Here is a 57671-nt window from a genome sequence, read left to right as displayed (position 1 = left end):
AACAGGCAATGCTAAATTCCTCCATAAAAAAGATTGCATTGAGTAATACAGAGAAATTGGATGGCGTGCATAGTTTTAAAGTATGCGACATGCAGGAAATAGATGTGCTAATTACTGATATCCCAAGTGACGATAGCAGATTAGACGCTTATCGCAATTTGGGAATAAAACTGGTTTAATCAAGAAGAAGGGTGGATGAACCCTAAACACCCACCCTAGTTCCTGCGCCTATCTCTCTCACTTTCCTAAAAGGTCCTCCCCGGACATAATAGTTATGCAAAAGCAAGGCCAGCCAATGAAAAGTCCTTTAAAGCATTAATAACCAGCCACCCCCAAAAGAGCCAGTGTATAATATGCATCAAAATGTAGAAAGAATATCCTCAATTGCGCCGGTGTGTATATCCTGCAAATAAATTTTGGTTAGAAATGCAATCTTCGGTCTTTGCTTGATAGTTTAAAATAGGTATATTCAGCTAACCAAATACTAAGAATTAATTTAAATATAACCTTTAAATAAAATTGAGGCTATTTAAGTTTTGTTACTTAGCGCACAAACAGACAAGCTCCAATGAAAGACCTTAAAAGCTTTGAATATATCTATATCCAGCATTGGGAAAAATTATATGCCTTCTGTTTTAAGATGACGGGTGACGAATATGTTTCACAAAACATAGTACAGGATATCTTTACCGACCTGTGGGACAGAAGAGATAAAGTCCAGATTTTATCTATAGAGCATTATTTATTTAGGGCCGCCAAAAACCAGGTACTAAAAGAGTATAGGAAAAAGCGCTTTGATACGGTAGTTATTGAGGAAAAATTTGAAAACTACCTGGTCGAGAACACGTCTTCGCTAGAACCAGAATTGCTCGATAAACTTTACTCCTTATTAGAACATCTTCCTGAGAAAAGGAAAGAAATTCTGATTATGAACAAATTAGAGGAAATGGATATAGCGCAAATTGCAGCTACGCTGAACCTCTCTAAACAAACGGTAAAAAACCAGCTTTCTTCTGCATTAAAGCAGCTAAGAGTCCATGCCGGAGAAACATCTTTGCTAATCTTTGCAATTGGAATTTACCTTGTCACTCATATCATGCTATAGTACACGCCCGTCATCTCTCCTATCGTCGAAATGACGAAATAATCTCTCATTGATTAGAAAGTGAATTACAATTAACAATTATTTAACATACTCCGATAGTACTTTTTTGCCATCGCTGGTACTTATAGTTGATTTATAAGTATTATGACAAAAAAGAAGGTACACTATCTCAGGCATCTGATAGAGAAAAACGAGAAAAATGAAATTTCTGAAGCAGAGAAAAATCTGTTGGAGGATTTTCTAAAAAAAGAATTTGACAATGCTGAATGGGATAGCACTAAAATGGGTTCTAAGGAAAATGTTTCTGCCGAGATATTTAAGAACATAAAGGCCCATGGCACGGTAAAAAAATCTTTCGCAATCTATTATAAATATGCTGCCGCCGCGTGTATTGTCTTGATGTTGGGCATTGGAGTCTTTTTAAACGCTAAGGTTGATGTTAAAGATATCACCGTAACAACTGCCTCTGCTACCGATTCTGTAAAGCTTACTGATGGTACACTGGTTTACCTTGCTGCAAACTCAGTTTTTAAATACCCTGAACAATTTAATAGCAAAACCAGATCTGTTACCCTGCTAAAAGGCAATGCTTTTTTTAAAGTAACAAAAGATCCGAAACATCCTTTCATCATTACCTCTGCTAATATTAAAACAAGAGTATTGGGAACCTCATTCCATATCAGTCTTGATAAAGGCAGGTCAAGCGTTACTGTAATCACAGGGCATGTGCGCGTGTCTTCAGATAAGCAGATTACTTATCTGGAACCCAATGAAAGAGCAGTTTTCAGTACATCAGGGCTTAAAAAACAAAGAGTAGGCGATATGTCGCTTTACGGCTGGTATAAGAAGGATATAGATTTAAATAATGTAACCCTCCATAAGGTATTTACCCTCCTCAATTTCAAGTATGGAGTAAACTTTAAGCCTGAGGATAAAGAAATGCTAAATACAAGGATAACGCTATATATCAAAGGCGGTTTATCACTTCGAAATATCCTGGATCAAATCAATTATGTTACACACCTAAAATTCAAACCATATGGAGAGACAGTAACCGTAAGTCATTAAAAAAAAACCGCAGTTGCTGAGAACAACTACGGCTAACTATTAAGTATCAAATAAATTAATAACTTAAATATGCATTATAAATATACTTTTTTTAACCTGAAAAAGATATGTTTTCTGGCTGCCGGTTTCCTGCTTCTGCAACCAGCCCAGTCAAAAACATTGGTTAACAGTTACTTCAACGAAAATACCAAGGCATCCAACGAGACCTTGGTAAACATCTTTTTACAATTGAGCAAGCAAACCAACTATAAGTTTAGCTATAGCGAGGCGGTAATTGCAGATAAGAAGACATACCCGGTTACCTATTCCAAACCGCTTAAAGAGCTGCTTAAGGACCTGTCTGAAAAAGCCGATTTTAGCTATAGTATTGTTGAAAATCTGGTGTTGATCAGTAAGAATAAAAAAGATAAAACACCTGCTAAAGTGTCTTCAATTCAACAAACCATAAAGGGTAAAGTGTTGGATGAAAACGACCTGCCGCTTATAGGTGCAACAGTTAAAGAAACAGATTCTAAAAATGCTGTTAGTACAGGTACTAAAGGCGAATTTGAAATCAGATCTGCCAAAGGAAAAACCTTAGAAGTATCATTTATTGGATATAAAAGCAAACTGGTTGTAATTGATGCCGATGTGCTTACCATTAAACTGGAGCCTGATGCATCCAGTCTGGGCGAAGTTTTAGTTGTAGGTTATGGAAAACAAACAAAGAAAGATGTAACCGGTTCAGTTACCCAATTGGATGAAAAGAGCTTCAGACAAGGAGTTGTGGTATCGGCCGATAACTTATTGCAAGGTAAAGTTGCCGGTGTAAGGGTAGTGAACAGCAGCGGTGAGCCGGGTGGTGGTGTTGATGTAACCATCCGTGGTGTAGGCTCTATCAGAAGTGGAAGCACGCCGCTTTTTGTAGTAGATGGAGTACCTTTAACTAACGACGACGTAAGCCCGACCGGACAAAATGTAGGATTTGGATCATCCAAGGCAAAGAACCCGCTTAACTTTTTAAATACAAGTGATATTGAATCTATCTCTGTTTTAAAAGATGCTTCTGCAGCTGCAATTTATGGAGCCCGCGGTTCCAACGGGGTAGTTATTGTAACCACTAAAAAAGGGAAAAAGGGAGAGGCTACCTTTACCGCCGATTCTTACCTTGGCCTTTCTACCGTAGCACATAAGCTTGATCTGCTTTCGGCAGATGAATACCGTAATGCAATTACCGAGAAAGCTTTTGACCATGGTGGCAACACCGATTGGCAGGATGTGATTTATCGTCGCGCACAAACCAGAAACAATTCATTATCGTTTTCGAAACAAACAAATTCTGGTAACTACTATGTGTCTGCCGCACAGATGGACCAGGAAGGTATTGTTAAAAACAGTGACTTCAGACGTACTTCAGGCAGGATCAATGCCTCTGAATCTTTTCTTGACAACCAGCGTTTAAAAATAGGCGTAAACCTTACCGCAAGTGAAACAAAAGATGATGGCGTTCCGACCAGCGACGATGGAGGTTCCAATGGACAGCTGATCATCCAAACCTTAATGTCTAATCCAACACGTCCGGTATTTGATGAAAATGGTAAATACACCAATTTCAACATGAATGCGCATTACAACCCGGCTTATTTGCTTAGCGTTTATCGCGACAGAACACGCACGTTAAGAGTGCTTGGAAATATGGACGTTTCATTCAGAATAGTAAAAGGCCTTGAATACAAATTTAACCTGGGCTTAGATCGTTCTGTAGCAGAAAGGAATACCACTATATTCCCTAACTTAACAGACATTAATCCAACCGGGAAATACGTGCAGTACAATTTAAACTCTAAAAGCACGCTTATGGAGCACTACCTGAACTATAACCTGTTAGAAGGCAAACACAAACTGGAAGTACTTGGCGGGTTCTCCTATCAAAAGTTTGAGCGGGGCGGAAATAGCTTTAGCATTGATGGGATAGCTGATCAAAGCTCAGGTGTTTTACCAGAAAACAACCCTGGTTTTGCAGGTAAACAAACAGGAGTATTCGGATTTGCGCAGGAAAATGAATTGCAGTCTTTTTTCTCAAGGGTTAACTACTCGTATGCAAATAAATACCTGTTAACAGCTTCTGTACGTGCCGATGGTTCTACCCGTTTCGGAAAAAACAATAAATACGGTTACTTTCCTTCCTTTGCACTTGGCTGGAACATGTCGCAGGAAGATTTCCTGAAAGATGTTTCTTTCCTTGATAACCTAAAATTAAGAGCCAGTTGGGGTCAAACTGGCAACCAGGAGGTCGAAAATAAAATCACTAAAGCCAGTTACGCACTATCAACCGGCGACGGATACTATTTGTATAATGATTTAGCTCTGGTAAACGGCATCTCTGTTACCAGAACACCAAATCCTGATTTAAAGTGGGAAGTAGTAACTCAATACAACGTGGGATTGGATTTTGAACTATGGAAAGGCAAATTATACGGAACATTAGATTATTTCAAAAAAACCACAACTGATGCCATTCTTAATATTCCTTCACAGGTGCTAAGCCCTACCAATACCGTATGGGTAAATATTGATGGTAAAATAGTAAACAAAGGGTTTGAGTTTATGTTGGGCTCCAGGCTGATCGACAATGGTAATTTCAGCTGGTCAATTGATGTCAACGGTGCCACACTTCAAAATAAAATTGAAAACCTACCCGTTTCCGAAATCCTCTCAGGAACAATTTCAGGTCCCGGACAGTCAGGGGTAGCGGCCAATATTTATAAAAGTGGTTATGCTGCTGGCTCATTTTACCTATTGGAACATATCGGATATGATGATAAAGGAGCTAACATCTTTAAGGATGTTAATAACGATGGGGTAATCAATAACAATGACCGTGTGATCATTCAAGGTGCAATTCCCAAATTTACCTACGGTTTTAATAGCCAGATGAATTACAAAAGCTTCGACTTCTCCTTTTCAATCATAGGCCAGTCGGGTGGTTATTTGGTAAATAATACGGGGTTAAATGCATTAAACATTAATAACCTGGCTTCAGACAGAAACGTTTCTACCCGTTATTTTAAATCTGGTGCCAATCCTGCAAATCCCCCTCAGCTTTCTACACTTTACTTAGAGAAATCGGATTTCTTAAGACTTAATTCGGCACGTTTGGGCTATAATTTTAAGTTCAACAAGCTGACCTGGCTTAATGGTTTAGGCATTTATGTTACCGGACAAAATTTATTTACAATCACTAAATACAGTGGTTACGACCCATTAATTAACAGTCCAAAAGCGAGTGGTGGAAACCAATCATTGGGTATAGATTATTCTAGCTATCCAACTGCAAAAACGTTTCTTTTTGGCGCAACTATAAAATTATAAAAATGAAAACAAACAAACTATTTAGAGCAAGAAATATCATATTTCTACTTGGAGCCTTGTTTCTTACCAACTGTACGAAATTAAACGAGGTTGTGCTTGATGAAGTATTAGGTGAAGATGCTTCCAATCCTGCGGGTGCTTTAGCGGCAGCTTACGACAGGTTGGGCGACGGAACCTTTGTAGATCATGGGGCGGTATTTTCATTACAGGAATATACAACAGACGAGGCCCTGCTGCCTACACGTGGAAGCGACTGGGGCGATGGCGGTAAATGGCGTTCTATGCATGAGTTTACCTGGGCGGCCGATAATCCGATTGTAACAGATAACTGGAATATGCTTACCAATGGCATCACCAGATCATTAACAGCTATAAAAGCAAACAGCACGGGTACCGGCGCACAAAAGGATCTTTTCCTTGCCGAAGCTAAAGGCTTATTAGCCTACTATACCTATACTACCCTTGATCTGTTTGGGCAAGCGCCTTACCGTGATCCAGCTAATGAAAATGCCCCGTTAGAAATTAGACAGGCAGCATCAGCAATAGACGGACTTATTACCGAGGTAGAGGGTTTAATTCCAAGTCTTGCCACGTTGGGAGAGCAATCCACTCATAACGGAAGGTTTACTAAAGAGGCGGCTTATGGATTATTAGCTAATATGTACCTTAACCGTGCAGTGTATAAAGATCGCTATGCAGCTTCCTTTAATTTTAATGAGAAGTCGGTAAACAGCAATGATACTGATATGGATAAGGTGATCTATTACACCTCATTATTGATCAACCCTGGTAAATTCCGTTTGGAAACCAACTATTTCGACAACTTCGCAATCAAAAATTCAGGTGGTTCTGAACTTATTTTTGTGGTGGTGCAAAAAATAGATTACATCAGAAACGGTTCTAATTCCTTTGCATATGTTGGTGTAGAGCGTAACCAAAAACCATCTCCTGCAAACAGAGGAACTAATGCAGCCTGTATCAGTCCGGAGTTTTATGCTACCTGGAATGGAAACCACGACGATCCAAGGTTTACCAGAAAGTACCAGTATAGCGATGGAACCTGGTTTATGAACGATGCAGTGGGTAGTGTTCCCGCATCAGATATTGTTCCTAAAAGCAATAACCTGCCATGGTTTCATTTCAATCGCGGTATCATGGTTGGGCCTCAGTATGGGCCTAAACTTAATGCTTCGGGTGGTTTTGAAATGACTGACAACGGAAGGATTAAAGTTTCTGAGCTTTACATGGAAAAAAGTACCGGTACACGTATGGATTTTACTCCTGAACTTAATTTTACTAACCCTACACAAGCTGTGTTTGCTCAAAACCAGATCAACAGGGGAGCGCGCGTATTTAAGTTTGAGTTTGACCCTGAAGAAGGAAACGGAACCAGCAATGTTGATATCCCCTTGTTCCGTTTAGGCGTTATTTATACCATGAGGGCAGAAGCCTATTTCCGTAAAGGACAAACTGCCTTGGCATTAAACGACATCAACATTTTACGCACGTCAAGAAAAAGAGAATCGCTTTATGGAAATGCACCGGGTGTAGCGATAACATCGCTTGACGAGGCTGGTCTTTATAAAGAGATTGCTTTTGAAACGTATTGGGAAATGTTCAGAAGACCACAAATGATCCGCTTTGGAAAATATGAACTTCCTTTTAGTGCCAAGCCAACATCTCAGCCTACAAGAAGGATATTTCCAATACCTCAATCAACTTTAGATGTAACCAAGGCATTCCATCAGAATCAGGGATACTAAGGTTATTCAGTTTTTTTTAGGGTTGTTAGGGCGTAAAGTTGCCCCTGACAACCCTTTCTTGTATACTTTGGTTAAAGCTGGTTCGTCGCTTGTTTTACGCTTGTTCGAGAAAATGCACATTTTTACGAACTAAGAATGAGTAGGGGAGGTCAGAAATACGAACTATTGTGTTTATGGGATAAAAGGCCCGCCAGGCTCTCCCCATCCCCATTTGGGCATGGGTTCATCCGGATTTAATGCCACTTCCATTTCTGAAGAATTCAAAACAGCAATCCTGGTTCCCCATTCAATATAGGCTACAAATGCCGAGCGAAACTCAGGATCATCAGGTAAAGTAAGCTCGTCTGCAGTTTCTATAAGAAGCTGCACCCAACGTTTTCTATGGGTTTCTGTTAAATGTTTGCCAAGGTGTTTTTGAATCATTTTAAAGTGCGAACCTTCTTCGGAACTGTACATTTTAGGGCCACCAAAAACTTCGGCAATAAAATGTGCTACATGCAATTGATGATCGGCAGACATATGTTTAAAAATAGGTTCAAGAGTGTCATCAAGCAGAACTTTTTTATAAAAAGAACTCATAAGTTTCTCAAAAACAGGCATGCCTCCGGCCCATTCGTAAAGTGTTGGAATATTCTTTTCCATCTGTTTCTATTTTTTGATGATCAATATAAAGATAGATGAATCTAATTATATTCAAATGGCAGTTGGTCGCCAATTCTTTTGCCACCCCAAAAGCCCTGTATAAAAAAGCTTCTGTAATCAACATAGCTGCCTTTACTGTCTATTATAGCATTATCTAAAAACAGGCGCATAATAGAACCATCCTTCCCCATCATTTTTGTGATGGTACCATTTTGATCCTGGCTGTCAGCTTTCAAAGTATTCTCTTTATCAAAAACAATATATAGACGGGTTTTGAATTTCAACTGAATAAAATTGCTGTCAACAGTATTGATGTATTGCTCCATGTTTACCGGATTGGGAGCTAATTGTAATGGCTGATTGTTGTTCTTTATTTCAAGAGTAATAAAGCCCTCTTGCCTCAAATTGTTTTTATAGAGTGATCTTAAGTAATGCATGAGGGAACCCTGATACGCTTTTTTCCTGTTTTCAATCCAGGTGCTTTTTTCTTCTTCAGTACCTGCCAAATTTTCAAATACAGATTCCCCATCGTAACTTGTAACTCCTGTTCCCTTGTTGTAACGAAAGTTTCTGAGCAGGTATTTTATGCGGTAGCCCAGGCTTTTGTTTTCAATAATCAGGAAGTCATCTGATGTAGCCTCCAGTATTGTCTTGATGGTCGAAAAATCAATAATTTCGAGGTTTAGTATCTTGCATTTTTTTGCATTAGCAGACTCACCCAGGAAATTCTTAAGAAATATTTTTATGTTTTCTTTGCGCTGAGAGTCATCACCAATTACTACTTCACGCAGAACAGTTGTTTTTTCTTTAATATGAATATTTAGTGAAGCAGACTGGTTCTGGATAATTACATTTTGTTTTGTGGAAGCATAACCAATCATGCTCACAATTACCTGATAGGTGCCGGGTTTTATATTGGCAAATTTAAACTCGCCCTTTGCATTGGTTGCTGTACCTTTTTCAGAGCCATCAATAAACACAGTAGCACCTTGTATAATTTCCTCTTTTGCGTTAAATACAGTGCCGCTTATTGTAAAAGATTCCTGAGCTTTTAATGAACCTGCGGTAAGTAAAATAATGAAGATTAAACGTATAATTTGTTTCATAATTAATTAGTTAATTCATGAGCGTTTACCAACTGCTGCCAGCCCCGCCGCCTCCTGATGAGCCTCCGCTGCTGCTTGAAGAGCTGCTACTACTACTACTACTGCTGGAAGAAGAAGACCAGCTGCTGCTGCTGCCCGAAGAGGAAGATCCGCTTGAGGTTGATACTTTTGGGATGATAAACTTTGTCTTCTCTTCGTATTTGCAATATTGGCATAGATAATAGCTATAGCCGAAACCCTCATTTTCTGTGGTTGAAGCTTTATGGATAGCCCTTCGTTTATATAAAAAGGTATGAAAATGACATTTTGAGCATTCCTGGGCTTTAGATTCAGGATTCTTATAATCGAGTATCAGTTCTGTTTTACAAGATCTGCATACCCATACATCGTAATCTATGGAGTCAATTTGCTCTTCTATAATATTTCCTTTTAACAGGTATTGATCATCTTTTTCCTCATTTAGTATAATCATCTTATTGCTGCATTTTTCGCATGTCATTGGGCTTGATCGCAAAGTATGCAGCAGTTCAGTGTACTTATTCCAGTAGGATGTTAAAAATGTTGTAGGGAATGCTTTTCTGATGTATTGGGATGGCAAATGTGTTGATTGCCATGCCAGATACTGTTCGTGTGGTGTTTTATCTTTTAGGGTGGCAGTTAGCTTCCTGCCTAAAAAGTAGAAATGTAAGTTCACGTACGCCCATAGAAAGAAATAGAGTATTAGAATTGTTCTGATGTTATGCCATTCAAATGGCAGGTATATGTTCAATAAAATAACCAGGGTAACCGGTGCTATCCAAAGAAAATAGATCACAGGATTTTTTAGTCGCGGTATGCCTTTGTGTGCTGTTAACCGCTGACCAACCAACGAAGAAAATACAATATAAATGGCAAGGATTATGAGCAAAAGGAAATCAACAATGGGAGCGGCCCTTTGTTTTACCGGTGCTGTGAGGGCTTGTGGGGTGATATCATAAGGTTCTGAAATGCCAGGGTCAATAATAGCCGATGGGGCCTCAACCTCTGCAACTGAAGTGGTGTCGGGTGCTTGGTATATTGCATTGTTTTCGGTGGTGATGTGTTCAATAACCGCATCTACGCCTTTTTTTACTGCATTGTCATAGTCGTTCTGCTTGGCATAGGGAATCATGTAGTCTTGCTGGATTTTGTAACATGTTACATCAGGCAATATTCCTTCTAATCCATAACCTGTTTCAAACTCTATCCGGTGTTGGTCTTCAACTATAAATATAAGCAAGCCATTATTGGTTTTCTTGTCACCGATTTTCCATGAGTTGAATAACATTGTTGCAATTTCCTTGGGTACATTATCTCCAATAGTCTTGACAAATACCACATCAATATGTGCTTTCCCCGACTGGTCTAATTCCCTGAGTTTTTCATTTAATGTAAAAACAGTCTCGTCTGCAAGTATTTTGTCTGGATTGCTGACATATGATTCGTTAAGTGTTTTAGGGTCTGGGATGTTAAGAATTAATTTCTCTTTAGATTGTTTACACCCAATAAATATGGAGAGTAAAAGGATAAATGGCAGTAGTGTTGATGTTCTCATGAGCGTTTGTAGCGTTAAGTAAATATCTCTTTTTTTCTTTAAGTTTGAAATAGTAGTATCATGAATCATTTAAGGCCCTTACTGACTACATATGCATACAACATTACAGGATCCTACGAGGCTTCACTCGATATCGTACAAGATGCTTTTCTAAAATTCTTGCAGATAGATTCCAATGTTATTAATGAAAAAGCTTATTTGGTGCGTACAGTAATTAATTTGGCTATTAATTACAAGAAGCAAAATGAGCGGTTGCAACATGAGTATCCGGGAATATGGTTGCCGGAACCTATTGATACCAATGAGGCTGATTCTGCCCTGAGTAAAAAAGAGGTGCTTTCTTATTCCTTAATGGTGCTTCTGGAAAAATTAACGCCTCGCCAAAGGGCAGTGTTTATTCTAAGAGAAGCTTTTGATTATAGCCATGAAGAGCTTGCTGAGGTATTGGAAATAACAATTGATAACTCGCGACAAATTTTGAAGCGAGCAAAACAAAGCTTGCAACAGAGGGAGAAGCAGGGTAAAAATGATGTGGAAACAGAATTGCTCTTAAAATATGTAAATGCAATAAAGAGGGGTGATGTTCAGGAGCTGGAGTTGATGCTTAAGGCGGAGATCTCTGTGATTTCTGATGGCGGAGGAAAAGTACTGGCTGCTTTAAGGCCTGTTTTGGGTAGGGCTAATGTAATTAAGTTTTTAAAAGGATTGCAAACGAAATTCTTTGCCAAACGAACCTTTAAATATGGAGGGATTAATCATCAACCGGCAATGTTTCATTATGAAGATGGGGTGATGGTAAGTTGCCAGATATTTGTTTTTGAGCAAAATGAAATTGCTAATATCTTTTTTATCCGAAATCCAGATAAGTTGTCACGCTTTAGATATGCTGATTGTCTTTAAGAGAAAAAGAATATTTTATGTTACGAATTAGTCAGAACGAAATCCCGGAAGGGTTATTTAAAGCAATGCGACAGATAAAGGATTATCTCCGCAGTTCAGGAATTGATCCACTATTAATTGATTTATTGGATGTGAGAGTTTCGCAGATTAATGGCTGCGCATATTGTTTGGATATGCACTCGAAGGAAGCGGTACACAAAGGCGAAACATTACAGCGGCTGATCTCACTGCCGGTTTGGAGAGAAACAGACTATTATACCCCTAAAGAAAAGGCTGTATTGGCTTTTGCTGAAAGATTAACCAATCTTCAGGACGAAAAAGAATCAGATGATCTGCATGATGAGCTTAAAAAGCATTTTTCTAATGCTGATATTGCAAATCTTTCATTGGCGGTAGCCCAGATTAATTCATGGAACAGGCTGGTTAAGTCTTTTGGAACAATAGCTGGCACATATGAAGTGAAGTAATATTTTTTTTCATAGATTTATGCATTATGAACAAGTCTAACAGAAGAAAATTTATTGGAACCGCTGCAGCACTTGCAGTGGGGACAGCTGCAACCGCTATGCCGTTATCAAATATGAAAAAAAATTATCCGGTGGTACACCATGTGTTTTTCTGGTTGAAAAATCCAGATTCAAAAGAAGATCGTGATAAATTAGCCGCAGGCGTGAAAGCACTTTCGAAAATCCCGACTGTAAAAGAATTACATGTGGGAATTGTAGCCAGTACTGAAAAACGCGATGTTATTGATAGCAGCTGGGGGGTATCTGAACTGATGTTCTTTAGTGATCTTGAAGGTCAGGCAACCTATCAAACCCATCCGATACACCTGGAATTTATAAAAAACTACAGCCATTTATGGGAGAAAGTAGTTGTTTACGATGCAGTTGAGGCCTAAAATAGAATCGTTTTAAATATCATTTAGTAATTAGCTATTACATAAAGCATAAAGTAATTACTTAAGTTTGAAAGAAAAACCGTTATGAATTTTTATCACATCTTAAAGAGTGCACACTCAGGCTGGCGTTATCTCGTCTTAATTTTATTGGTATTGGCAATAGTAACTGCAATTGCAGGGTGGCTTGGAAAAAAACCATATACGGAAGGAAATAGGAAATTGAATGTGTTTACTTTAATATTTGTGCATATCCAAATTTTATTTGGTTTGATATTGTACTTTGTGAGCCCGCTGGTTGAAGCAGGAATAAGATATTGGAAAATGGAACATATTGCAATGATGATTTTTGCTGCCATTTTAGTTACTGTAGGCAATGCAAGGTCGAAAAGAGCAGATGATCCATCGGCCAAGCACCGCACTATTGCGCTGTATTTTGGACTGGGCTTAATCGTGATCATTGCATCAATTATACAGATGACTATGGCTGATCCGAGCCGTAGTTTTTTTGGAGTTTCATAAATTTCACAATTTAATTTTGTTTAGTAAGATTTATTTATATTTTTGTTGCACATGATTAACAATATACATACTTGGCAGTGGCGTGGTAATTCTGAAAAGAGTTTCGTCGCAACCTTGTGTACCTTATAGTTTATCAACCTAAACCAAACCACATTGTAAAACCCGACGTAACCACACGCCGGGTTTTTTTATGATCTGGCAATTTGAATAAATGAATTGAAAAAAATGTTATTATGAATAATTATATCATTAACACAACTTATAAAAAGAGACTTGCAGATACCACTACTCCGGTAAGTATTTACCTGAGATTGAGGGATGTATTTCCAAATACAATTTTACTGGAAAGCTCCGACTATCATAGTCGTGAGAACTCTATGAGTTATGTGTGTGCTGAACCTGTTGCAGGTATTATACTGCAAGATGGTGTGCTTTCTTCTTACTTTCCTGATGGACAGAAAGAGGAAAAAACGGAGTTTGTGCTAACCGAAGAAATAGATGCTTTTAAAGCTGCTTTTACACCGGACGTAATTGATGGCAACAGACATATTTCCAGTGGTTTGTTTGGCTATTTTACATGGAACGCTGTACAACATTTTGAAGATATAACCTTCACTTCTGAAACTCCGAAAGGCGAAGAGATCCCAACAATGCAGTACCATATTTACAGGTATATTATCGCCATTGATCATTTCCGTAATGAGATCACCTTGTTTAAAAACAGGTTCAATGGAGATGATAATGAGGACCTGGAAAAGATGGAATACATTATTCAGAACAAGAACTATCCGGAGTATAGTTTTAAGACGAATGGCGAAGAAAGTTCTAACCTGACAAATGAGGACTTCATGAACATGGTTGATAAACTTAAGAAGCACATATTGCGTGGTGATGTTTTTCAAATTGTTCCTTCACGGGCATATAACCAGTCCTTTTTAGGGGATGAGTTTAATGTTTACAGATGCTTAAGATCAATTAATCCATCACCCTATCTGTTTTATTTTGATTACGGAAGCTTTAAGCTTTTCGGTTCATCGCCAGAAGCCCAGATTACCATAAAGAATAATGTAGCTAATATTTTTCCTATTGCAGGCACTTTTAAACGCACAGGAAATGATATAGAAGACGCAGAACAAGCAAAAAAACTGGAAGAGGATCCTAAAGAAAGTGCTGAGCATGTAATGCTGGTAGATTTGGCCAGGAATGACCTTAGCAGGCATTGCAGCGGTGTTCACGTTAAATCTTTTAAAGAAGTTCAATACTATTCTCATCTGATCCACCTGGTTTCTAAAGTAAGTGGCAACCTGCAGGAAAATGTATCTGCATTTAAGGTTGTGGCCGATACTTATCCCGCAGGAACATTAAGCGGAGCCCCTAAATACAGGGCGATGCAGCTGATTGATGAGAATGAAGGTCTGGGAAGGAATTTTTATGCCGGGGCGCTTGGCTACATGGGCTTTAATGATGAGTTTAATCACTGCATCATGATCAGGACATTTATGAGTAAAAACAACCAGCTGCATTACAGAGCGGGTGCCGGTATTGTTGCCGACTCTATTCCTGAAAATGAACTGAACGAAGTAAATAATAAAATTGCTGCTTTGCGCAGGGCAATAGAAATGGCTACGCAAATTTAAGATGGAGAATAATAAGATCATGCAAAAGAAAGTTTTGGTTATAGATAATTACGATTCGTTTACTTATAACCTGGTGCATTTAGTAAATGAATTGGGCAGGGATGTTGAGGTGTGGAGGAATGATAAATTTGAACTTGCGGATGTTGAGCAGTACGATAAGATTTTGCTTTCGCCAGGACCAGGGATACCTGAAGAGGCGGGTTTGTTACTTGATGTAATCAAAACCTATGCGCCTACAAAGAGTATTTTTGGTGTTTGCCTTGGGCAGCAAGCTATTGCTGAGGCATTTGGAGGAAGTTTGTTAAATTTAGGCAGGCCTATGCATGGAATTGCTACACCAATTACGGTGTTGGATAAAAGTGAGCTTTTATTTAGGGATTGCCCGGATGTAATAAAAGTAGGTCGCTATCACTCATGGGTGGTAAGTAATAAAGGACTGCCTGATTGCTTTGTGGTTACGGCAACTGATGAAACGGACGAGATTATGGCCTTGAGCCATAAAACGCTTGATGTACGTGGTGTACAATTTCATCCGGAAAGCGTGCTTACTGAGCACGGAAAACAAATGATGCAGAACTGGTTAGAAAGTTAGATATGAATATTTTAGATAAAATTGTACTGAGAAAGAAGGAAGAAGTGGCTTTGGCGAAGCAGCATGTTTCTGTTAAACAGTTGGAGGCTGCACAGCACTTTAATCGCAGTCCGTATTCTTTTAAGGAGTTTTTATTAGCAGATGACCGTACCGGTATTATTGCTGAGTTTAAACGCCAGTCTCCATCTAAGGGTGTTATTAATGACAAAGTTACAGTTGCTGATGTCACTACGGCTTATGCTTCGGCGAGGGCTTCGGCATTGTCGGTATTAACTGATACTGATTTCTTTGGAGGTCACCAACGAGATTTGCTGGAAGCGAGGGCTGCGAACAAAGTTCCTATTCTTAGAAAAGATTTTATGATTGATGAATATCAGATCCTCGAGGCAAAAGCCTGGGGTGCTGATATCATTTTATTAATTGCTGCTATCCTTACTCCGCAGGAAATTGCTACGCTAGCGGGCACAGCGAAGGGTTTAGGCCTTAATGTGCTGTTGGAAGTACATAATCAGGAAGAGCTTGAAAGGAGCATTTGTACGGATCTGGATGCCATAGGCGTGAACAACAGAAACCTTGCTGATTTTACAGTAAACATTCAGACTTCGTTTGATCTTGCAGATCAGATTCCTGCTGATTTTATGAAGATATCTGAAAGTGCCATCAGCGAAACTTCTACAATTAAATTGTTAAAACAAGCCGGGTTTAATGGCTTTTTAATTGGCGAAAACTTCATGAAAACTGAGGATCCGGGACTTGCAATCAGAGAGTTTGTCAGTGAATTGATCTCGGTATAACTTTTGTATCTTTGTACTTTACATGGGAAAACAGAAATATTACGACACGGCACTTAAGCCGGAACGGGCAGTACTTGTAGGAGTAATCAGGCCTGGTGAAAAGCCAGATGAAACCAGGGAATACCTGGATGAGCTTGCTTTTCTGGTAGATACGGCAGGTGGTGTGGTGGAACATGAATTTACACAGAAGATGCTTAAGCCTGACCGTGGAACTTTTGTAGGTACAGGGAAACTTGAAGAAATACAGGCTTACGTAAAGTCTGAAGAGATAGATATGGTTGTTTTTGATGATGAGCTTTCACCATCACAACTAAGAAATATTGAACGGGAATTACAGGTTAAAATATTAGATCGGAGTAACCTGATCCTTGATATTTTTGCCAGCAGGGCACAAACTGCACAGGCTAAAACTCAGGTTGAACTGGCACAATTACAATACTTATTACCCCGACTTACCCGCTTATGGACTCACTTAGAGCGCCAAAAGGGTGGTATTGGTATGAGAGGTCCGGGTGAAACTCAGATTGAGAGTGATAGAAGGATGATCCTTGAAAAGATTGCTCTTTTAAAAAGCAGGCTGAGCCAGATTGATAGACAAAATGAAACGCAAAGAAAGAACCGTGGACAACTGATAAGGGTTGCTCTTGTTGGCTATACGAATGTAGGGAAATCAACGATTATGAATATGCTTTCTAAATCGGAAGTGTTTGCCGAAAACAAACTATTTGCCACATTGGATACTACAGTAAGAAAGGTGGTTATTGAGAATTTGCCGTTTTTATTATCAGATACAGTAGGGTTTATCAGAAAGTTACCTCACCATTTGGTAGAATGTTTTAAATCGACATTGGATGAGGTACGTGAAGCAGATGTATTGATCCACGTTGTGGATGTATCGCATGCTAACTTTGAAGATCAGATCAATGTGGTGAATGAGACCTTAAAAGATCTTGGCGCGAGGGATAAAGAGACCATCATGGTATTTAATAAAATGGACGCTTACGTAAGCCCTGAGCCTGATCATGAAGATGAGGAAAGAGCCGTGCTTACGCTTGATGATTTTAAGCGTAGCTGGATGGCAAATCATAATGCCCCTTCTATATTTATATCTGCCCTGCACAAAGAGAATTTAGAGGAATTTAAACAATTATTATACGATAAAGTTGTTGCTTTGCATACCGAGCGCTATCCTTATGATAAGCTGTTATATTAATTAATGCCGTTAAAGAAGAAAGAGAAAAATTATGGAAAGTAAACGTCAACAGAAATTTGCCGGGGTGATACAAGAGGAATTAGCTGCTATCTTTCAGCGCGAAGGCTCTGCATATTTACCCAATACACTGGTTACTATTACTAAGGTTCGCGTTTCTCCGGATTTGGCGGTAGCAAAGGTTTATTTGAGCTTTTTAAACACAAACAATACCACCTTGTCTGTTGCTGAGGTGAATTCACATTCAAGTGAGATCAGGTATAAACTGGGTGCACGTATTCGCCACCAGGCTCGTGTAATCCCTACCCTTACCTTCTTCTTAGACGATACCAATGAGTACGTAGAGCATATGGATAAGTTATTCGATAAAATATCCAGAGACCGTAAGGAGACGGATGAACAAGCCGATTGATCTTGTAGCTGCCTTAAATAGGAGTGATATCATAATTGGTAAAGTAGTTGATTTTGATCCTGCTCAGGATTTGTTGTATCCGTTTGACCTTACAGCGGCAAACAAAGAACTCACAAACGATATTTTAGATGATACCGACGTTTTTACTAGCTGGGTTGAAGATAAACTTCGTTTAAATAATTGCAGGTACGGTATCGGTGGGTATAATGAACATAGGTCTATCTATGCACGCAGTGCTCATTTTGATACAGGCGAAGAACCCAGAAGGCTGCATTTAGGTGTAGATATATGGGGGACTGCAGGAACACCTGTTTACAATTTTCATGATGCAGTAGTACATAGCTTTAAATTCAACAATAACTTTGGTGACTATGGTGGAACCATTATTCTGAAATATGTTTTGGGAGATGTGGTAATTCATGCCTTGTATGGACATTTGAGTGTGGAATCTTTACAAGGGCTGGAAGAGGGAATGTTTATTCCTGCCGGTACGCGATTTGCTGCTTTTGGTACAAAAGAAGAAAATGGTTACTGGCCCCCGCATTTGCACTTTCAGCTGATATTTAATATGCAGGCTTTAAAAGGTGATTATCCAGGTGTATGCCAATACACGAAAAGAGATATTTATCTAAAGAATTGCCCCGATCCTGCAGTAATTTTAAAGTACACATTTTAATCGGCTTTGGTTTAAAATACGTAAATTGGTATATGTCAAAGATTCTTTTAGCATTATTTCTTTTGTTGGGGCTAAATGTTAAAGCCCAGCCAACTTTAAAAGGTGGACTGGAATCTTTTGTGATGAACAATAAGGTTTATCCCCGATATTCACTACAAAATTGTATTGATGGAAGTGTTACCATAAGCTTTAAATTGAATAAAGCAGGAGAAGTCTATTTCTCTAAGATTCAAAAAGGCATAGGGACAGATCTTGATGACGAGGCCCTAAGGTTGATCAGATTAAGCAGTGGTAAATGGATAGTTCCTGCTGATCATGATACTACGATATCTGTTGTGGTACCAATAAACTTTAAGTTGTCTGGAGATGATTGCCAGAATAAAAGCCAGAAAGATATAAAACAGGCTATAGAAACCTATAAAACCAATGTAGGTATGACAGATGCAGTGCTCAATTTTTACAGGCATAAGGCAACAGGTAAGTTTACTGCTGACGAGGAGCGAAGGATTGTAGCGCTAAAAACAAGCCTTGGCTATGATGAAGAGTATATGAAAATGCGGATAAATGACGGGCTGAAAAAATTGAAACAGAAAGACAGGCAAGGTGCATGTGAGGATTTTATGTTTGTGAAGAACATGGGGTTTGATCTGGCAGATGAGCAAATAGCGCAATACTGCAATTAAACAATAACATTAATTGCCGCAGGAATTATGTTGGCTTCAATTCTGCTTACCTTACCCATATATTCCCCATCGACCTGAAAATGCGCTTTATGTTTTGTTTTTATGTTGAGACTGGTGATTTGAAAGGCTTCAATATTCTTAGGGTTTAAAGCCAGGTTGGTAAATCGTAGTTTTAAAATCTCCATCACGGAATATTCTTTTACCAGAATTACTTCAAAAAAATCATCGTCCAGTTTTCCATCAGGGTTAATTTTAACGCCTGTGCCATACATGGTGGCATTTGCTATAACCACCATAGCTGCTTCTGAACGGATAGTTTTGTCTTTTACCTTAATCAGTACCTCCATTTTATGATGACTCCATAGTGCTTTCCAGGCGGCTTTAGTGTATCCCCACATTCCACGCTGCGGAAGGTCATTAAATTTTTTAACGAGGTAGGCATTAAAACCAATATCGGCAAGGTGAATACATAACTCACCGTTTACCATTATGACATGTATTTTTTTTGGCTGCCCGTTCACTGTCATATCTAATGATTCCTTAATGGTTGTGGGAATGCCTAATTCCTTGGCCATGCCGTTTGCAGATCCGGCAGGTATAATACCCATAGGTGTATCTGTTTGGAGCAAACACTCGGCAATCAATTTCACAGTTCCATCGCCACCAACGGCTATCACACGGTCTGCATTTGCACTGGCTATTATTTCCTTAAGTTTTTCGAAAGAACAGTTTAATGGCAGCTCATAAATCTCGGCAGTATGCGGTAGCGATTCAAAATATGCGCTTATTGCATCGGCAAAATTGATCTCACCATTTCCAGATCCCGGATTCACGATAAACAACAATTTCAATTGGACGGATTTTTCTCCCATTACATTTTCTTTAATATCACAAACAACTTTAGTATTACTCTGTTTTAATTATTAATGAATAAATCTGTAAGTGTTAAGGTATACCATGGATACGGACACACACATAACCTTGTGGTATATGGTCATGTTTTTAAATTTAGGGCCAAAACGATGCAGGGTTTTAGTAATAATTTATTCGTTAACATTATCCATTTGTTAAAGTTATTTGTACTAAAGCCATACCCTCATGTACAGGTAAGACTCACTTTTAATGGGCAGGAAGTATACCGCAAAACTGAATACGATGGCTTTTTTAAGTTTGAGTGGTCGGCCAATGAAAACGTGGATGCAGGATGGCATGGGGTAAAGATTGAGGCTTTAGATAAGGATGGAAAAATACTGGCAATAGGGCTAGGTCAGGTGTTTGTACCTCACATTACTCAGTTTGCTTTTATTTCTGATATTGATGATACGGTGATGGTGTCTCATTCGGCAACTATCAGAAGAAGACTTAGAGAGCTCTTTATTAAAAACCCAAGAACACGAAAAACGTTTAAAGGTACATACACGCACTACACCGCCCTGGCAATTTCACATACCACGGCAGATCAGCCTAATCCCTTTTTCTATGTATCTAGCAGCGAGTGGAATTTATACGATTATCTGGTAGAGATTTTTAGCTATAATAAGTTGCCTGATGGCGCCTTCCTATTGAATCAGATTAAGCAGTGGAGGGATCTTATTAAAACGGGTAAGACCGGACACGAAGGGAAATTGATAAGGGTGATGAGAATTCTGGACGCTTTCCCAAATCAAAAGTTTGTCTTTTTTGGAGACAATACACAGAAGGACCCGGAAATATATACTGCTATTGCAGAGAAATACCCTAAAAACATTGCGGCTGTTTACATCAGAAATATCCGTAAGGATATGGAAGAGCCAACCAGGGCATTATTGAAAAGAATAGAGGCACAAAATATCCGTACCTGTTTATTTGAAAACAGTGTGGATGCAATTGAGCATTCTAAAAAGATAGGGTTGATTGCAGATTAGCTTATCGATTTTCCAAATGGAGAAAAGGCAAGATTCATTAATTTAAAATGTTGTCGGCCAAATGGAATACCTATAATAGTAATGCAGAACAAGATGCCAAAGAAAAGATGGGTAAGTGCAATCCAGAAGCCTCCAAATATTAACCAGATGATATTCATTACGGTTGATAAGCAGCCAGTATTGGAAGAGGTGTCGGTTATTTTAACACCAAAAGGAGCAAGGCCAACAAAGGCAAACTTGAAGCATTGTATTCCGAATGGGATTCCCACAATAGTAAGACATAGGATAAGACCACCGATTATATATTCGAAAAAAATAAATATTCCGCCAAAAATGATCCAGATGATATTGCCTATTAAGTTCATGTTACGCTTTTTATTATGATGAAATATAGGAAGATTAGTTACATTAAACCTAATGTTTTATTATTGTAAATGGTTTTTAGACTACCAGAAGATGAGATTGTTTTTCCTAACCCAGCTTTGGCTGATCCCGATGGATTGCTTGCTGTAGGTGGAGATTTGAGCATTGAAAGATTGCTTTTGGCTTATCACAATGGTATATTTCCGTGGTTTAGTGATGATGATCCGATTTGTTGGTATTCGCCACATGAACGTTGTGTAATATATCCTGCTGAAGTGAAGGTCAGTAAAAGCATGGCTAAAGTTCTTAAATCAGACGTATTTGTGGTAACCTTTAACAAAGCATTTCGGGAGGTGATAGTTAACTGCGCAAAGGTGGGAAGAAAAGATCAGCCGGGCACGTGGATTACTCAGGAAATGCAGGATGCTTATATTAGTTTGCATGAAAAGGGCTATGCTAAAAGTGTAGAAGTATGGAAAGATCATGTATTGGTAGGAGGGTTGTACGGCGTGGAAGTTGGCGATGTTTTTTGTGGCGAAAGTATGTTTAGTTTGGTAAGTAATGCCTCAAAAACTGCACTGATATGGCTGTGCAAAACCGATAGGTTTAAACTAATAGACTGCCAGCTGCCCAATGATCATCTGATGAGTTTAGGGGCGGAAATGATTTCGCGCAAGCAATATGAGGAATTCCTGAAAGATTAATTCAGAATCTCTTTGATGTCTTCCTTACTTAAGGATTTGAAGAAACTTTCTTCTGTGGTAATCAAAGAACTGGCTAATCGTTTTTTACGGTTTTGTAGTGCTAGTATCTTTTCTTCTACTGTATCTTTTGCAATGAATTTATAGATAAACACTTTCTTCTCCTGGCCTATTCTGTGTGTACGATCTATTGCCTGTTGCTCTACAGCGGGGTTCCACCATGGATCAAGAATAAATACGTAGTCTGCCTGGGTTAAGTTTAAACCTACGCCACCTGCCTTAATAGAAATTAAGAATACCTTTAATTCAGTGTTTTTCTGGAATTCGGCGACAATTTCTCCGCGGTTTTTGGTTGATCCGTCAAGATAAGAAAAGGAGATGCTTTCTTTTTCGAAATAGGCTCTGAAAATATTCAGGTGCTTTACAAACTGCGAAAAGATAAGAACCTTATGCCCACCCTTAAGTACATTATCTAGGGTATGGATTACATTTTCGAATTTACCTGAATCAGAGGCATAGGTGTCGTCTATCATGACAGGATGGTTTGCCAGTTGACGTAATGCTGTTAAGCCCTGCAAAAGCTGTACTTGCTTTTTTGCATAAGTGCCATCATCCATACTGCTTAGCAGATCGTTACGATAGGCAGATTTTGTTTTTTCATAATATGCGGCCTGATCCTCACTCATATCGCAATAAAACACCTGTTCCGTTTTGGAAGGCAGCTCGGCCGCAACCTGTTCTTTTGTACGGCGTAAAACAAAGGGCTTTATAATGGCTTGCAGCTTACGGGCCTTTTCTTCATCCTTCCTTTTCTCGATGGCCTGAACATATTCTTCGTTAAAGAATGATTGCGTACCCAGGAGACCAGGGTTTAAAAAGGTAAGCTGAGTCCAAAGGTCGCTTACAGAGTTTTCGACAGGAGTACCGCTCAGTATTAGTCTGTATTTAGATTTTAAGGCCTTAACTGCTTTAAATGATTTTGACGAAGGGTTTTTTATATTCTGGCTTTCATCTAATATGATGTAGCTGAAATAGAAATTTTTAAGAATATCTATATCAACACGGGTAATTCCATAAGTTGTAATAACGATATCATACTTCGCAAAAATACTTACATCTTTATCTCTTGTAGTTCCGGTATGTGAATGTATTTTGAGCTTAGGTGTAAACTTTTTGGCTTCATTTAACCAGTTGTAAATTAGGGATGTTGGCATAACAATTAAAGAAGTGCCATGAGTTGAATTTTGCTCATTTTCTTCTTTAAGCTTTTGCAGCATTGCCAGTGTCTGGATGGTTTTACCCAAACCCATATCATCTGCTAAACACCCGCCGAAATTATACTCACGCAGGAAACTAAACCAATTGTAGCCAGCCTTTTGATAACTACGCAGGTCGCCTTTAAAATGGACCGGCATCTGGGTGTCGGCAATGTTCTCGAAATCATTTAATCTTTCAAGTTTACGGCTTAAGGTTATATTGGCTATGCTGTCCTCTGCCAGTTCATTGATGAGCCCTATATGATGTTTCTTTAGGTGTAACGATTTGCCTCCTTCTGATAAGCTGAAAAGGCTTCCATACTGAGAAAACCACTTTTCCGGAATAATAGCAATGGTGCCATCAGGAAGCGTAAATTCCCTCTTTTTGTGAAGTATGTGTTGTTTAAGAGATAGAAAGGGTACCGGAAAGATACCAAAGTATACTATGGCATTGATGTCAAACCAATCATTATCTTCCTTAATCTCAAAATCTATTTTATTGGCAGCAAAGAGAAATTTCTTTGCTCCGGTGTGTTGCTCTATTTCAAAGCCAAGGTTTTTTAAACCTTCTATGTGTTCATTTACCCAATTGATGATGGCATAAGATTGATCTTCATCATGGTTGCCCGAAACTTCGAGGTTGTGAAAAAGAGCACTGGTTTTCTTTAAGCCAAGACTTAGCAGTGTATCAAATTTCTGTTTCTCAAATGCAGTATCTCTTTTTATACGGGTAAAAATGTAGTTGTCGTCATCTTTGGCAAGACGAACGGTTACCTTTTTTTCGTTGCCCATAGCAAAAGCATATTCCCCGTATTTAAAGTAGAGCTGAAGCTGAGAAACTCCCGATTCTACATAAATAACTTTTAGCGTAGGCGTTGGATCATGCTTTTCGGTTTTTATATCAAAGCCTTCGGCATAAACATGGTATTTTTCAATAAGAGGGCAAACAAATTTTTCAAAATAGGTTTCCTCGGTTGTCTTTGGTATGGTAATGTAGCGCTTGTTTAAAAAGGGAAGCAGTTTTTTCCCTTCAATATCCTGCTCAAAGAAATAGATCATATCGTTAAGTAATAACCATGCTGGCTGATTACTTATAACCTGAGCATCCTTGAACATGAAATCGATTCTTAATCCCTGGTATTTTATAGTAGGGAAATAGCGAGTTTCAATATTATTACGTCTAAAATGGAACAGTACTGTAGAAGGCTCCAGTGCAATATCTATTTTTCGCTCTGCAGGCCAGCCATCATTATCCATTAAATATAATGAACCCTCCGCTTTGAGGGCTTCCAGAACTTCAGATAGTTTCTTCTCAATTTTTGGGCGAACAGTTTCATAGAATTTATCGTTAAAAAACTTGCTAAAGAACTCTCCCGGTCTTATCGCTTTCTTATGATACTTTTTTATGATAAAGTCCTGCTCTGTTTCATCAAGGATTTTGATAAGCTTAAAATCATTATCTGTTAAACGTTTCGCAAACTCTTTAGCAGTATGTGAGAACAGACGCTGATAAGTAAGAGAGAAATCGCCCTGCGGATTTAACTGAACCATATGAGGTTCGATTAAATATCCGAAATACGCGTGTTTACACAATGAGTATACAATTTTGCAGGGCTTGGTACTATCTACGCGTAACATTGACTAAAGATTAAAATAATCGGAGGATAAGCATTTAAAAATCTTTAAACATACGTCAAATTGAAGTTCTTTTCAAATGGAATCTCATAATATGGCTGAATTTTTATAAAATGATGTATCAGCCTTTCGGTCTTCTAAGGATGGAAGAGATAATAGTTAAATTGTGGAGACATATTGATGCATTTCGATCATGTTCTGGCAATCGAATACCTGAAGTCATAATTTGACCAGAAAAGCATGCATCTTCCAAACGTACCATGATAAAACCTTTTTATTGCTTTTCCCAAGTGGGAACACTGTTTTGTTGCTTCAATTTTCGAATTAAAGGTTAACGATTTGTGGAAGTGTAATTGGATTTTTGGCAATAGTAGAATAATTTTTGAAAGCATCATTTACTCTTTAGGGGATTGATTAAAAAAAGATTCATATTATAATTTAATTATTTTGAATGGACGCTTTGTTTTGCTAATATTTTTAGTAATTTAGGGTTGTGTTTGGCAGTTAACTAAACCCCTTCCATAAATATTAATTTCTGCATAGGTGAAAACAATATACAAGACATATCTCTTTGCTTTACGGCCTACAAAAGAGCAGGAAGATCTACTGAATAAGCATTTGGGATGCGCCCGATTTGTATTTAACCACTTCCTTAACGAAAGAATTGAACAATACAAGGAAGAAAAAAAGTCTTCTAATTATTATCAGCAGGCGGCCTCAATGACACAATTAAAAAAGAAAGTGGAAACCCAATGGCTGAAGGAAGTGAATAGCCAATCCCTTCAGGCCGCTTTACGAAACTTAGATACTGCTTTTTTAAACTTTTTTCGGGGTCATGCCAGGTTCCCACGATTTAAAAGCAAGCGAAAGAGAAACAGCTTTGCTGTACCACAATTTGTTGTGGTACATGACCACAAAGTGTATTTCCCAAAATTCAAAGAAGGCATAAGGCTAATTGAGCATAGGGAAATTAAAGGTGAGGTAAAACATTGCACGATAAGTAAAACCCCGACCGGTAAATTCTTTGTGTCTATACTATGTGAAGTACTATACATACCCATCCAACCAACAAGTAAGCATGTCGGGATAGATCTCGGCGTCAAGGATTTTGCGATTACTTCGGATGGTATTAGATTTAAAAATAATCATCATTTAAAACAATATGAAAGCGCATTAGCCACAGCACAAAAGCACCTTTCAAGAAAAGTAAAAGGATCAAACAGCAGAAACAGACAGCGTTTGAAAGTTGCGGCAATCCATGAAAAGATTACCAATACCAGACTTGACCTGCTACATAAAGTATCTACACAGATAACCAATGCGTACGATACGATATGTATTGAAGACCTAAATGTAAAAGGAATGATGGCAAATCATAAACTGGCAAAGCATATTGCAGATGCAAGTTGGGGAACTTTTGTCAGGTTACTGGAATACAAATCGGATTGGAATAACAAGCGCATAATAAAAATAGGCCGCTTCTATCCATCAAGCAAAACTTGTAACCAATGTGGATATATTCACCATAAACTAAAGCTTTCTGAAAGATCATGGACCTGTCCAAATGGACACACGTTAAACAGGGACATAAACGCCAGTAAAAATATCCTTGAACAAGGATTAAGAATTATGGGGGCGGAACTCTCCCATTACACGGATGGAGACTTAAATCAGACTTCTGTAAAAGAAGCGTAGGTCTAAGAAGTTCGAAGCACACAAATCTCTATTCCGTGTGTAGTTCACAATGGGTTCGTCGAGGGAATCAGACCGTTGGTCGTGAGTTAACTTCTGATGGTATAAAAGAGCTGGATTGGCTGAAACGTTTGCTGCAAATGAGGGTCTTAATAACAAAAACGCCTACAAAAACCCTAAAACTCAAAAATATGAAAACTCTAGCAAAAACATTATTCGCCTCAGCCTTGACAGCTATCTTTATGACTTCAACAGCTATGACAACATTCGCCACCAGAATTGATAAACAGCCAGTTGAATCTGCTGCTCCAATGACCTTTAATAAGGTGAAAGTGAGTGGAAATGTAAAAGTTATTTTGGTGCAAAGCAAAAGAGAGCACATAGAAGTAATAAATGGAGATTACAATCCGGATAAAACCTCTATTAAAAGACTTGGATATACTTTAATTATTAATTCAACAGAAGCTAATCGTGTAACTGTTTTGGTTTCAGTAAATGATCTGCAGCGTATAGATGCCTCAGATAAGGCTATTGTGAAAACTGATGGTAAGTTTGATGTTAAATATCTTCAGGTATTCTTAAAAGATGATGCAAAAGCCACCGTTAAAGCAAATACTGAAAGTATGTATACTTACATAAAAGATCATGCTGATTTGAAATTAAGCGGTACAACTGCAGATCACAACTTAGTAAAAGACGATATTTCTAAATTAGATACAGATCACCTGGTAGCTTTAAAAACAACAACAACTCCATTGAATCAGATAATGGTTGCAGCCAACAAAAAGAATTAAAAAACAATTCTACGGTATAAAAAAAGCAGCTGGAATGTAACCCGCTGCTTTTTTTATGCAATGATATTTTAAAGATCAAATTTGATTCCCTGAGCCAGAGGAAGCGTATTTGAGTAGTTTATTGTATTGGTTTGTCTGCGCATGTAAGCTTTCCATGCATCGGAACCACTCTCGCGACCACCGCCTGTTTCTTTTTCACCACCAAAGGCTCCGCCTATCTCAGCACCTGAGGTGCCAATGTTAACATTGGCAATACCGCAATCGGAGCCCTGAGCAGATAAAAATTGTTCTGCTTCCCGAAGATTAAGCGTCATTATTGCCGAGGATAAACCTTGAGGTACGCCATTCTGTAAAGCAATAGCTTCGTCCAATGTTTTGTATTTTATCAGGTATAGAATTGGAGCAAAGGTTTCATGCTGAACGATTTTGTAATCATTTTTTACTTCTGCAATGCATGGTTTTACATAACAGCCACTGGTATAAGCCGGCCCTTCTAAAACGCCTCCTTCTACTATGAATTTTCCACCTTCGGTTTTGCATTTTTCAATGGAATCAAGGTAGCTGGCAACCGCATCAGTGTCGATTAACGGACCAACGTGATTTTGCTGATCGAGAGGATCGCCAATACGCAATTGACCATAAGCCTTTACCAGTTTTGCAGTAAACGCATCGTAAACACTTTCATGGATTATTAACCTGCGGGTAGAAGTACATCGCTGACCAGCTGTTCCTACAGCTCCAAAAACAGCACCGATTAAACTCATATCTAAATCTGCGTGCTCAGAGATAATAATGGCATTGTTGCCCCCTAGCTCCAGTAAGCTTTTTCCTAAGCGAGCACCAACTGCTACAGCAACTGCTTTTCCCATTCGGGTAGAGCCTGTGGCTGATATTAAGGGAACACGACTGTCATTTGTCATGAGCTCGCCCACCTCCTTATCTCCAATAATTAGATTGCAAACGCCTTCGGGAATGTCATTTGCTTTGAAAACATCAGCAATAATATGCTGACATGCAATGGCCGTGACAGGTGTTTTTTCTGATGGCTTCCAGATGCAAACATTGCCGCAAACTAAGGCCAGAGCAGCATTCCAGCTCCAAACAGCTACGGGGAAGTTAAAAGCAGAAATGATACCGACAATTCCTAATGGATGCCATTGCTCATACATACGATGGCTTGGGCGCTCAGAATGCATTGTTAAGCCATAGAGCTGACGAGACAAGCCTACTGCAAAATCGCAGATATCTATCATTTCCTGTACCTCGCCAAATCCTTCCTGTAGACTTTTACCCATTTCATAAGAAACCAGGGTGCCCAGGTCTTCCTTGTTTTTACGAAGCGCATCACCAAACTGTCGCACGATCTCACCACGCTTTGGGGCCGGTAAGCTGCGCCAGAATAAATAAACCTCTTCTGCTTTTTTTATTACTGTTTCATAATTTTCGGCACTGGCAACCTGTACGCTCGCTATCTTATTACCATTAACCGGGGAATCGCTGTTAAGTATTTTGGCATCTGATGAAGCTCCCCATTGATTACCTGTACTGTAGGCCGGATTTAAATCCAGTATGTTTAGGTTTTTTAAAACCTGGCTGATATTATTCTGCATAACTAAATAGTTTATAGGCAATTCTCTTTTCTCCGTGTATCAACAATATAGATGATCTTCCAGGTGGTTTTATCTTTAAACAGCTGGAAGGAATTAACACCGCAATGGCTAAATTTATTGTCAATATAGAACTTGTAATCTGTCCACACGCTGGCAAGATTCCCATCTATCAAAATTTTTGTAAATACAATTCGTTCATCATATTTTTCTTTGTGTGGTGTTCCTGTAAATTTGACAAAATCGGCGACCTTCTCATCACTTAATTTAAATTCCCCGTCTTTGGATTTATGGATGGTCTGCATAATTGCATTATTTGCAAAGGTAGCACTTACCATCGCGCTATCGGTATTTCTCATACCTTCAAACAATTTGTTTATAGTGCCTTTAACAAGGTCTTCTTCATGTTGCTGGATTTGGGCAGAGGTGTTAAATACCGTTGTAAGAAAAACAATAATCAGAAAGTTACATTTTTTCATTTTCATGAACTGTTGCATAAAGGGTTGATGTTTTCGTGACGGGAATATTACCCGTCTTAAAATAAAGTTACGTTATTTTGTATTGAATTAGGACCAGAACCCTTGTTTCATTCTCTATCTTGCTAAAACATTCTGAGGGTAGATGTTTAGGCTAACTATTATTATTTCAGTTGTTTATGGGCAAGGGTGTGTGTATGTTGAAAATTATTTGGTTAGTACTACTAATAATTGTTGTAAACTTATAATGTATTTTTAACACAGGGATCTGTTCTTTAATTATTTGATACATGGAAGAGGAATTTTATTTTGATTTTAGCGATGATGCGCAACGTTCAGTAGAGCGTTACGAAGAGATGATACGTAATCAGGATCAGTACTTTTTTGATGCCCAGGCTTTTGAAAATATTATTGATTACTACATTGAAAAGAACGACCCCGTAAAGGCATTGCAGGTAATAGAATATGCGTTAAATCAGCATCCTTATGCCGCAGTATTCCTGGTTAAGCAGGCTCAGCTGTTGTTTGTTACTGACCAAACCGAGCGTGCATTTTTAGCACTGCAGAAAGCAGAAATGCTTGAAGCATCGGAAGCAGAAATCTATATCCTTAGGGGGAATATCTATAATAGCCTTGAGCGTTATTCAGAAGCGTTGGATAATTTTCAGAAAGCACTTGAATTTGCTGAAACTACAGACGAGATCTTGCTGCAAATTGCTTATGTGTATCAAAACATGCTCGATTACGAGAGTGCTATTGTTTACATAAAGCAGAGTTTGGAGCAGAACATGGAAAACAAGGACGGATTATACGAACTTGCTTTCTGTTATGATATATTAGATAAGCAAGAAGAAAGTATTCAGTTTTATCAGGAATATATAGACAATGACCCTTATTCCTACGCTGCATGGTACAATCTTGCAAATTCTTATCACAAATTGGATCTTTTTGAAAAAGCAATTGATGCGTATGATTACGCCATCCTGATTAAGGATAACTTTGCATCTGCTTACTATAATAAAGGAAATGCTTTAGTTCAACTTGATCGTTTTGCAGAGGCTATAGAGGTTTATAAGCACACTTTTGAATACGAAAAACCCAATGCCGACACCTATTGTGCAATTGGGGAATGTTACGAGAAGTTGGAGCGTATGGACGAAGCGAGATCCTACTATAAAAAATCTGTAAAGATGGATCCCAAGATGGCTGATGCCTGGTTTGGGATAGGAGTAACGCTTAATTTTGAAGAACGTTTCTTTGAGTCACTTCATTTTTACAAAAAAGCAATTGAGCTTGATGAGGAGAATCCCGACTTCTGGTTTGCAATGGCAGATGCTTATTATAAACTGGGTCAGATAGAGCAATCTGTTGAAGCTTATTACAAAGTTCTTGAATATAATCCGGTGGATGTTGAAGCCTGGTTGGATTTTTCGACAGTTCTATATGAACAAGGTAAATTGCTTGAAGCCTCTGAAACCATTGCTGATGCTATAAAAAACAATCCTGATGCAGCAGAGCTCTATTATAGGATGGTAGCTTACTTGTTTGCCTTAGGAGAAAAGAACGACGCTTTGTTATATCTTGAGACCGCATTGGCCACAGATCCAGATAAACACTACATATTATTTGAATATTTGCCCCAATTACAGGAGAACGGTTCGATACTAGAAGTAATCAATCGTTATTTAAAATAAAAGATCGGACAGTTTTTATTAGTTATGCTGATGAAAACTGTCCGATTTTTTTTCACCTTTGTGAACAATATGAATTACCCATTGAATAATATACCCGAACGACCTGTAAAACCTAGGAACAAAGGAATTACGATGGTTATGGATAAAGGGCTAAGCTTAAGACAAACAGAAGACTTTATAGACGTTGCCGGAATACATACTGATATAGTAAAATTAGGCTGGGCTACTTCTTTTGTAACGCCGAACCTGAAAGAGAAATTGGCTATTTATAAGTCTGCAGGTATTCCTACCTACTTTGGCGGTACGTTGTTTGAAGCCTTTATTATCAGAAATCAGTTCGATGATTACTGTCGCGTGCTGGAGCAGTTCGATATGGAATACGTAGAAGTTTCTGATGGTTCAATCACTATTGAGCATGATTTGAAATGCGAGTTTATTCAAAAATTATCTAAGCAGGTTACAGTAATCTCAGAAGTAGGGTCTAAAGATGCGGCTAAAATATTTGCTCCGTATAAATGGATTAAACTTATGCAGGCCGAAATAGAAGCAGGATCGTGGAAAGTGATAGCTGAAGCCAGAGAAGGTGGTAACGTAGGTATTTACAGAGGATCTGGTGAGGTTAGAGAGGGCTTGGTTGACGAGATTCTTACTCAGATTCCAGAGGAGACAATCATTTGGGAAGCTCCTCAAAAGGAACAACAGGTATGGTTTATTAAGCTGCTTGGTTCAAATGTGAATCTTGGAAATATAGCTCCGGCTGAGGTTATACCTTTAGAAACCATTCGTTTAGGCCTTAGAGGAGATACGTTTGATCATTTCCTGAATTTGGCGAAGTTGTAATTTTATAAATATAAATATTACCCTTTAATTATAACTTACAGAATGAGAAAATTTGGGTTAATCGGTTTTCCGTTATCACATTCCTTTTCAAAAAAATTCTTTACTGAGAAATTTTTAAATGAACATATTCCCGATTGTGAATATGAGCTTTTTCCGATTGAACATATTGGGCTTTTAACTGAGCTTATTTCTAAAAATATTGAGCTGGAAGGCTTAAATGTAACTATTCCTTATAAACTTGCTGTTCTTCCTTTTTTAAATGAGGTTGATGAGGCTGCGGATCAAATAGGCGCAGTAAATTGTATTTCTATTCAGCGCAAGAACGGACAGGAATTATTAACAGGATACAATACTGATGCCTATGGTTTTGAAGAGTCTTTAAAGCCAATGCTAAATGAGCACCATAAAAAGGCCCTCGTTTTTGGAGATGGCGGAGCAGCTAAAGCTGTAAAATATGTTTTAAATAAACTAAACATTCCTTTTATAGTAGTTACAAGATCACCAACTTCGAATAGTATTCTTTATGATGCCGTAACTTCAACACTGCTTCAGGATTATACCATTTTGATAAATACCACACCATTGGGAATGTCTCCTAATCCAGAGACCTGCCCGGATATCCCTTATGAAGCATTAACAGAGAATCATTTGGCCTACGACCTGGTTTATAATCCGGAAGAGACAACGTTTCTTGCAAAATCCAGGGCTAGTGGAGCTAGTATTAAAAATGGATTAGAAATGCTGTATCTTCAGGCTGAGCGGTCCTGGTATATTTGGAATAAATAGATGAATAAGTTCACTTTTTTTTCTCTTTCTATGTTAATGATGTTGCTTTATGCTTGCACAGGGAGCGACTATTCTCCTAAGCCGAGAGGATATTTTAATATTGAAATGCCAAAAAAAGTGTACAAAACCTTTAATAATGGATGTGCTTTCTCGTTCGATTATCCGGTGTATGCAGAAATGCTGAACGACAGTAGTAAGGACACCAGACCGTGCTGGTACAACCTTTCTTTTGATCAATTTAACGCGCGTTTGCATTTAACATATTATGATATCTCTTCTAAAAAGGAATATGAAGGTCTGGTTGAAGATGCAAGGACTTTTGCATTTAAGCATACAGTAAAAGCGAACTCAATAGACCAGAAATTGATTAACTATCCGGGAAAGAAAGTTTATGGAGTGTATTATGCAATAGAAGGAAATACGGCCTCATCTGTTCAATTCTTTTTAACAGACAGCACCAAACACTATTTCAGAGGGGCATTATATTTTAACGAACGACCGCAGTACGATTCCATACAACCCGTCGTTTCCTTTATTAAGAAGGATATTGACAGAATGATTAGTACATTTAAGTGGATAAAATAAGGCCAGATAAGAATTTAAAATGATCAGTATACAAAGATTTACTTTTAACCCGGTAAGGGAAAACACTTATGTGTTATACGATGAAACGGGTGAGTGTGTAATAATAGATCCTGGAATGTATGATGGAGAAGAGCAAAACATTCTGGTTAAATTTATAAAAGAGCATAACCTAAAGCCAGTACTCTTACTAAATACCCATTGTCATTATGATCATGTATTTGGCAATAAGTTCGTTTATGACAATTGGGGGTTAAAACCACAATTCCATAAAGGCGAGTTGTATGTGCTGCAAGCAATACCAGGCTATTTGCCTCAAATGGGTTTACGTTATGAACTCTCTCCGGAACCTGAGGTTTTCTTATCCGAAACGGGAAAGGTTAAATTTGGTAACAGTGAACTTGATTTAATTTTTGCACCAGGGCACTCACCGGCACATTTATGTTTTTATGCTGCTGCTGATAATTTTCTTATTGGAGGTGATGTGCTGTTTTATTCAAGTATTGGCCGCACGGACCTCCCGGGAGGTAATCACATGCAATTGATCAACAGTATCAAAAATAACTTGTTTATATTGCCAGATGATTGTGAAGTTTTTCCGGGGCATGGGCAACCTACAACGATAGGCTTTGAGAAACAACATAATCCTTTTTTACAGTAACTTTTATTAATAAATAATTGAATACACCTTTCTACATAGCTCGCAGGTACCTTTTTGCGAAAAAATCTACCAATGCTATAAACATCATTTCCACAATTTCTGTGGTTGGTGTTTTTGTAGGGAGTGCGGCGTTAATTATTATTTTATCTGTTTTTAATGGGTTTGAGGAAGTTGTATTGAAAATGTTTAATACGATTACTCCGCAGGTTGTTATTTCGCCTGTTCAGGGTAAAACATTTGACCCAAATACGGCCTATTTCAATAAATTAAAGCAAAATAAGAGTATCTATTCGTATAGTGAAGTACTTTCAGAAAATGCTTTGTTAAGGTATAATGATAAGCAGTCCGTTGGTTTAATAAAGGGGGTTAGCCTGGATTATCTGAAAAATAAAAGTTTGGATAGCATTACTATTGAAGGTAAGTTTTTGCTTGAAAATAGTACTGGGGATTATGCCGTAATCGGGTCTGCAATTCAAACTTACCTGATGGTAAATACTACAGATCCGTTTAATCCATTGCAGATATTTTCTCCAAAAAAAGGGGGTAAAACGAGTTCCATTAATCCAGCAGATGATTTTACGGTATTATCAATTCCAGTATCGGGGGTTTTTGAAGTTCAGCAGGATTTTGATAATGTGGCTATTGTTCCTTTGAAATTTGCCCGGAATTTATTGGGAGAACCTCAAAAAATCACTTCTATCGAGATCAACCTAAAGCCAGGAATTAATGCGGATGCTTTTAAAAAGAATATTGAAGAAAATATAGGCAAGCATTTTGAAGTGAAGGACAGAATACAGCAGAATAAAGTGCTTTATAACATTCTGGGTAGCGAAAAGTGGGCGGTTTATATTATTCTTACTTTTATTTTAATAATCGCTATCTTTAATATAATCGGTTCTTTAACCATGTTGGTTATAGATAAACTGAAAGATATAGCCGTATTAAGCAGCTTGGGGGCTGGAAAAAAATTGATTAAACGAATATTTCTATTTGAAGGAATGATGATTACGATGACCGGCTGTATTGTTGGTTTAGTAGTTGGATTTCTCTTCTGTTTATTACAACAAAAATTCGGACTTATTAAAATGTCGCAAGATAATTTGGTGATCACCAATGCGTATCCGGTGGCATTTAAATGGAAGGATTTTCTGTTGGTGTTTTTAACTGTAAGTGTGTTTTCTTTTGTGGCATCAGCTTTGTCATCTAACTTAAGCGTGAAGAAGATAAACCACTTAAATCAAGATCTCTAACATATGAATCGATTTAATAAGAATTCAGTAGTTTTATTAGTGTTGCTTACAGGAGTAATTATGGCCTGTAACAGGAAGGATGCCGAAGAGACAGCAGGAACTACGAGAGTAATAAAAGGATTGTATAGCTATGGCCCCGAAATAAAGTCATTTACGGATTGTGATGAGGGTAGGGAGTATTGGGTAGCAGATAGCGCAAAAACACTGGAACTGGCTTACAGTAACTTTAATTTCGAGAAACCGTACGAACCTGTTTATATTGAGGTCGAGTGTCATTTAATCAAATCTGACAGTTTAATTGTCTCAGCAGATTTTGATTCTACAATGGTAGTAACCAAGGTGCTTAAAATAACGAAAGAAATACCTGACGGGCCTTGTAACTAATTGAGGGATTAAGGGATTAAATATAAATCATGTTCAATAGGCTGAATTAATCCCTTTTCAATGGCCAGCTTAAACAGCACATCTATTGCTTTCCTTCCTTCAATACCAAGATCAATGGAGTATTTGTTTACGTATAACTCAATGTGCTTATACATCACCTCTTCACTCATTTCCTGAGCATGCTCTTTAATGAAATCTATGCCTGACTTAGGGTTAGCAAAAGCAAATTCAACGGACTTCCGCAACAGTCTGTTTACTTTTTCCTGTATTTCTCTGTCAAGATTTCTGTTAATTACAATTCCCCCAAGTGGGATAGCACATCCTGTTAATTGCTCCCAGTAGCTTCCAAGGTCAACAATCTTATGAAGTCCTTTATCAGCATAAGTAAAACGATTCTCATGAATGATGAGGCCAACATCAATCATGTTATTAATTAAAGCGGACTCAATTTCAGAGAAAATCATTTCCTGTTTGTCTACTAAATGGGGAAAGGCGATCCCCAATAGAAAATTTGCTGTGGTATACTTTCCGGGAATTCCAACTTTAAGATTTGCTGTTAATTCTTCCGGGTTATGAATAAGGTTTTCATTTTTACAGATAAGCAGAGGGCCTACACCAAATCCAAGGGCACTTCCTGCGTCCAATAGCGCATATTGCTTATACACATGGGCAAAAGCATGAAAACTTAGCTTGGTAATGTCTAACTCACCTCTGAAAGCTTTTTGGTTTAGGGTCTCTACATCGTCGAAGAACACCTCAAAGTCTAAGCCTTCAGTATCAATTTTATGGTGTATGAGGGCATCAAAAATAAATGTATCATTTGGACACGGAGAAAAGCCAAGACTTAGTTTCATGGCCTAAAGATAAGGAGTATGAAAAGTTGAATAGTTATGTATTTGTCAAAAATCCAAGTGTCCACTCATTTAGGTTTTTTACGGCAATGCCGATATTCCAGGCGGCTTTGTTTCTTGGCTCAACATAATTGGAAATGCTGCGGATCTGCAGGCATGGGATGCCGGCTTTTTCACATCCATATAATACGGCAGCTCCCTCCATACTTTCTGTTACCGGATTTAAACGGGTTTTAACTGCCGAAATGCTTACTTCATTTCCATGAACGCGATTAACGGTTATTCCTTTTACTTTTTTCAGCTTTGTGACCGACTCGCTTAGCAGGTTGTTATATGCAGAATAGCTGCTTTTGCCAAACCCAAGTTCATCAATACTGATAAAATGTTCCTTGTTTTCGGCTCCAAGCTCTGCGAACTCATCTACAGTTATATTTAGTACTGAACCAAGGGGGATGGAACGATCAAAGCATCCGGCGATGCCCAGGTTTAACACAAGGTTATATTTAGCTGATAGATGCTGGCCTAAGGCAAATGCTGTTGCTGTCATCCCTACACCCGTAATTAGAATGTCAAATTCGGGAGTTTGCATGAAATCTTTTTCAGGGAGCTTAAAATGCTCGGTTAATAACCCGATTTCTGGTCTTGTGGCGGCAACTAGCAGAATCTTCATAAACATCTAAGTTAGTGTTAAACCTTTCTACTTTAAGCTTTCTGCGTATATTTGTTTGTTAATTACAAACAATAACCTTTTATAATGATATATATCACAAGAAAAGCATCATTCAACGCAGCGCATAAACTTTCGAGGCCAGACTGGACTGAAGATAAAAATACGGAAGTTTATGGAAAATGTGCTAATCCAAACTGGCATGGACATAATTACCAGCTGTATGTAACGGTTAAAGGAGAGATCAATCCTGAAACGGGATTTCTGGTAGACTTAAAGTGGTTAAAGGACATTACAAATACCCAGGTAGTTGATAAGATCGATCATAAGAACCTAAATCTTGACGTAGATTTTATGAAAGGGAAACTTGCCTCAACGGAGAATTTGGCCATAGCTATATGGGATGAATTGTATGCACTTATTGCCGAATCAGGAGCTCAATTGCACTGCATAAAAATTTACGAAACCGAGAATAATTTTGTTGAGTATTTCGGTTAATAATCACAGATATGAATCATACAGATCATTTAGATGAGACAGAAGACGGGTACATAAAAATTGACCGTTATAACGAAGAAAAAATCACCTCGGTAGCTAATCATTATAAAGATATCTTAGGTCAGTTAGGCGAAAATCCGGAGCGAGAGGGGTTAATTAAAACTCCCGAACGGGTGGCCAAAGCCCTTCAGTATTTAACTCATGGTTATGACCTTAACCCGGCCGAAATACTACGTGGAGCTATGTTTAAGGAAGACTATAGCCAAATGGTTGTGGTGAAAGATATAGAGGTTTTTTCTATGTGCGAACATCATATGCTTCCGTTTTTTGGTAAGGCACACATTGCTTACATCCCTAATGGACATATTGTTGGTTTAAGTAAAATACCGCGTATTGTTGATGCTTTTGCCAGACGATTACAGGTTCAGGAACGCTTAACAAATGAGATTAGAGATTGTATTCAGGAAACCCTTAAACCTACTGGCGTTGCAGTTGTGATAGAGTGCAAGCACTTATGCATGGCAATGAGGGGAATACAAAAACAAAATTCTGTTACCACCACATCGGCGTTTACAGGAGAATTTGCAAAAGATAAAACAAGAGCTGAATTCTTAAGATTAATAACAGCCAACTTACATTAAAAAAAAGAACCAACGTATTTATGAAAGCATATGTATTTCCAGGTCAGGGTGCCCAATTTTCAGGTATGGGAAAAGAACTATACGAAAATGAGCAGGCCAAAACATTATTTGAAAAGGCAAATGAAATTATAGGGTTCCGCATCAGTGATATTATGTTCTCTGGTTCGGATGAAGAGCTTAAAGAAACTAAGGTAACACAGCCTGCAATATTTTTACATTCTGTTATTTTAGCCAAAACATTAGGCGAAGGATTTAAACCAGATATGGTTGCCGGACACTCGCTAGGCGAATTCTCTGCGCTTGTTGCCGCATCGGCATTGTCATTTGAGGATGGTTTGAAACTGGTTATTGCACGGGCGAATGCAATGCAAAAAGCATGTGAACTTCAACCGTCAACTATGGCCGCTATACTTGGTTTAGCAGATGAAGTAGTTGAAAATATTTGCAATGATATTGATGAGGTAGTAGTAGCTGCAAATTACAACTGCCCTGGACAGATCGTTATCTCGGGAAGTATTGAAGGTGTAGATATCGCTTGTCAGAAGTTAACTGAAGCAGGTGCAAAGCGTGCATTAAAGTTGAATGTAGGTGGTGCATTTCACTCTCCATTGATGGAGCCAGCAAGAATAGAATTAAAAGAGGCTATTGAAAATGTGACCATATTGCCTCCGGTGTGTCCTATTTATCAGAATGTAGATCCTACACCAAATACAGACCCTCAAAAAATTAAGTCGAATTTAATCACCCAATTAACAGGTGCCGTGAAGTGGACACAGACTATAGAGCGGATGATTGCCGATGGAGCAACTGAATTTGTAGAAGTTGGCCCGGGAAATGTATTACAAGGTCTGGTGAAAAAGGTTAATAGAGCAATGCCAACAAGTTCTGCAACTACAATCTAAACCTGGTAATAATACCTTTATTAAAATAACATTTAAGTGTGAGTATCGGGGGTAAAATCAGATTTCTTTTATTGATATTAGGCGCTTGCTGTATTGTTACAGCATTATCGCTAAAGCATTCAATAACAAAAAAGGAGTTACTGGCCCACGAAGCAGGAAAGCTTCAGAAGAATCTCTCCATAAATGAACGACTTGTTTATGATTTTTTAAATGATCCTGCTCAGGTTGAAAAGGCTAAGCAGTATCATTTAAATGATCAGTATGGATTAAATTTTATTAATAAATATCGCGATAAGGGTATCAATATTCTTACCTATCAAGATAATAAACTTAAATTTTGGAGCTATAATTCGTTGGTTCCACCCGACCCGCAAACCATTAAAGAGGGGTCGTCTTTTTCTCAGTTTGCAAATGGTTGGTTCGAAGTTATTAAGAAAACTACCGGTAGTTATACCCTTGTTTTTTTGATAGAAGTTAAAAATCAATTCAGCATCCAGAATCAATATCTTGAGAATGATTTTTCACGTTACTTGTCCAATAACAATTCTCTTTCCCTGGCAACTTTTGTCGATCCTGAAGTACAGGGTATCAGTAATCTGGATGGCAAAATCATATTCGAAGTTAAACTTAAGTCAACCTACTCAAGAAGTATCTATGGTACAATAGAGCTTTGGCTTTGGATAGTGGGCCTATTTAGCTTCTGCTTGTTCTTTAATTCTTTTTGTGGCTGGTTAGCCAAAAGAGGCAATTTAATCCCGGCAACGGTGCTGATCTTGCTTTTCTTTGTAACGATAAGGGTAACAGATTTAGAATATGGATGGTTTAACAGGCAGTTTAATTTACCCATATTTAGCCCCAAGATATATGCTGAAAGCTTTTTCCTTCCTTCTCTTGGAGATTTCTTGCTTAACGTAATAGCGATTACATGGGTGGTGTTGTTTGTTTTTACCTATAATGATAAATATAAGCTGCCAGGGTGGCTAACGCGAAGTAAATTGGGTGGATTGTCCTTTCACTTTGTACTGCTGCTCATTTTTGGAGCACTTGCATTTTTATTTGATCAGGTATTCCTTGGACTGATCATTAATTCAAAAATAAATTTTGACATCACCAATATTATAAACCTTGATGGGATAAGCTGGGTTAGTATTATTGTTTTGTGCCTTGTCTGGTTTAATATTTACCTTGTTGCAAATATTTTCATGCAGCAAACGCTGCAATTAAATGTAACCAATAGGGAAAGAGTCATACTCTTTCTGGCTGCCTTTTTCGCCTGTCTTATTTATAAGCTAGGTACGGGGTTCAGTATCTTTTTCATAGCATATGCGCTATTTATTTTTATTATTTCGTGGAACTTTTATATCAGGAACAACAAGTTTTCAATAGCAGTTTTTGCATTGTTGTTCTTCTGCCTTGCGTTTATATCTTCTGTTAAATACCTAAGGTTCATTGACGAGAAGGAGCATGTAAATAGGTTCGCCATGGCGCAGAAACTGGTCTCCTCTGATGATTTTACAGTGGTTAGTGCTATAGAAAATCTGGAAAGAACGATTTTGGCTAATAAGGTCGTATTAAGTTATTTTAAAGACCCTAATTTTAACAGCCCAATAGAACTTAAGAAGAGCATAGAGAAGGATTACATAGAGCGCTATCTGCCAAGGTTTGAATACAACTTATACGAGTATAATCATCTTGATTCATCAGCTACCGGAATACAGACAATACCGCTTAGTTATTTTAAAAATCTGGTAAAGGCGGGTTCCGTAAAAGTTCCTGAATCAAATTATTTTTATCGTTTGAATGATACCTTTGGGTATCAAAATTATTTTGGAATTATCCCGATCTACGAAGAGAATCAAATATTGGGAACACTGGTTATCGAGCTAAAATCCCAGCTTTATAATTACAAAGGTCAGCTGCCCGAAATTTTAATGGACCGATCCATTAAAAACGAGGATAATTATAGTAAATACTCTATTGCACTTTATAAAGATGGCAGATTAGAAGGACAATCGGGTAATTATACCTATAAGCTTTCGAGTGATGGGTTTGCCACACGCAATAATACTGTGGGCTTTTTTAAAGATAGCCTCAATTATTCACACCTGATTTATTATCCTACGCCTTCAAAATTAATTGTAATCAGCAAAGAAGACGTATCGTTTATCATACAGCTCGCTACGTTATCTTTCTTCTTTCTTGTGTTCATTTTGTTTTCCATAACATTGTACACGCTAATCTGGCTACTTAAAAATATTGATGAGAGCTGGAGTGGCTGGTTTAATATTAACCGTTCGTTAATGATTAATGCCAACAAGATTCTTTACAAAACCAGGATTCAATTTTCTATTGTTTTGTCGGTAGTGGCAACCTTACTCATTGTGGGCTGGATCACCTATTTCTATATACGTAATGAATATCGGAGGCAACAACAGGATTTCATCAAGGAGAAGGTGAGAAAAGTGCAGCAATCTTATGAAAAACTGATTTTGGCAACAGGGGTCCCTGCTCCCACAGATAGAGCAGTAAACGAATTCAACCAGTTTGCTGATATAAATGCTGCCTATTTAAATCTTTTTGATACCAATGGATTATTGATATTTACGTCGACGCCAAAGATGTATGATCTTGGTATTATAAGTAGAAGAATGGCATCAAAGGCATTTCTTCATTTAAATCAATTACAAGGGTCAGATTATATTAACCCCTCAGAGAGGATAAGTGGTTTTACCTACTCATCGGCATACGCGCCTATTAGAAATGCTCAGAATCAAACGGTAGCCTATATTGGTATGCCGTATTATGCGAACGAAGCTGACTATCAAGCCAGGATCGGCGTGTTCATTAATACATTGATTAATATATACGCCCTGGTATTTGTGGCTATAGGGATACTTGCAGTGTTTCTAGCCAATCAAATTACCAGCCCATTGACATTTATTCAGGACAGCATTAAAAAAACAAAACTCGGGCAAAAGAATCAGCCCATCGGCTGGTCACGTCACGATGAAATTGGATCGCTCATAAAAGAATACAACAAGATGATTGCTGCGCTTGAAGAAAGTGCCGTTAAACTTGCCCGCTCAGAAAGGGAAAGTGCATGGCGCGAGATGGCAAAACAAGTGGCCCATGAGATTAAGAACCCACTCACACCTTTAAAACTTGGAGTGCAACTGCTCGAAAAGTCGTGGAAGGAAAAAGATCCTAATTTTGAAAATAAATTTGAAAGGTTTAGCAAGTCATTCATTGAGCAGATCGACAGTCTATCTACTATCGCGTCGGAATTCTCTAATTTTGCTAAAATGCCTGATACCAAGCTCGAGAAACTCCAATTGTTACCTATAATTGGGCAGGCCAGAGACGTTTTTAGAAACACCCAGGATGCGGAGATCTACATCCTTAACAATACCAATACGGATGTTGTTGTGCTTGGTGATAAAGATCAGGTGCTGCGTACTTTTAATAACTTGTTTAAAAATGCAATTGAGGCCGCCGATATTGATACGGTATGTATCATAAAGGTAAACATCTCCAATAATCAGGAACGTGTATTTATTGAGGTTGAGGATAATGGGAAGGGTATCGATTCTTCTTTACAGGATAAAATATTTGTGCCTAATTTCACAACAAAATCGTCAGGGACTGGCTTAGGATTGGCTTTTGTTAAACAGGCTGTAGAGAATGCGGGTGGAACTGTGGAGTTCAAATCTTTTGGTGAGGTGGGTACTACTTTTTACCTTAGTTTCCCTTTATCTTAAAACAATTTCTGCGCGGCCCATTGTATAGCCATCTGCATATAGAATGATCGAATACTCCCCTTTTATAAATTCATTAGGGTTAATCCAATCCATATTAAAACTGGTATTGTCGTCATTATAGGAGATAGATGTGGATGAACTGTACTGCATCTCTTGTCCATCAGCTTCAAACATGTTGTTCTCGTTTGCAATAAGGTTACCTGCCGGATCAAATACACGAAGGTAGATTTTGTGATAATCTTTTTGGGCAAGCGGATTAGGTACAATGTCAAACTTTACACTTAATTTTTTTGCTGAACTGGCCTTTATTACCTCAATATTTTTACCGCTGCTTTTTACCCTGTAAGCTATAATATGCACATTCGCAGCCTTTAAAGCGGCACTGGTCTTTACTTTTGCACTGAGTTCCTGGTTTCTTTTTTCCAGTTCATTGGCCTTCTCACTGGCAAAATTGACAGAAGCCTTCAAACTATCCCTCTCGCTTTTAAGAAGGGAATTTTCTTTTTTTAAACGAAGGATGTCTTCATTATAGATTTTCACAAATTCCCGTAGTTCACGTACTTCTTTTTGAGCCACAACGAGCTGTTCCTGGGTAAGCTCACCATTCTGGAGTGCTGCTTTAAGGTCGGCAATCTTTCCACGGGCAAGTTCCTGTTCCTTAATTAATTTTTCACTTAAAGTAAGGTTCAAGGCATTTACCTTATCAAGTTCAATTTCAATTTTCTCAACCTCCAGTCTTAAACGATCTTTCTCTGTGCTAACAGTAACAAATCGTTCGTTTTCCTTTTTATCTTTGATAAAAAGGTAGGCGTTGGTACCTAATAAGGCAACAATAACAACAACTAAAAAGTAGATTTTATTGCGGTCGCCTTTATTTACTGGATCACTCTTGTCTGACATTACTTCAATTCTTAACTAAATTAGGTTGAGGCGCGAACATAAATAAAAATATAACAATTGGTAAAAAAAACATTCTATTTGTATGAGACTTTGAAAAAAATCGTTTACTTGCTAGGATTAGGGAACTGAACTGTATTCTGAACACAACAAATGAAACTAAATTTTATACTATCACAAATTAGAAAGGATGTTTAAACTCACTTTTTATGCACTATTATTAACCATAGTACAACCATTATCTCTTTTTGCGCAAGACACATCAAAAATTGCTCCAAAAAGAGAGTTTAGAGGGGTTTGGGTGGCAACCGTTGCCAATATAGACTGGCCTTCTAAACCAGGTCTTAGTGTAGATCAGCAAAAGCAGGAGCTTATAGGCATCCTGGAGAAGCACAAAGAGAATGGTATGAATGCCATAATGCTTCAGGTTAGGCCGGCTGCAGATGCATTTTATGCAAGCCCAAGGGAACCCTGGAGCCAGTGGCTGATGGGTAGGCAAGGCATTGCTCCGAGCCCGGGTTATGACCCATTAGCTTTTGCAATCAAAGAAGCACATTCAAGAGGGATGGAACTCCATGCATGGTTTAATCCTTACAGAGCTACAATGAGCGCTAATTCAGTGGTTCACGAGAGCCATATGACTAGAAAAAGACCTGAGCTTTTCTTTACTTACGCAGGTAAAAAACAATTTGATCCTGGAATACCAGAGGTTAGAGAATATATTGTGCAGGTTATCCTGGATGTTGTAAAAGGATACGATGTGGATGGAATACATTTCGACGATTACTTTTATCCATATAAAGTTGAAGGGCAGCGAATAAATGATGCCGCAACATTTAGTAAATATGCCAATGGCTTTACAGATATAAATGATTGGCGAAGAAACAACGTTGATGTACTTATTAAACAATTGAACGACAGTATTCATTACTACAAAAAGTATGTTAAATTCGGAGTTAGTCCATTCGGAATCTGGAGAAACAAGTCTGAAGATACACTGGGATCTGAAACCAGCGGATTGTCTAATTATGCAGAGCTTTTTGCCGACTCCAGAAAATGGGTTAAAGAAGGTTGGGTAGATTACATTAACCCTCAGATATATTTTAGCTTTACACGCAGAGTGGCACCATTTGCTACCTTAGTAGATTGGTGGAGTAACAATACCTATGGCAGACATCTTTATATAGGACAAGCTGCCTATCTGGTGAACCAAAGAATGGAGGCCGCGTGGCGATTACCAAAGCAGATGCCTGATCAGATCAGGTACATCAGGAAAAATAATCGGGTACAGGGAAGTGTTTACTTTAGTTCCAAATCATTCTCTACCGTAGCACGTGCATTTGGAGATTCCTTAAAAAACGATTTTTATAAATATCCGGCACTTCCACCTCAAATGCCATGGCTTGATGATGTAATGCCTAACCAACCACGGCAACTTATTGCAGATGCTTTGAATGATGGTGTGCACCTAAAATGGGAAAAACCTCTTCCTGCAGAAGACGGAGAAACTGCATCAGGTTATGTGATTTACCGTTTTGAAGAAGGCGAGAAAATAGGGATATTAAATGCCAGAAATATTCTTAAAATAAGTTTTGAAGAATTTACCTCCTTTATAGATACTGATGTAGATAGTGGTAAAAGATATAATTACCTGGTTACGGCACTGGATCGGTTAAAGAATGAAAGTGAACCTAGCGGGCCGGTAGGTATACAGGCTAAAGAAGCCCTGGCACCAAACTAGTAATACATTAAAATAAAGAAGGGGGCAGTCGTCATCTCGACGATAGGAGAGATCTCTTGAGCCACCCCCTTCTTGCTTAAATAACAGCTCTATTTTTGTTGTGGTAACAAAACTAAGCGGATGTAATTATCCTCATTTAAATATTTCTGAGCAGTAGTTTTTGTACTTTCAACAGAAACACTGTTTAGTCTTTGCTTTTCACCCAATAGCTGATCTAAGTTTTCTCCGTTTTTTAAACGGCTGCTAAGGTAGCTTAACCAATAATTGTTGTTACGTAAATTAAGCTCAAACTGACGCTGTTCTTCTGATTTGAATTTGGTGATATCATCTGCAGAAGCACCGCTGGCTTTAATCTTATTTACTTCATCAAGCGCTGCTGTAATAAGCTTTTCTACATTAGCAGGAGCGCAGCTAAATGAAATATTAAAGTAATAATGACCGGCAGGATACTTTTCAAGACTTAAGCCAACCTGCGGACTATAAACACCACTTTCCTTTTCGCGTAAACGTTCTAATATCTTTATTTCTAAAGCGCCTTTTAACGCATCTAATTGAATATTGTTATCTGCATTAAAGGTATAATCTCCATGAATGTATAACTCCACAGCAGCCTTATCTTCCAAACCTTTATAAACGGTTTTACTGATCTTTCCTTTCGGTGCCCTAACTCCGCGGTCGATAAAATCTTGTTTTTTATTCAGAGCAGGTAGGCTGGCAATATAGGTTTCAATAAACGGCTTGATGGTGTTAATGTCAAATGCACCCACAATAATGAACGTTTGTTCACTGGCATCGGCAAAGCGATCCTTATAAAAGTCAAAAGCTTTGTCTAGCGAAACTTTGTCCAAATCTTGTAGATTAGTAGGCATAGCACGCTTGTTGTACGACGATAACACCGCCTGAACAGTATCGCTAAAAACACTATTAGGGTTTGCATTTTTATTGCTCAGTACTACTTTATAATCAGAGATGTTCTTGTTAAATATCTCACTATCTTTTCTCGGATTGGTCGCGTAAGCATAAATCATTTGAAAAGCTGTTTCAATATCTTTTGGAGAAGAACTTCCGCTAAAGCCTTGATAGAGGTCATCAACATAAGCACCAGCACGGCCAGTGTTGCCAGCTAGCAGTTTTGATAATTGTGTCGGATTAAACTCGCCAACCCCACTTTGGGCAATCAGACTTACCATCTGTGCCGATTCAAGATCCTCATCATTAACTACAGACATTCCTCCTTTAGAGAATGAACTGAAGATGACCTGGTCATTTTTAAAGTCAGTAGGTTTTAAAAGCACCTTAATTCCGTTGCTCAATGTTAATTCGGTAACGCCTACGGCATCAATCTTCTTTTCACCAACAATTTTGCCTGCAACCGGATTTTTCTCCAACAGAGGCTTGTTTAACGAATTATCGACATATGCAGTAACCCCGGCACCAGCATTTTTTACAGCGGCCACCAATTGCGCTTCTGTTGGCAGAATAGCTTTGTCCTTTTCAGGAGCTTGAACAACAATAATCTGATTCTCTTTTGGTGTAAGCGTTTTTACCAGCGCATTTATCTCCTCAAGGGTAATATTAGCAACCGCTTTCTGGGTTTCTGCGTAAGTATAATCAATAGAAGGAATGGTGCTTCCTTTAAGGAAATTATTCAGGTACTGCTGTACAAAGTTTGATGATGCTGTTTTATCCTTTTCCTTGTATTGTTTTTCGTTGCCTGCAAGAATGTTTTTCTTGGTAACATCCAATTCAGATTGTACAAAACCAAATTTGCTCATCCGCTCATTTTCAGCAAGTGCTCCAGCAAAAGCTTTTTCCAACTGCTCGCCCGACTTAGCTGCAACTACAGTTTGAAAAGCATTAATACCCGAAACCAGGCCACCTTGATATGGTCCGAATGAGCTTTGTCCAAAAATAAAAGGAGCGTTCTCTTTTTGCAGAATCTCTTCAAATCTTGCACCCAGCATGCTATTCACCATAGAATACATGATTCTCTTTTTAAAATCGGCAGTGGTTTTTGTAGCATTTCCACGTAATTTATACATGATGATGGCAACATCATAAGGCTGCTCAGGATCCGTAATAACTTTAACAAGCGGTTCTTTGTTGTCGGGTAAATCATAATTTAAGCGAGGTCTAGGATTTGCCGGATTAGTTAGGTCAGAGAAGTTTGCCTTAATTAACTGCTCAACTTCATTTACATCAAAATCACCAACAGCTATCACAGCTTGTAAATTTGGTCTGTACCAATCCTTGTAAAAGCTTCTGATCCTGTCGTGAGAAAATGATTTTAAAATATCGATCTTTCCAATAGGCAGGCGGTTTTCATAACGCGAGCCCTTTAGTAATAGGGGAAGTAACTGTTTGCTCATACGTTCCTGAGCATTTTTTCCGCGCTGGCGATCTTCTTCGATTATCACACCGCGTTCTTTATCAATCTCTTCACCCTCCATAACCACTTTCCCTGCCCAGTTAGCCAGGATCTTAAAACCTGTTTTAAATACCAGGGTGCTATCAGTTGGGATAGGTAATTGATAAACCGTTTGCTCAAAGCCGGTGTAGGCATTTAAGTCGGCACCAAAACGGACACCTGCTTTTTGAAGGTAATTGATGATGTCGTTTTTAGGGAAATCTTTTGTGCCATTAAAGGCCATGTGTTCCGTAAAATGGGCTAATCCTTGCTGATCATCTTCTTCCATTAACGAACCTATTCGGGTTGCCAAATATAATTCAGCCCTGTTTTTAGGTTCTACATTCTTTCTGATGTAGTAAGTTAAACCATTCGCCAGTTTCCCAATTTTAACATTAGGGTCGTTGGGGATCAAAGTATCATTGTTTTTTTTTGCAGCTGCTGATACCGTCTTTTTTACAGCTGAAGGTTTTTTTTGCGCAAGTACGGGAGTATTAAATGCCACAAACGCGGCAAGCCCACATACGAGAGTGTTGATTGTTCTTTTCATGAAAAATAGTTAATGGGCTAAATTTAAACTTTTATAATAATTTTTTTATTATACATCGCCCAAAGAATTATCAGCCAGAACAATATGAAGGCAATTGCCCAGGCTAGTGATGCATTAATTGGAGAGAAATAGGAAGAGAAACCTGAGTAAAGCCAAGCTTGTAAGGTTACTTCGGTGCCGGCGCTGTTTTTTACATGGATCATACCCAATATACGTGGTATCAACCCCGATAAAAAAAATACTGTAATTGCATTTACGCCGTATACCACAAAAGGTTTGGTAAAGCGATTGTATTGGTGAACATCTATTATCCAATAACTAAGGGCAAGTATCACCGTTGCTAACCCGCCAGTGTACAAAACAAAGGAACTAGTCCATAATGATTTATTAATTGGAAATTGTAAATCCCATAATAAACCTAAAACTACGGCGGCACAACCGGTAGTAAATAGCCAGGCTATTTTAGAAGCGGCATCAATATCTTTACGTTTTAGGTAAACGCCAACCAGAATCCCGAATAAGCCTGTTGCAATTGCCGGAATGGTACTAAAGATGCCTTCCGGATCCCAGGTCTTGGCTGATTTCCATAGATGGGCCTCAGTTAGTATGCCCCTGTCTATCCATGCACCAAGATTGGTTTCTTTTTCAAGATTAGCATATCCAACGCCGGGAACAGGTACAAATGTCATTAATGCCCAGTAAACAGCTAACAAGGCAATTAATATCCTGAAGATGTTTTTTTCGGAATTTTTAAGAAATATAATGGACGAAATAAAGAATACTACTGCGATCCGCTGTAGCACCCCGGGAATGCGTACATGCTGAAAGGCACCTATAGGATCAGTAAATACCTTGGGAAATAAGGATAGGAATAATCCTAAGCCAAATAGGATAAACGCTCTTTTAAGTGCTTTTAAAATGGTTTTGTTATGTGTTGCAGGATCAGTTTTTTTGCTTCCCATCGCGTAAGCAATTGAAACACCAACAATAAATAGAAAGAAAGGAAAAATTAGATCTGTAGGCGTGCAGCCATTCCATTCTGCGTGTTCAAGAGGAGCGTAAATATTACCCCAATCTCCGGGATTATTTACAAGTATCATAGCCGCTACCGTGGCGCCTCTAAAAAAATCAAGGGATAATAGTCTTGCCGGAGTATCAGTATTGGCTGAAATAGAAGTCATGAATGGGGAATTAATTACAAAATAATCGCTATTGCGTAAACACAATAGCGATTATAAATATAATTAAAATTTATAGCGTACAAAGGCTTCCATCGCCTCGTAGTTTGCTAATCCCAAATTGTCATAAGCCTGGGCAGTTTCTCTGTTTCTGTCCTCAGCTCTTTTCCAGAATTCTCTGGCATCATCACCAGGGAAAACAGCTCTGTCTTTTTGCGACTGGTGTTTGAAAATAGCGAATTTCTTTCTTTCCACCTCTTGTGGACTAAGCGGAACAGCCATTTCAATTTCATGAGTTTCAAATTCCTGCCATGCACCACGGTACATCCATAACCAGCAATCTTTAACCCAGCTTTCAGTTTTTGCTAAACGCTTTAACGCTTCTAAAATGATATTGAAGCAAACGATGTGAGTTCCATGTGGATCTTCAAAATCTCCGGCAGCAAATACTTGCTCTGGTTTAACCTTTTGCAAAAGGTCCATTGTTAATTGAATATCCAGATCGGTAACAGGGTTTTTATTGTTTTTTCCGCTTTCGTAAAAAGGAAGCGCCATGAAATGAATATGATCATCTTCAAGTCCGCAGTAACGTGCACCTGCAATAGCCTCTCCTTTTCTGATCAAGCCTTTTACCGTTTGAATTTCTGGAGTATCAACCTGATTTGGTTGTTTTTTCTCCATAAAATCGCGCATGTTGTTGTACAATCCTTTTAACTCGTCTTTACCAAGACCCATTTTTTCAGAAAAATCAATGCTAAATTCAACAAAACGAAGTGCATCATCATCCCATACTGCAGTATTACCTGAAGTTTGGTAAGCTACGTGTACATCATGTTTCTGATCTACCAAACGGATAAAAGTACCACCCATTGAAATTACGTCATCATCAGGGTGCGGAGAGAAAATAATTGAACGCTTTTTAGCAGGTTCAGCTCTTTCCGGTCTTTGCGAGTCGTCAGCATTAGGTTTGCCGCCCGGCCATCCGGTAATAGTGTGTTGTAATTTATTAAAGATGTCTATGTTGATGTTGTAAACAGGGCCTCTGTCGATAGCCAACTGAGCCATGCCATTGTTATTGTAGTCATCCTCGGTAAGTTTAAGAACAGGTTTACCTAAATGATTTGCCAGCCAGATTACTGCTTTTCTGGTTAGTTTTTCATCCCAAACGCAATCTTTTACCAACCAAGGCGTATCAAAACGGGTTAATAAAGAAGCTGCGTCCTGATCCAAAATGAACTCAACATGCTCAGAAAGCTGTAGGTAGGTAGCAGGAACGTCACTTGAAATTTCGCCTTCAACAGCTTTTTTAATGATGGAAGCTTTTTTTCTGTTCCATGCCATCAAAATAATTTCGCGGGCTTTGAATATAGTACCAATACCCATGGTAATTGCTTTTGTAGGCACAAAAGATTTACCACCAAAATCTCTTGCAGCATCACGTCTTGTAAGGTCATCAAGAGTTACCAAACGAGTACCGGAATTTGGCGCAGAACCCGGCTCATTGAAACCAATGTGACCGGTACGTCCAATACCCAATATCTGGATGTCTAAACCTCCCAGATCTCCAATCTTTTTTTCATAGGCAAGGCAAAAAGCAGGAATTTCTTCTAGACTCAATGTTCCATCAGGGATGTTAACATTGTTTTTGTCGATGTCGATGTGATCAAACAAATGCTCGTTCATAAAAGAAACATAGCTTTGAGCAGCGTCTGGCTGCATCGGATAATACTCATCCAGGTTAAACGTGATCACGTTTTTAAAGCTTAAACCCTCTTCTTTATGCATTCTTACTAATTCTGCATACACTGCAATAGGTGTAGCTCCAGTAGCTAAACCTAAAACAGCCTGAGTGTTATTCTTTTGTTTTTCTTTAATCAGATCCCCGATACGTTTAGCCACGCTAAGTGATGCGGCCTTAGGGTTTTCAAAGACAGAAACGGGTAATTTTTCAAAACGCGTTTCTTCCAGAAGATTTAATCTTGCCATTTATTTTTGTTCTTAAAGTTTGTACGGAGCAGTAAATATAGCGACTCTATTGGGTATAACAAGAATTTTAATTTGGTAAAAAGGCTAAATTCAGGTCATTAACCGGTTGGTATTACGGATTGTATTTTACACAATCGATTGAGATGTTGAGTAAACGGTGTTTTTGAAAATAGCAAGCCTGAAATTTTTTTTTAATTGATTTGGAGTTTCTTCGAGGATTGTTCGGAGCTTGTTCATAGCAAACCCACAAACAGGTACCTTTTTGTGAAGAAATTGTGAATGAAGTGTAAATCATGTGAGGATTTAATATCTTGCAGATGCAAAATTCTAACTATGAATACCAACTGGGCCAGACTTTTTCATACCATTGAGAAAAAGGAAAGATTAATAATCGGATTAATGTCGGGTACTTCACTTGATGGATTGGATATTGCCCTTTGCAATATTAGCGGAAGCGGTGCAGCAACAAAGGTTAAGGTTAAGAATTTTAAAACGGTTCCTTATTCTAATGCTTTTAAAGCAGAGGTGAAAGCTATATTTTCCAGAAAAGATGCCGATCTGCAAATGGTTTGCCTAATGAATGAAAAAATAGGATTAATCCATGCCGAGATGATTTTAAAGGTTATTGAATCGTGGGGATTAAAGCCTGAGGACGTTGATCTAATTGCAAGTCACGGACAAACTATTTTTCATGCACCTGCCTCTTTGCATAAATTGTCTGATTATCCAAATGGCACTTTGCAGATAGGCGATGGGGATCATATTGCGGTGAAAACAGGTGTCGTTACCATATGTGATTTTAGACAAAAGCATATTGCAGCGGGAGGTGAAGGCGCCCCCCTTGCCGTATATGGCGATTATCTGCTGTTTTCTGAAAAGGGAGAAGATCGGGTGATGCTGAATATAGGAGGGATAGCCAATTTTACGTATTTACCAGGTGATAATGATGCGGCAAAAGTGTTTTCTACAGATGTTGGCCCAGGGAATACTTTAATGGACCAATTTGTTCAGCACCACTACGAAGGACTATATTTTGATCAAAACGCTACAATAGCTAAAGCGGGTGTGGTAAGCGCTGCATTGCTTAAGGAATTGATGCAGTCAGATTTTTTAACTGCACAGTTTCCCAAAACAACAGGGCCGGAATTGTTTAATCTGAAGTATTTAAAGGCTGCACAGGAGCGATCAAAAACGAGTAGCCTTAACAATGAAGACATAATGACAACCCTATGCAGTTTTACCGCCCAGGTTATTGTTGATGCCATCGAAAAGTGCTTTGGCGACAACCAAAAACCATCGATATATATGAGTGGGGGTGGTATGCATAACCCCTTGCTTGTAAAGCAACTTAAAGAAGGGTTGCCCAATGCCAGGTTTTATACCACAGAAGACCTGCAAATAAATCCGGATGCTAAAGAAGCTGTTCTGTTTGCCGTATTGGCTAATGAAACATTAACGGGCACTGCCATCAATTTTGGCGATAGGGCAGGTGTTCCATCAATTTGTATGGGTAAAATCTGTTTACCTTTTTAAAGAATCTGCAGGTTTTTACGATGGTAGGCATTTAAGGTTACATCGTCTGCAGGGAGCTCAGTAACTAAATAGTCGATATTTTCCAGGGCAGCTACTTTAAGTCTTAATGATATGTCTAGCTTTTCGGAGATGCAAAGTACTGCCGTTCTTTTTGAAAAGTTAAGCATCGTTTTTTTAAGCTGATTAATTTCCCAGTCGGTATCTGTTAAGCCATCGGTTGGATGAAGCGCGCTTGTTCCAAGCAAACAAAGATCAGCACTGATTTCTGATAACTGATTTATCACATGTCCGCCGTAAGTTACCTGCGAATTCTTAGAGAACAGACCTCCGATAAGAATTACCTCTATCTTTGCATATTTGGCCAGTTCAATAGCTACAAATGGGCTAATGGTAAAAAAAGTGGCGTGTAAATTCTCTGGAAGAAGCTTGGCCACTTCAATTATGGTAGTTCCTCCTCCAGTTAAAACAACCATGCCATCTTTTATAAGTGAAATGGCTTTTTTGGCGATACTGATTTTAGCATCCTTGGCATACACAGAACTATCATCAAAAGAAGATTGGTAAGATTTTGACAATGCGCCACCATGAACCTTGAACAGCTTGTTGTTGTCCGACAATTCCTGGAGGTCGCGCCTGATGGTATCCTCAGAAACATTCAACAACTGAACAAGGTCTGAGGTAAGAACGCGATTGTGTAAATTGATTTGCCTCATTACAAAATCATGTCTTTCTTTTTTCAACATCTGTTTAATTTTTTGACTAAAGTAATAAAAAACGATTAATAATTTAATGCGGGTTTATGCAGGTTTGTGCAATATTGATTTGTGTAACAAGAATGAAATAGTTGTTTATTTTGTAAATAAATGAAAAACATTTATGATATTTACTAGAGGTTTGATTTTTTGCGTGTAATTGCGTGTTTTGAAAAACCGTATTTCCCCGCAAATAGCCAAACGAGAACTTAAATTTATTAACCAAACTATCGTTCATGAAAAAAAAACTACTTCTGTTTATTACAGTTGGTTTTTTGCTAATTTCCCAAACATTTGCCCAGCAAAAAACGATTACAGGTAAAGTCACCTCAACTGAAGATGGGCTTCCCATCCCGGGCGTTTCCGTAAAAATAAAAGGAACGTCTACTGTTGTTCAAACCGCTAATAACGGGGGGTACAGTATTAAAGCCAACGAAAATGATGTGTTGGTTTTTTCTTATGTGAGTATGATTACGCAAGAAAAAACAGTGGGCAGCACAACAACACTAGATGTTGCCATGGTTCCAGACTCAAAAGCACTAAGTGAGGTTGTGGTTACCGCCCTTGGTATTAAACAACAAAAAAGATCCTTAGGGTACGCAACTCAGGACATTAAAGCAGCGGATATTACAAATACCAACCAGTCTAACGTGTTAAATGCGTTAAAGGGGAAAGCATCCGGTGTTCAAATTACAAGCTCCGGTGGGGCTGCAGGTTCAGGTACAAGAGTTCAGATCAGAGGGATTAACTCTTTGAATCCTTCGGCCGATAATCAGCCATTGTTTGTTGTAGATGGTATTCCTATTTCCAACAGTACTGATCTAATTGGTATCAACAGTGATAACTTTCAAAACCCTAACCGTGCCGGTGATATAAACCCAGAGGATATTGAAACAATGACCATCCTTAAGGGACCAGCTGCCTCTGTATTGTATGGTTTAAGGGCTGCCAACGGTGCCATCATCATTACTACTAAATCAGGTAAGTCTGGTAAACCTAGCTTTAATTTTAAAAGTTCCGTTAGTTTCGACGACGTAACAAAAACACCTCCAATACAAACAACCTATGGTAATGGTAACGGTGGAGCATATGTGCCGAGTGTAAATAGCTGGGGGCCTAAAATTGAAAGCGGTATACCCGTTTATAACCCTTACGATGTGTTCTTTAAAACAGGGCATCAGACACAGAATTCCTTTACTTTTAGCGGAGGAAATGATAATGCTACTTATTTTACTTCAATTTCGAACTCAGAACAAAAGGGAGTTGTGCCGAATTCTGATTACGGCAAAACATCCATCAGACTTTCGGGGACATTAAAGGCCTCGGAAAAATTCAAATTTGAAGGATCTGCAAATTATATTAATTCCGGTGGTAAAAATCCTCGTACCGGTATCACCTCGGGTACAATATTTTATTTGATGCGTCATACCAATACAGTTAACCCTGCAGACTACCTAAATCCGGATGGAACTGAAAAAACGTATAATGCCTCTATTCAAAATCCGTTCTATTTTACTGAAAATGCTTTTTTAAAGGATAATGTAAACAGGGTAATAGGAAATTTGGGCGCAGAGTTTAAAGCAAACGACTGGTTAACCTTTAACTACAAAGCCGGTATTGACAACTACACCGATTTCAGACAGATTTATAATGAAAAAGGATTGCTGATCAGTACGCTGGGGTCTATGACCGAGCAACGGATTAGCTATAGCGAGGTGAACTCTAATTTCTATGCCAGGGCAAGCAAGCAGTTTGGCGAGAAATGGTTTGTGAATTTCTTATTAGGTCATTCATATACCCATATTAACAGAACCAACTTATCTCTTAATGGCGCTCAGGCGGTTGTTCCTAATGTAGAGAGTATTAATAACTACAACGTATATACTACTTTAACCTATCCGGGTAAAAAGAATATCATCGGTATTTTTGGTGATTTAAATGTGAGTTACGACAATACTGTTTTCTTAAGTGTAACAGGAAGAAATGACTGGTCATCTACCTTACCGCAGAGTAACCGCTCATTCTTTTATCCTTCGACCAGCTTATCGTATGTATTTACCGAGACTTTGGGCTTACAGGAGAACGACATATTTAACTTCGGTAAGTTAAGGCTTTCGTATGCTGAAGTGGGTAAAGATGCTGATCCTTATCAGATTGGTGAATATTACTCTACATTGGCTGCATTTGATGGCGTAAGCGGTGTAAGACGTGATATTAAGATAGGCTCTGAATCTTTACGTCCTGAAAGAACAAAAGGACTAGAGGTAGGGGGTGAATTTCATTTCTTTAAAAGTCGCTTAACTTTAGATGCAAACTATGCGATTCTGAACAGTATTGACCAGATTGTACCTGTTCCTATTAGTTACGCATCAGGCTATGATATTTTTGTAACCAATGCCGGAAAGATCAGAAATAAATCTTTAGAGTTCCTGTTAACTGCAACCGTTGTTAAAAGTGATGACTTTAAATGGGATGTAAGTGCAAATTGGTCGCGCACAAAAGGAAGGGTGCTTTCTATGCCTCCGGGAGTAAATGAAATCCAGTTCAACCCAGAAAGTCCGTGGGTAAAACAAATCATAAAAACAGGCGGAAGACCGGGCGATTGGTACGGATGGCCATATACCCGTGTTACAGATCAGAATAGTGAATATAACGGACAGCTGGTTATTGGTGCTGATGGATATCCGATTATTCCTCAGCCGTTATCTAATAACTACCTGATTGGTAATGCCTATCCGGACTGGACAGGTGGTTTAGGAAGTACTTTAGCATATAAAGGGATAACCTTCTCGTTCATGTTCAACTTTAGAAGAGGTGGCGATGTATTTGATATTCCTAAAACACAAAGATTTTCTACTGGTATAGGTGCCGAAACACAAATCAGAGATACACAGGTAATATTTAAAGGAGTGAAAAACATAGGAACACCAGAAGCTCCTATATATGCTCCAAATGATAAGCAAGTGGTTATCGATCAGCTTTTTTATGCGAACAGTTTCCCTTATAAACTGGCACCTGAAAATAATGGATTCCAGGATGCTTCATGGATTAGGCTGCAGAATGTGTCCTTGTCGTACGAATTGCCAAAAAGCTGGCTGAACAAAAGTTTTATTAAGTCGGCATCAATTTCTGCAACGGCAAATAACTTGTGGTTAAGCACTCCTTTTATTGGGTTTGATCCTGAAGCAAGTGCTTATGGAGCAGGTTCAAATTCTGTTGGATATGTGGGTACTGGTGTGCCAACTACCAGAAGTATATTTCTTGGTTTAAATGTTAATTTCTAAGATTCAGTTATGAAAAATATAAGTTTTAAAGTTTTTGTCGCACTACTTACTGCTTCTGTAATATTTGGAGCATGTAAGAAACAGCTGGACATTAATGATGATCCATCGAGACTGACGCCAGAGCAGGCAACCATTTCGGGCTTGCTGGCCTCAACAATTCAATTTACGGCAACTTCGTTTTTTAACGCAGGTCAATATGGTAATGCCTATCCGCAATACCTTGCCGGATTTAATGCATACGAGGCAAATATAGATTCGTATAATCCGTATGGTTTTGATAACATATGGGAATCGGCCTATAGGGATGCAATGCCTAATTTAAAGGATCTTATCCAAAGATCGGAAGTATCTGGAGCTCCTCAGTATGCGGGTATTGGAAAGCTATTACTTGCTTTAAATTTAATGCAGTGTACAGATTTATGGGGCGATTTGCCATACAAAGAAGCTTTTAAAGGGCCTTCGGTTCCTA

Annotated in this window: 50 protein-coding genes (2 of these 50 running past the window's edge); 35 read left to right on the top strand and 15 right to left on the bottom strand. The window is 38.4% G+C overall.

Annotated elements, in window-relative coordinates; translation table 11 throughout:
• The 5 genes from AC1DDK_RS18515 to AC1DDK_RS18495 all read left to right on the top strand — a co-directional run.
• Positions 1 to 179: the 3' end of a DeoR/GlpR family DNA-binding transcription regulator gene (locus AC1DDK_RS18515; protein ID WP_172662222.1), read on the top strand. 571 nt of this gene lie to the left of the window's left edge; 179 of the gene's 750 nt are visible here — the last part of the coding sequence; the start codon falls outside the window, past its left edge; it ends in the stop codon at positions 177 to 179.
• A 389-nt stretch (positions 180 to 568) separates the two neighbouring features.
• The gene (locus tag AC1DDK_RS18510; protein WP_172662221.1) at positions 569 to 1105 is read left to right on the top strand and encodes an RNA polymerase sigma factor; all 537 of its coding nucleotides are present in this window, start codon (positions 569 to 571) and stop codon (positions 1103 to 1105) included.
• Between the two features lie 144 nt (positions 1106 to 1249).
• Positions 1250 to 2173, top strand: coding sequence for a FecR family protein (locus AC1DDK_RS18505; protein ID WP_337717032.1), 924 nt, complete (start codon positions 1250 to 1252; stop codon positions 2171 to 2173).
• 69 nt (positions 2174 to 2242) lie between these two features.
• Positions 2243 to 5524, top strand: coding sequence for a SusC/RagA family TonB-linked outer membrane protein (locus AC1DDK_RS18500; RefSeq protein WP_288883394.1), 3282 nt, complete (start codon positions 2243 to 2245; stop codon positions 5522 to 5524).
• Between the two features lie 2 nt (positions 5525 to 5526).
• A complete protein-coding gene (locus AC1DDK_RS18495) occupies positions 5527 to 7287 on the top strand; it encodes a RagB/SusD family nutrient uptake outer membrane protein (protein ID WP_172662218.1) in 1761 nt (586 codons plus the stop codon).
• Between the two features lie 171 nt (positions 7288 to 7458).
• On the opposite strand, the gene AC1DDK_RS18490 is transcribed toward AC1DDK_RS18495, so the two are convergent.
• From AC1DDK_RS18490 to AC1DDK_RS18480, 3 genes are read right to left on the bottom strand one after another with little or no spacing between them, the layout of a single operon-like run.
• Entirely contained in the window at positions 7459 to 7929 is a 471-nt protein-coding gene (locus tag AC1DDK_RS18490) for a group II truncated hemoglobin (protein ID WP_337717029.1), read from the bottom strand.
• A gap of 41 nt (positions 7930 to 7970) precedes the next feature.
• Positions 7971 to 9035, bottom strand: coding sequence for a carboxypeptidase-like regulatory domain-containing protein (locus AC1DDK_RS18485; RefSeq protein WP_337717027.1), 1065 nt, complete (start codon positions 9033 to 9035; stop codon positions 7971 to 7973).
• Between the two features lie 25 nt (positions 9036 to 9060).
• A complete protein-coding gene (locus AC1DDK_RS18480; protein WP_337717026.1) occupies positions 9061 to 10608 on the bottom strand; it encodes a TPM domain-containing protein in 1548 nt (515 codons plus the stop codon).
• Between the two features lie 60 nt (positions 10609 to 10668).
• Between AC1DDK_RS18480 and AC1DDK_RS18475 the strand changes: the two genes are divergently transcribed.
• The 11 genes from AC1DDK_RS18475 (at position 10669) to AC1DDK_RS18425 (ending at position 18932) form a co-directional block, all read left to right on the top strand.
• Positions 10669 to 11508 (top strand): sigma-70 family RNA polymerase sigma factor, encoded by an 840-nt coding sequence (locus AC1DDK_RS18475; RefSeq protein WP_337717025.1) that lies wholly within the window; start codon positions 10669 to 10671, stop codon positions 11506 to 11508.
• Positions 11509 to 11525: 17 nt separating this feature from the next.
• Positions 11526 to 11975, top strand: a complete 450-nt coding sequence (locus AC1DDK_RS18470) for a carboxymuconolactone decarboxylase family protein (protein ID WP_172662213.1) — start codon at positions 11526 to 11528, stop codon at positions 11973 to 11975.
• A gap of 26 nt (positions 11976 to 12001) precedes the next feature.
• Positions 12002 to 12409 carry a Dabb family protein gene (locus AC1DDK_RS18465; protein ID WP_172662212.1) on the top strand — a complete coding sequence of 136 codons (408 nt, stop codon included), beginning with the start codon at positions 12002 to 12004 and terminating at the stop codon, positions 12407 to 12409.
• 84 nt (positions 12410 to 12493) lie between these two features.
• Positions 12494 to 12928 carry a cytochrome B gene (locus AC1DDK_RS18460; protein ID WP_172662211.1) on the top strand — a complete coding sequence of 145 codons (435 nt, stop codon included), beginning with the start codon at positions 12494 to 12496 and terminating at the stop codon, positions 12926 to 12928.
• Positions 12929 to 13161: 233 nt separating this feature from the next.
• A complete protein-coding gene (locus AC1DDK_RS18455) occupies positions 13162 to 14565 on the top strand; it encodes an anthranilate synthase component I family protein (protein WP_337717024.1) in 1404 nt (467 codons plus the stop codon).
• A 19-nt stretch (positions 14566 to 14584) separates the two neighbouring features.
• The gene (locus AC1DDK_RS18450; RefSeq protein WP_288883381.1) at positions 14585 to 15157 is read left to right on the top strand and encodes an anthranilate synthase component II; all 573 of its coding nucleotides are present in this window, start codon (positions 14585 to 14587) and stop codon (positions 15155 to 15157) included.
• A 2-nt stretch (positions 15158 to 15159) separates the two neighbouring features.
• Positions 15160 to 15951, top strand: coding sequence for an indole-3-glycerol phosphate synthase TrpC (trpC, locus tag AC1DDK_RS18445; RefSeq protein ID WP_337717022.1), 792 nt, complete (start codon positions 15160 to 15162; stop codon positions 15949 to 15951).
• Between the two features lie 22 nt (positions 15952 to 15973).
• The gene (gene hflX, locus AC1DDK_RS18440) at positions 15974 to 17164 is read left to right on the top strand and encodes a GTPase HflX (protein WP_172662208.1); all 1191 of its coding nucleotides are present in this window, start codon (positions 15974 to 15976) and stop codon (positions 17162 to 17164) included.
• Positions 17165 to 17195: 31 nt separating this feature from the next.
• A complete protein-coding gene (gene rbfA / locus AC1DDK_RS18435; RefSeq protein WP_048908269.1) occupies positions 17196 to 17573 on the top strand; it encodes a 30S ribosome-binding factor RbfA in 378 nt (125 codons plus the stop codon).
• A complete protein-coding gene (locus AC1DDK_RS18430) occupies positions 17557 to 18249 on the top strand; it encodes a peptidoglycan DD-metalloendopeptidase family protein (RefSeq protein ID WP_337717020.1) in 693 nt (230 codons plus the stop codon). Before rbfA ends, AC1DDK_RS18430 begins: the two co-directional genes overlap by 17 nt.
• A 32-nt stretch (positions 18250 to 18281) precedes the next feature.
• Positions 18282 to 18932 (top strand): TonB family protein, encoded by a 651-nt coding sequence (locus AC1DDK_RS18425; protein WP_172662206.1) that lies wholly within the window; start codon positions 18282 to 18284, stop codon positions 18930 to 18932.
• Here AC1DDK_RS18425 and AC1DDK_RS18420 read toward each other — a convergent pair.
• Positions 18929 to 19804: a diacylglycerol/lipid kinase family protein gene (locus AC1DDK_RS18420; RefSeq protein ID WP_172662205.1), complete on the bottom strand. Its 876-nt coding sequence runs from the start codon at positions 19802 to 19804 to the stop codon at positions 18929 to 18931. The genes AC1DDK_RS18425 and AC1DDK_RS18420 overlap by 4 nt on opposite strands.
• 54 nt (positions 19805 to 19858) lie before the next feature.
• Here AC1DDK_RS18420 and AC1DDK_RS18415 point away from each other — a divergent pair, with 54 nt between their 5' ends.
• Positions 19859 to 20836: an App1 family protein gene (locus tag AC1DDK_RS18415; RefSeq protein ID WP_337717018.1), complete on the top strand. Its 978-nt coding sequence runs from the start codon at positions 19859 to 19861 to the stop codon at positions 20834 to 20836.
• On the opposite strand, the gene AC1DDK_RS18410 is transcribed toward AC1DDK_RS18415, so the two are convergent.
• A complete protein-coding gene (locus AC1DDK_RS18410) occupies positions 20833 to 21201 on the bottom strand; it encodes a YccF domain-containing protein (protein ID WP_172662203.1) in 369 nt (122 codons plus the stop codon). The two genes, AC1DDK_RS18415 and AC1DDK_RS18410, sit on opposite strands and share 4 nt — an antisense overlap.
• A gap of 69 nt (positions 21202 to 21270) precedes the next feature.
• On the opposite strand from AC1DDK_RS18410, the gene aat reads away from it, so the two are divergent.
• Positions 21271 to 21903 carry a leucyl/phenylalanyl-tRNA--protein transferase gene (gene aat, locus AC1DDK_RS18405; protein WP_337717015.1) on the top strand — a complete coding sequence of 211 codons (633 nt, stop codon included), beginning with the start codon at positions 21271 to 21273 and terminating at the stop codon, positions 21901 to 21903.
• Here aat and AC1DDK_RS18400 read toward each other — a convergent pair.
• Positions 21900 to 24794: a DEAD/DEAH box helicase gene (locus AC1DDK_RS18400; protein WP_337717014.1), complete on the bottom strand. Its 2895-nt coding sequence runs from the start codon at positions 24792 to 24794 to the stop codon at positions 21900 to 21902. The two genes, aat and AC1DDK_RS18400, sit on opposite strands and share 4 nt — an antisense overlap.
• 540 nt (positions 24795 to 25334) lie before the next feature.
• On the opposite strand from AC1DDK_RS18400, the gene AC1DDK_RS18395 reads away from it, so the two are divergent.
• The gene (locus tag AC1DDK_RS18395) at positions 25335 to 26486 is read left to right on the top strand and encodes an RNA-guided endonuclease TnpB family protein (protein WP_337717011.1); all 1152 of its coding nucleotides are present in this window, start codon (positions 25335 to 25337) and stop codon (positions 26484 to 26486) included.
• Between the two features lie 188 nt (positions 26487 to 26674).
• Positions 26675 to 27277, top strand: coding sequence for a GIN domain-containing protein (locus AC1DDK_RS18390; RefSeq protein WP_337717009.1), 603 nt, complete (start codon positions 26675 to 26677; stop codon positions 27275 to 27277).
• Between the two features lie 68 nt (positions 27278 to 27345).
• Here the strand turns inward: AC1DDK_RS18390 and amaB are convergent, their stop codons facing one another.
• Positions 27346 to 28887, bottom strand: a complete 1542-nt coding sequence (amaB, locus tag AC1DDK_RS18385) for an L-piperidine-6-carboxylate dehydrogenase (RefSeq protein ID WP_288883369.1) — start codon at positions 28885 to 28887, stop codon at positions 27346 to 27348.
• Between the two features lie 11 nt (positions 28888 to 28898).
• Entirely contained in the window at positions 28899 to 29363 is a 465-nt protein-coding gene (locus tag AC1DDK_RS18380) for a nuclear transport factor 2 family protein (protein ID WP_172662199.1), read from the bottom strand.
• Between the two features lie 287 nt (positions 29364 to 29650).
• Between AC1DDK_RS18380 and AC1DDK_RS18375 the strand changes: the two genes are divergently transcribed.
• From AC1DDK_RS18375 to AC1DDK_RS18345, 7 genes are all read left to right on the top strand, one after another.
• The gene (locus AC1DDK_RS18375) at positions 29651 to 31054 is read left to right on the top strand and encodes a tetratricopeptide repeat protein (protein WP_172662198.1); all 1404 of its coding nucleotides are present in this window, start codon (positions 29651 to 29653) and stop codon (positions 31052 to 31054) included.
• 69 nt (positions 31055 to 31123) lie between these two features.
• Complete coding sequence (locus AC1DDK_RS18370) at positions 31124 to 31894, top strand: phosphosulfolactate synthase (RefSeq protein ID WP_048908386.1); 771 nt, start codon at positions 31124 to 31126, stop codon at positions 31892 to 31894.
• Between the two features lie 42 nt (positions 31895 to 31936).
• Positions 31937 to 32680, top strand: coding sequence for a shikimate dehydrogenase family protein (locus AC1DDK_RS18365; RefSeq protein WP_172662197.1), 744 nt, complete (start codon positions 31937 to 31939; stop codon positions 32678 to 32680).
• Positions 32681 to 33265, top strand: a complete 585-nt coding sequence (gldD, locus tag AC1DDK_RS18360) for a gliding motility lipoprotein GldD (RefSeq protein WP_172662196.1) — start codon at positions 32681 to 32683, stop codon at positions 33263 to 33265.
• Between the two features lie 19 nt (positions 33266 to 33284).
• Positions 33285 to 33923 (top strand): MBL fold metallo-hydrolase, encoded by a 639-nt coding sequence (locus AC1DDK_RS18355; RefSeq protein WP_288883364.1) that lies wholly within the window; start codon positions 33285 to 33287, stop codon positions 33921 to 33923.
• Between the two features lie 17 nt (positions 33924 to 33940).
• Positions 33941 to 35173 (top strand): ABC transporter permease, encoded by a 1233-nt coding sequence (locus tag AC1DDK_RS18350; RefSeq protein ID WP_337717005.1) that lies wholly within the window; start codon positions 33941 to 33943, stop codon positions 35171 to 35173.
• Positions 35174 to 35176: 3 nt separating this feature from the next.
• The gene (locus AC1DDK_RS18345; protein WP_048908284.1) at positions 35177 to 35557 is read left to right on the top strand and encodes a hypothetical protein; all 381 of its coding nucleotides are present in this window, start codon (positions 35177 to 35179) and stop codon (positions 35555 to 35557) included.
• 8 nt (positions 35558 to 35565) lie between these two features.
• Here the strand turns inward: AC1DDK_RS18345 and AC1DDK_RS18340 are convergent, their stop codons facing one another.
• Both AC1DDK_RS18340 and mqnB read right to left on the bottom strand, forming a co-directional pair.
• The gene (locus AC1DDK_RS18340) at positions 35566 to 36411 is read right to left on the bottom strand and encodes a menaquinone biosynthesis family protein (protein ID WP_288883362.1); all 846 of its coding nucleotides are present in this window, start codon (positions 36409 to 36411) and stop codon (positions 35566 to 35568) included.
• A 34-nt stretch (positions 36412 to 36445) separates the two neighbouring features.
• Positions 36446 to 37078, bottom strand: a complete 633-nt coding sequence (gene mqnB / locus AC1DDK_RS18335) for a futalosine hydrolase (RefSeq protein ID WP_337717003.1) — start codon at positions 37076 to 37078, stop codon at positions 36446 to 36448.
• Between the two features lie 84 nt (positions 37079 to 37162).
• Between mqnB and AC1DDK_RS18330 the strand changes: the two genes are divergently transcribed.
• The 4 genes from AC1DDK_RS18330 to AC1DDK_RS18315 are packed head-to-tail and all read left to right on the top strand — an operon-like array spanning position 37163 to position 42874.
• A complete protein-coding gene (locus AC1DDK_RS18330) occupies positions 37163 to 37573 on the top strand; it encodes a 6-pyruvoyl trahydropterin synthase family protein (RefSeq protein WP_048908287.1) in 411 nt (136 codons plus the stop codon).
• An 11-nt stretch (positions 37574 to 37584) separates the two neighbouring features.
• Complete coding sequence (folE, locus tag AC1DDK_RS18325; protein WP_172662190.1) at positions 37585 to 38214, top strand: GTP cyclohydrolase I FolE; 630 nt, start codon at positions 37585 to 37587, stop codon at positions 38212 to 38214.
• A 20-nt stretch (positions 38215 to 38234) separates the two neighbouring features.
• Positions 38235 to 39116: an ACP S-malonyltransferase gene (fabD, locus tag AC1DDK_RS18320; RefSeq protein WP_288883358.1), complete on the top strand. Its 882-nt coding sequence runs from the start codon at positions 38235 to 38237 to the stop codon at positions 39114 to 39116.
• Between the two features lie 38 nt (positions 39117 to 39154).
• A complete protein-coding gene (locus AC1DDK_RS18315) occupies positions 39155 to 42874 on the top strand; it encodes an ATP-binding protein (RefSeq protein ID WP_337717001.1) in 3720 nt (1239 codons plus the stop codon).
• Here AC1DDK_RS18315 and AC1DDK_RS18310 read toward each other — a convergent pair.
• Complete coding sequence (locus AC1DDK_RS18310; protein WP_172662188.1) at positions 42866 to 43774, bottom strand: hypothetical protein; 909 nt, start codon at positions 43772 to 43774, stop codon at positions 42866 to 42868. The two genes, AC1DDK_RS18315 and AC1DDK_RS18310, sit on opposite strands and share 9 nt — an antisense overlap.
• 187 nt (positions 43775 to 43961) lie before the next feature.
• Between AC1DDK_RS18310 and AC1DDK_RS18305 the strand changes: the two genes are divergently transcribed.
• Positions 43962 to 45512: a glycoside hydrolase family 10-like protein gene (locus AC1DDK_RS18305; RefSeq protein ID WP_337717000.1), complete on the top strand. Its 1551-nt coding sequence runs from the start codon at positions 43962 to 43964 to the stop codon at positions 45510 to 45512.
• A gap of 89 nt (positions 45513 to 45601) precedes the next feature.
• Here the strand turns inward: AC1DDK_RS18305 and AC1DDK_RS18300 are convergent, their stop codons facing one another.
• The 3 genes from AC1DDK_RS18300 to nagB form a co-directional block, all read right to left on the bottom strand.
• Positions 45602 to 48469 carry a M16 family metallopeptidase gene (locus AC1DDK_RS18300; protein WP_337716998.1) on the bottom strand — a complete coding sequence of 956 codons (2868 nt, stop codon included), beginning with the start codon at positions 48467 to 48469 and terminating at the stop codon, positions 45602 to 45604.
• Between the two features lie 23 nt (positions 48470 to 48492).
• Positions 48493 to 49650, bottom strand: a complete 1158-nt coding sequence (locus tag AC1DDK_RS18295) for an acyltransferase family protein (RefSeq protein WP_288883351.1) — start codon at positions 49648 to 49650, stop codon at positions 48493 to 48495.
• Between the two features lie 63 nt (positions 49651 to 49713).
• A complete protein-coding gene (nagB, locus tag AC1DDK_RS18290) occupies positions 49714 to 51633 on the bottom strand; it encodes a glucosamine-6-phosphate deaminase (protein ID WP_172662184.1) in 1920 nt (639 codons plus the stop codon).
• A gap of 333 nt (positions 51634 to 51966) precedes the next feature.
• Here nagB and AC1DDK_RS18285 point away from each other — a divergent pair, with 333 nt between their 5' ends.
• Positions 51967 to 53166, top strand: a complete 1200-nt coding sequence (locus tag AC1DDK_RS18285) for an anhydro-N-acetylmuramic acid kinase (protein WP_288883350.1) — start codon at positions 51967 to 51969, stop codon at positions 53164 to 53166.
• On the opposite strand, the gene AC1DDK_RS18280 is transcribed toward AC1DDK_RS18285, so the two are convergent.
• Positions 53163 to 53909, bottom strand: a complete 747-nt coding sequence (locus tag AC1DDK_RS18280; protein ID WP_048908297.1) for a DeoR/GlpR family DNA-binding transcription regulator — start codon at positions 53907 to 53909, stop codon at positions 53163 to 53165. The two genes, AC1DDK_RS18285 and AC1DDK_RS18280, sit on opposite strands and share 4 nt — an antisense overlap.
• A gap of 245 nt (positions 53910 to 54154) precedes the next feature.
• Here AC1DDK_RS18280 and AC1DDK_RS18275 point away from each other — a divergent pair, with 245 nt between their 5' ends.
• Positions 54155 to 57202: a SusC/RagA family TonB-linked outer membrane protein gene (locus AC1DDK_RS18275; protein WP_337716996.1), complete on the top strand. Its 3048-nt coding sequence runs from the start codon at positions 54155 to 54157 to the stop codon at positions 57200 to 57202.
• A 9-nt stretch (positions 57203 to 57211) separates the two neighbouring features.
• Positions 57212 to 57671, top strand: the 5' portion of a protein-coding gene (locus AC1DDK_RS18270; RefSeq protein ID WP_337716995.1) for a SusD/RagB family nutrient-binding outer membrane lipoprotein. Its footprint extends 998 nt past the window's final position; only the first 460 of its 1458 coding nucleotides appear in the window; the start codon lies at positions 57212 to 57214; its stop codon lies beyond the right edge, outside the window.

This window comes from Pedobacter sp. 05T44, assembly GCF_056395985.1.
Note: the sequence above shows the minus strand (reverse complement) of the source record. Positions and strands in the feature narration are given on the sequence as shown.

Excerpts from the sequence above, each read along its gene's own strand:
- AC1DDK_RS18460 (WP_172662211.1), top strand. The coding sequence starts at position 12,494 with ATGAATTTTTATCACATCTTAAAGAGTGCACACTCAGGCTGGCGTTAT.
- mqnB (WP_337717003.1), bottom strand. The coding sequence starts at position 37,078 with ATGAAGATTCTGCTAGTTGCCGCCACAAGACCAGAAATCGGGTTATTA.
- AC1DDK_RS18330 (WP_048908287.1), top strand. The coding sequence starts at position 37,163 with ATGATATATATCACAAGAAAAGCATCATTCAACGCAGCGCATAAACTT.
- AC1DDK_RS18425 (WP_172662206.1), top strand. The coding sequence starts at position 18,282 with ATGTCAAAGATTCTTTTAGCATTATTTCTTTTGTTGGGGCTAAATGTT.
- AC1DDK_RS18470 (WP_172662213.1), top strand. The coding sequence starts at position 11,526 with ATGTTACGAATTAGTCAGAACGAAATCCCGGAAGGGTTATTTAAAGCA.
- AC1DDK_RS18430 (WP_337717020.1), top strand. The coding sequence starts at position 17,557 with ATGAACAAGCCGATTGATCTTGTAGCTGCCTTAAATAGGAGTGATATC.
- AC1DDK_RS18280 (WP_048908297.1), bottom strand. The coding sequence starts at position 53,909 with ATGTTGAAAAAAGAAAGACATGATTTTGTAATGAGGCAAATCAATTTA.
- AC1DDK_RS18450 (WP_288883381.1), top strand. The coding sequence starts at position 14,585 with ATGCAAAAGAAAGTTTTGGTTATAGATAATTACGATTCGTTTACTTAT.
- AC1DDK_RS18340 (WP_288883362.1), bottom strand. The coding sequence starts at position 36,411 with ATGAAACTAAGTCTTGGCTTTTCTCCGTGTCCAAATGATACATTTATT.
- AC1DDK_RS18490 (WP_337717029.1), bottom strand. The coding sequence starts at position 7,929 with ATGGAAAAGAATATTCCAACACTTTACGAATGGGCCGGAGGCATGCCT.
- AC1DDK_RS18305 (WP_337717000.1), top strand. The coding sequence starts at position 43,962 with ATGTTTAAACTCACTTTTTATGCACTATTATTAACCATAGTACAACCA.
- AC1DDK_RS18375 (WP_172662198.1), top strand. The coding sequence starts at position 29,651 with ATGGAAGAGGAATTTTATTTTGATTTTAGCGATGATGCGCAACGTTCA.
- AC1DDK_RS18300 (WP_337716998.1), bottom strand. The coding sequence starts at position 48,469 with ATGAAAAGAACAATCAACACTCTCGTATGTGGGCTTGCCGCGTTTGTG.
- AC1DDK_RS18415 (WP_337717018.1), top strand. The coding sequence starts at position 19,859 with ATGAATAAATCTGTAAGTGTTAAGGTATACCATGGATACGGACACACA.
- AC1DDK_RS18465 (WP_172662212.1), top strand. The coding sequence starts at position 12,002 with ATGAACAAGTCTAACAGAAGAAAATTTATTGGAACCGCTGCAGCACTT.
- nagB (WP_172662184.1), bottom strand. The coding sequence starts at position 51,633 with ATGGCAAGATTAAATCTTCTGGAAGAAACGCGTTTTGAAAAATTACCC.
- AC1DDK_RS18285 (WP_288883350.1), top strand. The coding sequence starts at position 51,967 with ATGAATACCAACTGGGCCAGACTTTTTCATACCATTGAGAAAAAGGAA.
- AC1DDK_RS18510 (WP_172662221.1), top strand. The coding sequence starts at position 569 with ATGAAAGACCTTAAAAGCTTTGAATATATCTATATCCAGCATTGGGAA.
- gldD (WP_172662196.1), top strand. The coding sequence starts at position 32,681 with ATGAATAAGTTCACTTTTTTTTCTCTTTCTATGTTAATGATGTTGCTT.
- aat (WP_337717015.1), top strand. The coding sequence starts at position 21,271 with ATGGTTTTTAGACTACCAGAAGATGAGATTGTTTTTCCTAACCCAGCT.
- hflX (WP_172662208.1), top strand. The coding sequence starts at position 15,974 with ATGGGAAAACAGAAATATTACGACACGGCACTTAAGCCGGAACGGGCA.
- rbfA (WP_048908269.1), top strand. The coding sequence starts at position 17,196 with ATGGAAAGTAAACGTCAACAGAAATTTGCCGGGGTGATACAAGAGGAA.
- AC1DDK_RS18400 (WP_337717014.1), bottom strand. The coding sequence starts at position 24,794 with ATGTTACGCGTAGATAGTACCAAGCCCTGCAAAATTGTATACTCATTG.
- AC1DDK_RS18275 (WP_337716996.1), top strand. The coding sequence starts at position 54,155 with ATGAAAAAAAAACTACTTCTGTTTATTACAGTTGGTTTTTTGCTAATT.
- AC1DDK_RS18370 (WP_048908386.1), top strand. The coding sequence starts at position 31,124 with ATGAATTACCCATTGAATAATATACCCGAACGACCTGTAAAACCTAGG.
- AC1DDK_RS18355 (WP_288883364.1), top strand. The coding sequence starts at position 33,285 with ATGATCAGTATACAAAGATTTACTTTTAACCCGGTAAGGGAAAACACT.
- AC1DDK_RS18380 (WP_172662199.1), bottom strand. The coding sequence starts at position 29,363 with ATGAAAAAATGTAACTTTCTGATTATTGTTTTTCTTACAACGGTATTT.
- AC1DDK_RS18410 (WP_172662203.1), bottom strand. The coding sequence starts at position 21,201 with ATGAACTTAATAGGCAATATCATCTGGATCATTTTTGGCGGAATATTT.
- AC1DDK_RS18485 (WP_337717027.1), bottom strand. The coding sequence starts at position 9,035 with ATGAAACAAATTATACGTTTAATCTTCATTATTTTACTTACCGCAGGT.
- AC1DDK_RS18505 (WP_337717032.1), top strand. The coding sequence starts at position 1,250 with ATGACAAAAAAGAAGGTACACTATCTCAGGCATCTGATAGAGAAAAAC.
- AC1DDK_RS18420 (WP_172662205.1), bottom strand. The coding sequence starts at position 19,804 with ATGGGAGAAAAATCCGTCCAATTGAAATTGTTGTTTATCGTGAATCCG.
- AC1DDK_RS18495 (WP_172662218.1), top strand. The coding sequence starts at position 5,527 with ATGAAAACAAACAAACTATTTAGAGCAAGAAATATCATATTTCTACTT.
- amaB (WP_288883369.1), bottom strand. The coding sequence starts at position 28,887 with ATGCAGAATAATATCAGCCAGGTTTTAAAAAACCTAAACATACTGGAT.
- AC1DDK_RS18295 (WP_288883351.1), bottom strand. The coding sequence starts at position 49,650 with ATGACTTCTATTTCAGCCAATACTGATACTCCGGCAAGACTATTATCC.
- AC1DDK_RS18475 (WP_337717025.1), top strand. The coding sequence starts at position 10,669 with ATGAATCATTTAAGGCCCTTACTGACTACATATGCATACAACATTACA.
- AC1DDK_RS18345 (WP_048908284.1), top strand. The coding sequence starts at position 35,177 with ATGAATCGATTTAATAAGAATTCAGTAGTTTTATTAGTGTTGCTTACA.
- AC1DDK_RS18310 (WP_172662188.1), bottom strand. The coding sequence starts at position 43,774 with ATGTCAGACAAGAGTGATCCAGTAAATAAAGGCGACCGCAATAAAATC.
- fabD (WP_288883358.1), top strand. The coding sequence starts at position 38,235 with ATGAAAGCATATGTATTTCCAGGTCAGGGTGCCCAATTTTCAGGTATG.
- folE (WP_172662190.1), top strand. The coding sequence starts at position 37,585 with ATGAATCATACAGATCATTTAGATGAGACAGAAGACGGGTACATAAAA.
- trpC (WP_337717022.1), top strand. The coding sequence starts at position 15,160 with ATGAATATTTTAGATAAAATTGTACTGAGAAAGAAGGAAGAAGTGGCT.
- AC1DDK_RS18365 (WP_172662197.1), top strand. The coding sequence starts at position 31,937 with ATGAGAAAATTTGGGTTAATCGGTTTTCCGTTATCACATTCCTTTTCA.
- AC1DDK_RS18500 (WP_288883394.1), top strand. The coding sequence starts at position 2,243 with ATGCATTATAAATATACTTTTTTTAACCTGAAAAAGATATGTTTTCTG.
- AC1DDK_RS18390 (WP_337717009.1), top strand. The coding sequence starts at position 26,675 with ATGAAAACTCTAGCAAAAACATTATTCGCCTCAGCCTTGACAGCTATC.
- AC1DDK_RS18455 (WP_337717024.1), top strand. The coding sequence starts at position 13,162 with ATGAATAATTATATCATTAACACAACTTATAAAAAGAGACTTGCAGAT.
- AC1DDK_RS18480 (WP_337717026.1), bottom strand. The coding sequence starts at position 10,608 with ATGAGAACATCAACACTACTGCCATTTATCCTTTTACTCTCCATATTT.